General features: G+C 65.4%; 54 protein-coding genes and 1 pseudogene (2 of these 55 only partly in view). 23 read left to right on the top strand and 32 right to left on the bottom strand.

The window, feature by feature from the left end; all coding sequences use genetic code 11:
• The 8 genes from QNO06_RS04665 to QNO06_RS04630 all read right to left on the bottom strand — a co-directional run.
• Positions 1-937: the 5' portion of a thymidine phosphorylase gene (locus QNO06_RS04665; RefSeq protein ID WP_227914218.1), read on the bottom strand. The gene continues 353 nt to the left of window position 1, outside the view; the window shows 937 of its 1290 coding nt (coding positions 1-937); it begins with the start codon at positions 935-937; the stop codon falls past the left edge of the window.
• The gene (locus QNO06_RS04660; RefSeq protein WP_227914219.1) at positions 927-1352 is read right to left on the bottom strand and encodes a cytidine deaminase; all 426 of its coding nucleotides are present in this window, start codon (positions 1350-1352) and stop codon (positions 927-929) included. Before QNO06_RS04660 ends, QNO06_RS04665 begins: the two co-directional genes overlap by 11 nt.
• A gap of 54 nt (positions 1353-1406) precedes the next feature.
• Positions 1407-2693 (bottom strand): ABC transporter permease, encoded by a 1287-nt coding sequence (locus QNO06_RS04655; protein ID WP_227914220.1) that lies wholly within the window; start codon positions 2691-2693, stop codon positions 1407-1409.
• Positions 2690-4051 carry an ABC transporter permease gene (locus QNO06_RS04650; RefSeq protein ID WP_442860197.1) on the bottom strand — a complete coding sequence of 454 codons (1362 nt, stop codon included), beginning with the start codon at positions 4049-4051 and terminating at the stop codon, positions 2690-2692. The genes QNO06_RS04655 and QNO06_RS04650 overlap by 4 nt, the downstream gene beginning before the upstream one ends.
• Entirely contained in the window at positions 4048-5592 is a 1545-nt protein-coding gene (locus QNO06_RS04645) for an ABC transporter ATP-binding protein (RefSeq protein ID WP_227914221.1), read from the bottom strand. The genes QNO06_RS04650 and QNO06_RS04645 overlap by 4 nt, the downstream gene beginning before the upstream one ends.
• A 171-nt stretch (positions 5593-5763) precedes the next feature.
• Positions 5764-6846, bottom strand: a complete 1083-nt coding sequence (locus QNO06_RS04640; RefSeq protein WP_442860198.1) for a BMP family lipoprotein — start codon at positions 6844-6846, stop codon at positions 5764-5766.
• 296 nt (positions 6847-7142) lie between these two features.
• A complete protein-coding gene (locus QNO06_RS04635) occupies positions 7143-8297 on the bottom strand; it encodes an amidohydrolase (RefSeq protein WP_227914222.1) in 1155 nt (384 codons plus the stop codon).
• A gap of 171 nt (positions 8298-8468) precedes the next feature.
• Complete coding sequence (locus QNO06_RS04630; RefSeq protein ID WP_227914223.1) at positions 8469-9608, bottom strand: mannose-1-phosphate guanylyltransferase; 1140 nt, start codon at positions 9606-9608, stop codon at positions 8469-8471.
• 240 nt (positions 9609-9848) lie between these two features.
• Between QNO06_RS04630 and sdhC the strand changes: the two genes are divergently transcribed.
• From sdhC to QNO06_RS04605, 5 genes are all read left to right on the top strand, one after another.
• A complete protein-coding gene (sdhC, locus tag QNO06_RS04625; RefSeq protein ID WP_227914224.1) occupies positions 9849-10226 on the top strand; it encodes a succinate dehydrogenase, cytochrome b556 subunit in 378 nt (125 codons plus the stop codon).
• Between the two features lie 5 nt (positions 10227-10231).
• Positions 10232-10711 (top strand): succinate dehydrogenase hydrophobic membrane anchor subunit, encoded by a 480-nt coding sequence (locus QNO06_RS04620; RefSeq protein WP_227914225.1) that lies wholly within the window; start codon positions 10232-10234, stop codon positions 10709-10711.
• Between the two features lie 58 nt (positions 10712-10769).
• A complete protein-coding gene (sdhA, locus tag QNO06_RS04615; protein ID WP_227914226.1) occupies positions 10770-12536 on the top strand; it encodes a succinate dehydrogenase flavoprotein subunit in 1767 nt (588 codons plus the stop codon).
• A complete protein-coding gene (locus QNO06_RS04610; RefSeq protein WP_227914227.1) occupies positions 12536-13312 on the top strand; it encodes a succinate dehydrogenase iron-sulfur subunit in 777 nt (258 codons plus the stop codon). The genes sdhA and QNO06_RS04610 overlap by 1 nt, the downstream gene beginning before the upstream one ends.
• A 79-nt stretch (positions 13313-13391) precedes the next feature.
• Positions 13392-14180: an alpha/beta hydrolase gene (locus QNO06_RS04605; protein WP_227914228.1), complete on the top strand. Its 789-nt coding sequence runs from the start codon at positions 13392-13394 to the stop codon at positions 14178-14180.
• 3 nt (positions 14181-14183) lie between these two features.
• Here the strand turns inward: QNO06_RS04605 and QNO06_RS04600 are convergent, their stop codons facing one another.
• The 5 genes from QNO06_RS04600 to QNO06_RS04580 all read right to left on the bottom strand — a co-directional run bounded on the left by QNO06_RS04600 (position 14184) and on the right by QNO06_RS04580 (position 18086).
• Positions 14184-14777, bottom strand: coding sequence for a 2'-5' RNA ligase family protein (locus tag QNO06_RS04600; RefSeq protein ID WP_331461484.1), 594 nt, complete (start codon positions 14775-14777; stop codon positions 14184-14186).
• Positions 14778-14780: 3 nt separating this feature from the next.
• A complete protein-coding gene (gene trpS / locus QNO06_RS04595) occupies positions 14781-15815 on the bottom strand; it encodes a tryptophan--tRNA ligase (RefSeq protein WP_227914229.1) in 1035 nt (344 codons plus the stop codon).
• 9 nt (positions 15816-15824) lie between these two features.
• A complete protein-coding gene (locus QNO06_RS04590; protein ID WP_227914230.1) occupies positions 15825-16691 on the bottom strand; it encodes an exodeoxyribonuclease III in 867 nt (288 codons plus the stop codon).
• Positions 16692-16784: 93 nt separating this feature from the next.
• Positions 16785-17276: a hypothetical protein gene (locus tag QNO06_RS04585; RefSeq protein WP_227914231.1), complete on the bottom strand. Its 492-nt coding sequence runs from the start codon at positions 17274-17276 to the stop codon at positions 16785-16787.
• 57 nt (positions 17277-17333) lie between these two features.
• Positions 17334-18086: an SDR family NAD(P)-dependent oxidoreductase gene (locus QNO06_RS04580; protein WP_227914232.1), complete on the bottom strand. Its 753-nt coding sequence runs from the start codon at positions 18084-18086 to the stop codon at positions 17334-17336.
• A 160-nt stretch (positions 18087-18246) separates the two neighbouring features.
• Here QNO06_RS04580 and QNO06_RS04575 point away from each other — a divergent pair, with 160 nt between their 5' ends.
• Positions 18247-18768, top strand: a complete 522-nt coding sequence (locus tag QNO06_RS04575; RefSeq protein WP_227914233.1) for an O-acetyl-ADP-ribose deacetylase — start codon at positions 18247-18249, stop codon at positions 18766-18768.
• Positions 18769-18780: 12 nt separating this feature from the next.
• Here the strand turns inward: QNO06_RS04575 and QNO06_RS04570 are convergent, their stop codons facing one another.
• From QNO06_RS04570 to glyA, 5 genes are all read right to left on the bottom strand, one after another.
• Positions 18781-19614: an ABC transporter permease gene (locus tag QNO06_RS04570; RefSeq protein ID WP_227914234.1), complete on the bottom strand. Its 834-nt coding sequence runs from the start codon at positions 19612-19614 to the stop codon at positions 18781-18783.
• Positions 19611-20495, bottom strand: a complete 885-nt coding sequence (locus tag QNO06_RS04565; RefSeq protein ID WP_227914235.1) for an ABC transporter permease — start codon at positions 20493-20495, stop codon at positions 19611-19613. Before QNO06_RS04565 ends, QNO06_RS04570 begins: the two co-directional genes overlap by 4 nt.
• Positions 20488-21453 carry an ABC transporter ATP-binding protein gene (locus tag QNO06_RS04560; RefSeq protein WP_227914236.1) on the bottom strand — a complete coding sequence of 322 codons (966 nt, stop codon included), beginning with the start codon at positions 21451-21453 and terminating at the stop codon, positions 20488-20490. Before QNO06_RS04560 ends, QNO06_RS04565 begins: the two co-directional genes overlap by 8 nt.
• A gap of 79 nt (positions 21454-21532) precedes the next feature.
• Complete coding sequence (locus QNO06_RS04555) at positions 21533-22546, bottom strand: bifunctional methylenetetrahydrofolate dehydrogenase/methenyltetrahydrofolate cyclohydrolase (protein ID WP_227914237.1); 1014 nt, start codon at positions 22544-22546, stop codon at positions 21533-21535.
• Positions 22547-22548: 2 nt separating this feature from the next.
• A complete protein-coding gene (glyA, locus tag QNO06_RS04550; RefSeq protein ID WP_442860199.1) occupies positions 22549-23832 on the bottom strand; it encodes a serine hydroxymethyltransferase in 1284 nt (427 codons plus the stop codon).
• Positions 23833-24141: 309 nt separating this feature from the next.
• On the opposite strand from glyA, the gene QNO06_RS04545 reads away from it, so the two are divergent.
• Positions 24142-25326: an FAD-dependent oxidoreductase gene (locus QNO06_RS04545; protein ID WP_227914238.1), complete on the top strand. Its 1185-nt coding sequence runs from the start codon at positions 24142-24144 to the stop codon at positions 25324-25326.
• Here the strand turns inward: QNO06_RS04545 and QNO06_RS04540 are convergent.
• Positions 25268-25831: a GNAT family N-acetyltransferase gene (locus tag QNO06_RS04540; RefSeq protein ID WP_227914239.1), complete on the bottom strand. Its 564-nt coding sequence runs from the start codon at positions 25829-25831 to the stop codon at positions 25268-25270. The two genes, QNO06_RS04545 and QNO06_RS04540, sit on opposite strands and share 59 nt — an antisense overlap.
• A gap of 46 nt (positions 25832-25877) precedes the next feature.
• Here QNO06_RS04540 and purU point away from each other — a divergent pair, with 46 nt between their 5' ends.
• From purU to QNO06_RS04505, 7 genes are all read left to right on the top strand, one after another.
• Positions 25878-26771 (top strand): formyltetrahydrofolate deformylase, encoded by an 894-nt coding sequence (gene purU, locus QNO06_RS04535; RefSeq protein ID WP_442860200.1) that lies wholly within the window; start codon positions 25878-25880, stop codon positions 26769-26771.
• 30 nt (positions 26772-26801) lie between these two features.
• On the top strand, positions 26802-27329 hold the full coding sequence (locus QNO06_RS04530; protein WP_227914240.1) for a gamma carbonic anhydrase family protein: 528 nt from the start codon (positions 26802-26804) through the stop codon (positions 27327-27329).
• A 74-nt stretch (positions 27330-27403) separates the two neighbouring features.
• Positions 27404-28618, top strand: coding sequence for an ROK family transcriptional regulator (locus QNO06_RS04525; protein WP_227914241.1), 1215 nt, complete (start codon positions 27404-27406; stop codon positions 28616-28618).
• 221 nt (positions 28619-28839) lie between these two features.
• On the top strand, positions 28840-30405 hold the full coding sequence (gene mmsA, locus QNO06_RS04520; RefSeq protein WP_227914242.1) for a multiple monosaccharide ABC transporter ATP-binding protein: 1566 nt from the start codon (positions 28840-28842) through the stop codon (positions 30403-30405).
• Positions 30402-31694: a multiple monosaccharide ABC transporter permease gene (mmsB, locus tag QNO06_RS04515; RefSeq protein ID WP_227914243.1), complete on the top strand. Its 1293-nt coding sequence runs from the start codon at positions 30402-30404 to the stop codon at positions 31692-31694. Before mmsA ends, mmsB begins: the two co-directional genes overlap by 4 nt.
• A 55-nt stretch (positions 31695-31749) precedes the next feature.
• Entirely contained in the window at positions 31750-32832 is a 1083-nt protein-coding gene (locus tag QNO06_RS04510) for a substrate-binding domain-containing protein (RefSeq protein WP_227914244.1), read from the top strand.
• Between the two features lie 199 nt (positions 32833-33031).
• Positions 33032-34120 (top strand): Gfo/Idh/MocA family protein, encoded by a 1089-nt coding sequence (locus QNO06_RS04505; RefSeq protein WP_227914245.1) that lies wholly within the window; start codon positions 33032-33034, stop codon positions 34118-34120.
• Positions 34121-34244: 124 nt separating this feature from the next.
• On the opposite strand, the gene QNO06_RS04500 is transcribed toward QNO06_RS04505, so the two are convergent.
• The 3 genes from QNO06_RS04500 to QNO06_RS04490 are packed head-to-tail and all read right to left on the bottom strand — an operon-like array spanning position 34245 to position 36051.
• Positions 34245-34841, bottom strand: coding sequence for a DUF3618 domain-containing protein (locus tag QNO06_RS04500; protein ID WP_227914246.1), 597 nt, complete (start codon positions 34839-34841; stop codon positions 34245-34247).
• A complete protein-coding gene (locus tag QNO06_RS04495) occupies positions 34838-35272 on the bottom strand; it encodes a phage holin family protein (RefSeq protein WP_227914247.1) in 435 nt (144 codons plus the stop codon). The genes QNO06_RS04500 and QNO06_RS04495 overlap by 4 nt, the downstream gene beginning before the upstream one ends.
• Positions 35272-36051 carry a hypothetical protein gene (locus tag QNO06_RS04490; RefSeq protein ID WP_227914248.1) on the bottom strand — a complete coding sequence of 260 codons (780 nt, stop codon included), beginning with the start codon at positions 36049-36051 and terminating at the stop codon, positions 35272-35274. Before QNO06_RS04490 ends, QNO06_RS04495 begins: the two co-directional genes overlap by 1 nt.
• 172 nt (positions 36052-36223) lie before the next feature.
• Between QNO06_RS04490 and QNO06_RS04485 the strand changes: the two genes are divergently transcribed.
• The 3 genes and pseudogenes from QNO06_RS04485 to QNO06_RS04475 all read left to right on the top strand — a co-directional run.
• Positions 36224-36766 (top strand): hypothetical protein, encoded by a 543-nt coding sequence (locus QNO06_RS04485; RefSeq protein WP_227914249.1) that lies wholly within the window; start codon positions 36224-36226, stop codon positions 36764-36766.
• 5 nt (positions 36767-36771) lie between these two features.
• Positions 36772-38238 (top strand): glutamate-cysteine ligase family protein, encoded by a 1467-nt coding sequence (locus QNO06_RS04480; protein ID WP_227914250.1) that lies wholly within the window; start codon positions 36772-36774, stop codon positions 38236-38238.
• A gap of 208 nt (positions 38239-38446) precedes the next feature.
• Positions 38447-38839, top strand: a pseudogene (locus QNO06_RS04475) (Hsp20/alpha crystallin family protein); the annotation flags it as partial.
• A 321-nt stretch (positions 38840-39160) separates the two neighbouring features.
• Here QNO06_RS04475 and QNO06_RS04470 read toward each other — a convergent pair.
• From QNO06_RS04470 to QNO06_RS04455, 4 genes are all read right to left on the bottom strand, one after another.
• Complete coding sequence (locus tag QNO06_RS04470; protein ID WP_227914251.1) at positions 39161-40126, bottom strand: bile acid:sodium symporter family protein; 966 nt, start codon at positions 40124-40126, stop codon at positions 39161-39163.
• A gap of 131 nt (positions 40127-40257) precedes the next feature.
• A complete protein-coding gene (locus QNO06_RS04465) occupies positions 40258-41493 on the bottom strand; it encodes an NADP-dependent isocitrate dehydrogenase (RefSeq protein WP_227914252.1) in 1236 nt (411 codons plus the stop codon).
• A gap of 178 nt (positions 41494-41671) precedes the next feature.
• A complete protein-coding gene (gene purH / locus QNO06_RS04460) occupies positions 41672-43285 on the bottom strand; it encodes a bifunctional phosphoribosylaminoimidazolecarboxamide formyltransferase/IMP cyclohydrolase (RefSeq protein WP_227914253.1) in 1614 nt (537 codons plus the stop codon).
• 269 nt (positions 43286-43554) lie between these two features.
• Positions 43555-44517 carry an endonuclease domain-containing protein gene (locus tag QNO06_RS04455; protein WP_227914254.1) on the bottom strand — a complete coding sequence of 321 codons (963 nt, stop codon included), beginning with the start codon at positions 44515-44517 and terminating at the stop codon, positions 43555-43557.
• A 145-nt stretch (positions 44518-44662) separates the two neighbouring features.
• Here QNO06_RS04455 and QNO06_RS04450 point away from each other — a divergent pair, with 145 nt between their 5' ends.
• Complete coding sequence (locus QNO06_RS04450; protein ID WP_227914255.1) at positions 44663-46015, top strand: MFS transporter; 1353 nt, start codon at positions 44663-44665, stop codon at positions 46013-46015.
• A gap of 40 nt (positions 46016-46055) precedes the next feature.
• Here QNO06_RS04450 and purN read toward each other — a convergent pair whose 3' ends face one another.
• Positions 46056-46637, bottom strand: a complete 582-nt coding sequence (purN, locus tag QNO06_RS04445) for a phosphoribosylglycinamide formyltransferase (RefSeq protein WP_227914256.1) — start codon at positions 46635-46637, stop codon at positions 46056-46058.
• Between the two features lie 40 nt (positions 46638-46677).
• Between purN and QNO06_RS04440 the strand changes: the two genes are divergently transcribed.
• Positions 46678-47109, top strand: coding sequence for a hypothetical protein (locus tag QNO06_RS04440; protein WP_227914257.1), 432 nt, complete (start codon positions 46678-46680; stop codon positions 47107-47109).
• Here the strand turns inward: QNO06_RS04440 and QNO06_RS04435 are convergent.
• Entirely contained in the window at positions 47106-48413 is a 1308-nt protein-coding gene (locus QNO06_RS04435) for a cell division protein PerM (protein ID WP_442860201.1), read from the bottom strand. The two genes, QNO06_RS04440 and QNO06_RS04435, sit on opposite strands and share 4 nt — an antisense overlap.
• Positions 48414-48516: 103 nt before the next feature.
• Positions 48517-49263 carry a sulfite exporter TauE/SafE family protein gene (locus tag QNO06_RS04430; RefSeq protein ID WP_227914260.1) on the bottom strand — a complete coding sequence of 249 codons (747 nt, stop codon included), beginning with the start codon at positions 49261-49263 and terminating at the stop codon, positions 48517-48519.
• A 22-nt stretch (positions 49264-49285) separates the two neighbouring features.
• On the opposite strand from QNO06_RS04430, the gene QNO06_RS04425 reads away from it, so the two are divergent.
• The 3 genes from QNO06_RS04425 (at position 49286) to QNO06_RS04415 (ending at position 51386) form a co-directional block, all read left to right on the top strand.
• Entirely contained in the window at positions 49286-49921 is a 636-nt protein-coding gene (locus tag QNO06_RS04425; protein WP_227914262.1) for a DUF1684 domain-containing protein, read from the top strand.
• A gap of 67 nt (positions 49922-49988) precedes the next feature.
• Positions 49989-50579: a GNAT family N-acetyltransferase gene (locus QNO06_RS04420; protein WP_227914263.1), complete on the top strand. Its 591-nt coding sequence runs from the start codon at positions 49989-49991 to the stop codon at positions 50577-50579.
• Between the two features lie 12 nt (positions 50580-50591).
• Complete coding sequence (locus QNO06_RS04415) at positions 50592-51386, top strand: MSMEG_6728 family protein (RefSeq protein ID WP_227914266.1); 795 nt, start codon at positions 50592-50594, stop codon at positions 51384-51386.
• Between the two features lie 7 nt (positions 51387-51393).
• Here QNO06_RS04415 and QNO06_RS04410 read toward each other — a convergent pair whose 3' ends face one another.
• Entirely contained in the window at positions 51394-51987 is a 594-nt protein-coding gene (locus tag QNO06_RS04410) for a hypothetical protein (RefSeq protein ID WP_227914268.1), read from the bottom strand.
• A 310-nt stretch (positions 51988-52297) separates the two neighbouring features.
• Entirely contained in the window at positions 52298-52948 is a 651-nt protein-coding gene (locus QNO06_RS04405) for a DUF6318 family protein (RefSeq protein ID WP_227914271.1), read from the bottom strand.
• 596 nt (positions 52949-53544) lie between these two features.
• Between QNO06_RS04405 and QNO06_RS04400 the strand changes: the two genes are divergently transcribed.
• Positions 53545-55014 (top strand): stealth family protein, encoded by a 1470-nt coding sequence (locus QNO06_RS04400; RefSeq protein ID WP_227914388.1) that lies wholly within the window; start codon positions 53545-53547, stop codon positions 55012-55014.
• A gap of 103 nt (positions 55015-55117) precedes the next feature.
• On the opposite strand, the gene QNO06_RS04395 is transcribed toward QNO06_RS04400, so the two are convergent.
• Positions 55118-56513, bottom strand: partial view of a catalase gene (locus tag QNO06_RS04395; RefSeq protein WP_227914272.1) — the 3' portion only. Its footprint extends 278 nt past the window's final position; the window shows 1396 of its 1674 coding nt (coding positions 279-1674); its start codon lies beyond the right edge, outside the window; it ends in the stop codon at positions 55118-55120.

Genomic DNA, 56513 nt, shown 5'->3' with positions numbered 1-56513 from the left:
TGATCATCTTCCGCCAGACGTCCATGGCCCGGCCGTCGCGCAGTGCGGCGGCGGGATCGGCGTCGTGCACTCCGGCGGCACTGAGCATCTCCTCGGCGAGGCGGATGGTCAGTTCCACCACATCCTCCGGGCCGCCGCCGGCCAGGACGTCCACGGACTCCTGAACCTCAATGGCGTTTCCGGCTGTGAGCCCCAGCGGCGTGGACATGTCGGTGAGCAGGGCCACCGTATTGACCCCGGCGTCCTTGCCCAGGGCCACCATGGTCTCGGCCAGTTCGCGGGCCATGGCTTCGTCCTTCATAAAGGCGCCCGAGCCCACCTTGACGTCCAGCACCAGCGAGTCGGTGCCTTCGGCGATCTTCTTGCTCATGATCGAGGATGCAATCAGCGGAATGGCTTCCACGGTTCCGGTGACATCGCGCAGTGAGTAGAGCTTCTTGTCCGCAGGGGCCAGGCCGGCGCCGGCAGCGCAGATGACGGCGCCGACGTCGCGCAGCTGGTTCATCAGGGCGCCGTTGCTCAGCGATGCCTGCCAGCCGGGGATCGCCTCGAGCTTGTCCAGCGTGCCGCCGGTGTGGCCCAGACCGCGGCCGGAGAGCTGCGGAACGGCCACGCCGAACACGGCAACCAGCGGCGCCAGCGGAAGGGTGATCTTGTCCCCCACGCCGCCGGTGGAGTGCTTATCGGCGGTGGGCTTGCCCAGGGAGGAGAAGTCCATCCGTTCCCCGGAGGCGATCATGGCCGCGGTCCAGCGGAAAATCTCTTCCCGGTTCATGCCGTTGAGCAGGATCGCCATGTTCAGCGCGGCCATCTGCTCATCGGCAATGGTTCCGCGGGTGTACGCGTCAATGGTCCAGTCGATCTGTTCGGCTGAAAGCACCCCGCGGTCCCGTTTGGTGCGAATGATATCTACGGCGTCGAAGTTGTTACTGTTCATGCTGGCCTCCCAGGTGCTGCGGTCCAAAAGCATCCGGCAGGACTTCGTCCATGCTGCGGATGCCGCTTACTGTCATCAGTGCCATGCCCGGCGCCCGGAATTCATAGAGCAGCTGCCGGCACCGTCCGCAGGGCATCAGGACCGCCCCGGAGCCGTCAACGCAGGCAAACGCCGTAAGGCGTCCTCCCCCGGTCATGCGCAGCTGGCTGATCAAGGAACATTCCGCACACAGGGTCAGCCCGTACGAGGCATTTTCAACATTGCAGCCGGAAACAATCCGGCCGTCGTCGGTAAGCGCAGCAGCGCCCACCGGGTATTGGGAGTAGGGCACGTAGGCATGGGCCAGCGCCGCACGGGCGGCATCCAGCAGCGCATCCCAGTTCACGTCCGTGCCCAGGGGGTCTTCAGTGGTCATAACAGGTCCTAGCTAGTGGCGGGCGGCCCGCAGACCGCCCGCCTCTTTTGTTTCTTATTCCTTGACGTACGGCACGCCGCTGGCCGCGGGTGCCCGGGACTTGCCCACCACACCGGCCACGGCGAAGATCGTCACCACGTAGGGCAGCATCGCCAGGAACTGGTTGGGAACCGAGGTCCCCAGCAGGCTCAGGACGTACTGCAGGTTGGTGGCGAAGCCGAACAGCAGGGCCGCCAGCAGGGCGCCGAGCGGGTTCCAGCGGCCCAGGATGAGGGCGGCCAGCGCAATGTAGCCCTGCCCGCCGGTCATATCGCGGTTGAAGGCGGAGACCGAGACCAGGGTGAAGAAGGCGCCACCGACGCCGGCGACGACTCCGGCCAGCAGCACGTTCAGGAAGCGCGTGCGGTTCACGTTGACACCCAGGGTGTCAGCCGCCTTGGGGTGCTCCCCAACGGCCCGGGTCCGCAGGCCCCACTTGGAGTGGAACAGACCGAAGTAGACAGCGGCCAGGGCGATGTACATGAGGTAGCCGACGATCGACTGGTTGAACAGGATCGGCCCGATGATCGGAATATCCGCCAGCAGCGGGATCCGGATGGGCGGCAGCGACGGCGGGCTGTTCCACTTGGCCGCGTCCGAGGACAGCAGCGTGGAGAACAGGAAGCCCGTGAGGCCCGAAACGAGCACGTTGAGCACCACGCCCACAATGACCTGGTTGACCAGGTACTTGATGCTGAACACTGCCAGCACCAGCGATACCAGGGCACCCGCCACGGCAGCGGCGAAGAGCCCCACGAAGGCACTGCCGGAGAGTGATCCCGCCACGGCGGCAGCGAAGGCGCCGAAGAGCAACTGGCCTTCAATGGCAATGTTCACCACGCCGGAGCGTTCGCACAGCACGCCGGAGAGCGAACCGAAGATCAGCGGGATGGACAGGGCGAAGGAGCCTGCGAGCAGGCCGTACAGGGCAACGTTGGGGGTGTCTGCACTGCCCACCACCCAGGTCAGGAAGCCGATGACGAAAGCCAGGCCGAAGACGGCGACCAGCCATACCGGCACCCGGTCTCCGCGGCGGGTGAGCATAAAGGCCCATGCAGCGGCGGCGATCATCACTACGGCCGTAAGCCAGCCCACCAGGGGCGCGGAAACCACCACCGAGGGGAGCACGATGGCTTCCCCTGGATCGGAAAGCCGGAACGTCACGTCAGTGGACGGAGCGCCGAGGGCGAAGACGGCCAGTCCCAGCAGCGCCAGGACAATCAGGATGATGGGGGTCTTCCAGCTGCGGACGGTTGCGACGGCAGCCGTCCCGGGGGCCGGGAGCGTTGTTGCGGTACTCATGCTGCGCCTCCGGCGGACTCGGTTTTGGGGGTCATGCGCTTGCCGGAGGTCTTGAACGCTCCGGGTGCGGGGATGCGGAACAGGGACCGTACCAGCGGCGGGGCCGCAATGAACAGGACGATCAGGGACTGCACCACCAGGACAATGTCGATGCTGGTTCCGGTGTTGGTCTGCATGTTCACGCCGCCGGCCCGGAAGGCGCCGAACAGCACGCCGGCTGCGAAGGTTCCCCAGGGGCTGGAGCGGCCCAGCAGGGCAACGGTGATGGCATCAAAGCCGAAGCTGGCGGCGACGCCGGAGGTCAGTACCTTCTCGGTGCCGGAAACCTGTGCCACGCCGGCCAGGCCGGAGAGTGCACCGGCAATGAGCATCACAATGATGTAGCCCTTGGTGGTGCTGATGCCGGCGTTGCGGGCAGCAGACGGATTGGCGCCCACAGCCTTGAGCTCAAAGCCCACCGTGGAGCGGTTCATCAGCCACCAGATGAACACGGTGGCCAGGACAGCCAGGACAAAACCCCAGTGCAGGCGGAACCCGGCACCCAGCAGCGGCGGGAACATGGCGTTCTTATCCAGCTGGGGGCTGATCGGGTTAGAGGAGCCGGGGCGCTGGAAAGCGGGCGTGCTGAGCAGGAACAGCACCAGGTTGATTGCCACGTAGTTGAGCATGATGGTGACGATCACTTCGTGTGCGCCCGTTTTGGCCTTCAGCGCACCGGCGATACCGGCCCAAATGGCCCCGCCGAGCATACCGGCCACAATGACCAGCAGCAGGTGCAGGCCAACGGGCAGGTGGAAGGTGAACCCCACCCAGGCGGCCATGGCCGCGCCGATGAGGATCTGACCCTGAGCACCGATGTTGAACAGGCCCGTCCGGAAAGCGACGGCGACGCCGAGTCCGGCCAGGATCAGCGGTGTTGCCACGGTGAGGGTCTGGGTGAGCGGGTAGAAGAACCGGGCTGTTGTTTCTGCCTCGAAGTTCAGGACCGAGCCCTGGAACAGGGCAACATAGGCGCCCGAGGCAGCCGACCAGGCCGCCGCAAGCAGGTCCGTGGGCCGGGAGAAGAAGTACGACGCCGCGGCGCCCACCTCCTCATCGGTGGCGGCAATCAGGATGCCGCCCACCACCAGTGCCAGCAGCACGGACAGAACCGAGACCACGGCATGGGAGGACAGCACCCGCCGCAGGGTCGACTGCTGCGCTGCGCCGTCGTCGCCCCGCGGGGACTTCGCCGGGACGGTGGGTGGTGTTGCCGCCGTGGCGGGTGTGTCCGCCGCCGCTTCGAGCCGGGCGGACACGGCAGCGTCTGTGCTGCTGCCTCCCGGCGGGTCCTGCGTGGTGGAATCCTCCGGGCTCACTGGGCCCCTCCCTTGGAATCTGTGTGGTGCGCTGTTGCTTCTTCCGCGTCCATGCCGGCCATCATCAGGCCCAGCACGTCACGCGAGGTGTTGGCGGGGACAATGCCCATCAGCCGTCCGCCGTAGAGCACGGCAATCCGGTCCGCCAGTTCAAGGACTTCATCTAGTTCGGTGGACACGATCAGCACCGGTGTGCCGACGTCGCGCTCGGAAATGATACGGCGGTGCAGGAACTCGATGGATCCCACATCCACGCCGCGGGTCGGCTGGGAGGCGATGAAAAGCTGCAGCGGGCGGGACAGTTCCCGCGCCATCACGACCTTCTGCTGGTTGCCGCCCGAAAGCGTACCGGCTGCCGCATCCGCAGACTGCGTGCGGATATCGAACTCGGTGATCTTTTCGGCCGCGTTCTGCTCGATCACGGCCGGACGCAGGGACAGCCCGCGTGCAAAGGGCTCCGAATCGTAACGGTTCAGGATCAGGTTCTCGGCCACGGAGAAGGTTCCCACCAGGCCGTCCACGTTGCGGTCTTCGGGCACGAACCCGACGCCGGCGCTGATGATGTCGCGGGTTTTGCGTCCCACCAGTTCCTCACCGTTGAGGCGGATGGAACCCGAGACGTGTTCCTGCAGACCCATGATCGCTTCGGTCAGTTCGGTCTGGCCGTTGCCCTGGACGCCGGCCAAGGCAAGGATCTCGCCCCGCCGGATGCCGAAGCTGACCGAGTCCAGTACCGCGGGTCCGCTGGCGGAAGCAACCGTAAGGTTGTCCACCACAAAGGTTTCCTCGCCGGGCTTGGCCGCTTCCTTGTTCAGGTTCAGGCTCACGGACCGGCCGACCATCAAGGACGCCAGTTCGGTGGTGGAAGCGGTGGGCTCGGCGGAGCCGACCACCTTGCCGCGGCGGATCACCGTAATGACGTCGGATACTGCCTTCACTTCGCGAAGCTTGTGCGAAATAAAGACGACAGACTTTCCGTCTTCGGTCAGCTGGCGCATGATGCCGAGCAGTTCGTCCGTTTCACGCGGCGTCAGTACCGCCGTCGGTTCATCCAGGATCAGGACCCGGGCCTCGCGGATCAGTGCCTTGATGATTTCCACCCGCTGCTGCACACCTACGGGCAGGTCCTCCACCACGGCATCGGGATCAACGTCGAACCCGTACTGGTTGGAGATTTCACGGATGCGGCGCCGGGTCTGTTCAAGGTTCAGCATGCCGGCGAACTTGGTCTTTTCGTCGCCGAGGGCCACGTTTTCCGCCACGGTGAAGACGGGCACCAGCATAAAGTGCTGGTGCACCATCCCGATGCCCGCGGCCATGGCGTCACCGGGACCGTTGAAGGTGACGGGGCGGCCGTCCACCAGGATTTCACCCTCGGTGGGCTCGTACAGGCCGTACAGCACGTTCATCAGTGTTGACTTGCCCGCACCGTTTTCGCCGAGCAGGCTGTGGACCTGCCCCGGTTCGACCACCAAATCAATGTGGTCATTGGCGACCAGCGCGCCGAAACGCTTGGTGATGCCCTTGAGTTCGAGTTTCAAAACCCCAACCAATCTGTTTTTGGGTAAATAAAGGGGAACACTACCGAAAACAGCACAAACGCCGTCTTCCCGGCAATGCAATTCTGCCGGGAAGACGGCGGTCGTTTTGGTGCATTCGGAGCTTCCAGTATCCGGACAACGGCCCGAATGCTGGTAATAACGGTCGCGTTGTTACTTCGGGCTCGAAGCGGACTCGACCTTGATTTCGCCGGAGATGATCTTGGCCTGGATGTCTTCGACGGCCTTCTTGACGTCGTCCGGAACGCTGGCTTCCTGATCGTGGAACGGAGCCAGTGCGACACCGCCGTTTTCGAGGGTGCCCACGTACGGGCTGTTGTCGAACTCGCCCTTGACGTCGCTGTTCACGACGTCTTCCACGGCCTCGCCCATCAGCTTCATCACGGAGGTGAGGATAACTTCCTTGCCCGTGGTGACGGACTCGTAGCCATCGGAGTCAACCCATACAACCTTGGCGTCCTTGCCGGCGGCGTTGGCTGCCACGACGGCGTCAATGGTGCCGGCGCCAACCGGACCGGCGACGGGCATGATGACGTCGGCGCCTTCGTTCAGGAAGTTCTGCGTGGTGGTCTTGCCCGCGGAGACGTCGTCGAAGCCGCCCGTGAAGGAATCCATGCCGAGAAGCTGGACGTCCTTGCCGTTCTGCTCGTTGTAGTACTCCACGCCCTGCTCGAAGCCCTCCATGAAGATGGTCACGGTGGGGATGTCCAGGCCGCCGTACGTGGCGACCTTTCCGGTCTGGGAGGTGCCTGCGGCAACGTAGCCGGCCAGGAACGCGGCCTGGGCCGTGTCGTAGATGATCGGCTTGACGTTGTCAGCCTCGATGGACTGGTCATCGACAATGGCGAAGTGGCTGTCCGGGTTGGCGGCAGCTGCTTCCTTGGTGGCATCAGCGAGCAGGAAGCCCACGGTAACCGTGATGTCGCAGTTGGCCTGGATCATGCTGTCCAGGTTCGGGGTGAAGTCGGTCTCGGACTGGGACTCGGCGGTCTTGACCTCGATGTCCAGGTCTTCCTTGGCCTTCATGATGCCGTTGTAGGTAGACTCGTTGAACGAGTTGTCATCGAATCCGCCGGAGTCGGAAACCATGCAGCCCAGGAAATCGGTAGCCCCGTCGGCGGAACCGCCTTCTTCTTCGGGGGCCGCGCCGCAGCCGGAGAGCAGAAGCGCCGAAACGCCGAGCATGGCGGCACTGACGCCTGCGTTGCGCTTAAAGCTGCGCGGGAAATTCTTCAATGTTCCTCCAGAAAGAAATGGGTATCACCCTCAAGAAGGCAGCCGGCGCTTCTCCCGGCCCCCGGCGGGGAAGGAACGCACCGGTGCCCGGTGTGGTGCAGCGCTCCGTCCATCGTTGGACCGCAGCAAGACAACCATAATGTGTCCCAGACGACACTCAGCGCAATTCGGCCGCTGGCGGCAGATTGTTTACATGTTGTTATCAAATGACGGCGCCCGGCACGGGAGGGACTGATATTGTCCTCCCGGCCGGGCGTACTCATGTGCCGGTGCCGGCGCTCATGCCGGCGCAGCGGCTAGTGCCGCAGACCGCGCGCTGCCCTCAGCGCAGCGGCGGCCATCACGCTGACCCCGCAGCTGACGGCGCGTTCATCGGGGTTGTAGTCTCCGCGGTGCAGGTCGAAGGTTTCCCCGCCCGGGGCGCGGGTTCCCAGCCGCATCAGCGCGCCGGGCACCGCCTGGGTCATCCAGGCGAAGTCCTCCCCGCCCATGGACTGGGGTGCCAGGACCACGGCGTCCTCCCCCAGTTCGGTGCGGGCGGCTGCCTCGATCAGGCTGATCTCGGCGTCGGCGTTGATGACCGGAGGCACGCCGCGGGTATGCTCCAGGGCCACGTCCACCCCGTACGGTGCCGCGACCTCCCGTACCACCTTATCCAGCAGTTCACCGGCGGCATACCAGGCCTCGGCGTCCAGGCACCGCATGGTGCCGGCCATGAAACCGTGGCCGGGGATGGCGTTGGGGGCGGACCCGGCGTGCATCTGGCCCCACACCACCGACACCCCGCTGCGCACATCAATGCGGCGGGACAACACGGCGGGAACGCTCACGGCAATCTCTGCCAGCGCAAAGACCAGGTCCTCCGTCAGGTGCGGACGGGAGGTGTGCCCGCCCCGCCCGCTCAGTTCAATCCGGATGGTGTCGGACGCGGAGGTGATGGCACCGATCCGCGTGCCCACCTGGCCAACGTCGACCCGGGGATCGCAGTGCAGGGCCAGGACGCGGGGCACGCCGTCGAGGACGCCCTGCTCGATCACGGAGAGCGCGCCGCCGGGCATCACTTCCTCTGCCGGCTGGAAGATGACGCGCACCCTGCCGCCCAACTCTCCCGCGGCGTCGAACTTCGCGAGCACCCGGGCAGCTCCGAGCATGACAGTGGTGTGGATGTCGTGGCCGCAGGCGTGGGCAATGCCGGTGTTCAGTGAGGAATACGGCAGCCCCGTTTCCTCCAGGACCGGCAGGGCGTCTATGTCGGCTCGCAGGGCGAGGCGGAGGGGTCCGTCACCGATGTCCACCACGACGCCGGTGCCTTCGAGCCGCTTTGCTGCCAGCCCTGCGTTTTCGAGGGCTTCCACTATCCGGTCCGTGGTCCGGAACTCTTTGTGGGACAGCTCGGGATGGGAGTGGAGGTCCCGCCGGAACTCGATCAACTCGCCCAGGAGCGGAGCCACGCTTCCCCGTATGGAGGGGACTGGTGAATTGCTCAGTGGGATAGTCTGCACAACCTCTAGGTTAGCCAATTCCGGGCCCAAAACCGGAATGTGCACGCCCGTAAACGTCGTCACATGACCAGGTCTTGCCGGGCCGCCTGGACGCCGCCCGCTTACCGGAACGGAAAGGCCCTACAGGACGTCGGTGTCGCCGCTGGCCTTCAGGTGCTCCACGGCCTTCTTGACTTCCTGGGCGTGCTCCTTGGTGGTGACCAGCAGGGCATCCGGGGTGTCCACAATGACCACGTCCTCGATGCCGATCAGCGCGATCACCCGCTTGGTATCCGAAACCACAATGCCGGAGGCGTTCTCAGAGTAGACGCGGGCCCCCTCGCCCATCACCGTGAGATCGCTGTTTTCCTCGGCGGGATTAAGCCGGCCGATGGCCGCGAAGTCCCCCACGTCATCCCAGCTGAAGGCGCCGGGAATCATGGCGACATCCCCGGCCGCGGCGGCCGGTTCGGCCACGGCGTAGTCGATGGCGATCTTGGGCAGGGTGGGCCAGATCCGGCGCACCACTTCCCGGCGCCGGGTGGTGTCCCACGCCTCGGCAATTTCCATCAGTCCCGTGTAGAGGACCGGCTCGTTGGCTTCAAGGTGCTTGAGCATCAGGTCCACCGGGGCTACGAACATCCCCGCATTCCAGCTGTAGCTGCCGCTGTCCAGATAGGTCTGCGCGACGTCGGCGGAGGGCTTTTCCACGAATTCCACCACTGAGGCGGCGCTGGGCGCCCCGGCCACCTTAAGCGGCTCGCCTGCGCGGATGTAGCCGAACCCGGTGGAGGGATGGGTGGGCTGGATGCCGATGGTGACAATGTATCCCTGTGCGGCCGTGTGCACGGCTTCCCGGACGGCTTCCTGGAAAACGTCGACGGGGGCAATCACCTGGTCGGCGGCAAAGGAGCCCATGATGATCTGCGGGTCCCGCTTATAGAGGATGGCCGCTGCCAGGCCGATGGCTGCGGCGGAATCCTTGGGCTCGAGTTCGAGCACGAGGTTCTTATTGGCAATTTCCGGCAGCTGCTGCCGCACGGCCTGCCGGTGCAGGGCACCGGTGACGACCATGACCCGGTCCCCGCTGAGCGGACGCAGGCGGTCATAGGTGGCACGGATCAGGGTGGACCCGGAACCGGTGAGGTCATGGAGGAACTTCGGCGCAGCAGCCCGGGACAGGGGCCACAGCCGCGTTCCCACGCCGCCGGCCGGGATGACCCCGTAGAAACGGTCAAGGACGGCGGACTCGGAGGTGGCGGGTGCCTTTTGCTTACTCATCACTGCCCAGATTAGCGGAGCGGACGCCGCACGTCCCGGAAGCGGCACGGTTTGGGCCCTATTGCGTACACCTCTTAATGCCGCCGGGCAATGTAATAAGGGTCACACCAAAGGGCATCCTAAATTGAAACGCCGGTCACGCACGCCTAGATTATGGTAGAGCTTATAGCGCTGTCGCACCGGCGTCATCACTGCGTGGAAGACGCGCTAACGCCGCTGCGATGCAGGGAGGAAAATTCAGTGTCGAAGTTACCAGCAGGCACTCTCTACCGTGGCCGCGAGGGCCAATGGTCGTGGGTAGCCCACCGCATCACTGGCGTGGTGATCTTCTTCTTCCTTTTGGTCCATGTTCTGGATACCTCATTGGTGCGAGTTTCGCCCGAGGCCTACGACTTGGTGATCGGTGCCTACAAGAACCCGATAATGGGCCTCGGTGAGCTTGGGCTCGTCGCCGCCATCGTGTTCCACGCCTTCAACGGTGTACGCGTTGTCCTGATCGACTTCTGGAAGAAGGGGCCCAAGTACCAGCGTCAGATGCTGTGGGCCGTAGTCGCTCTTTGGGCCGTGACGCTCATCGGCTTCTCCATTCGCCACATTCCCAACGTCTTCGGGGGTTAGCACCAATGACTACTTCAACCAACGAAGCCCACGCCCTCGAAGCACCCCGCTCGGGACGCATCGCCCCCCGGTACACCCGGAACGGTTCCAGCCGCGGCAACTTTGAAATGTTCGCCTGGCTGTTTATGCGTGTATCCGGCGTCCTGCTGGTGGTGCTGATTTTCACCCACCTGTTCATGAACCTGGTGGCCGGCGACGGCATCCACGCCGTTGACTTCGGTTTTGTGGCCGGCAAGTGGGCCAGCCCCCTGTGGCAGGTCTGGGATCTGGTCATGCTGTGGCTGGCAATGCTGCACGGCTCCAACGGCGTCCGCACCATCATCAACGACTACGCGGACAAGAAGGCCACGCGGATGTGGCTCAAGGGCGTGCTGTACGTGGCGACCTTCGTCATCATCCTGCTGGGCACCCTGGTGATCTTCACCTTCGATCCCTGCCTCGACGGCGCCACGGCTGAGATCCTGGCGGAGCACTGCTCCGTCTAACGGCAATACCGCGGCAGTCCAAGAGTTTTTAGCAGTTTCAACAGAAAGAGCATCTGGTATGCAGGTCCACAAGTACGACGTCGTCATTGTCGGCGCCGGCGGCGCCGGTATGCGTGCCGCCATTGAATCCGGTCAGCGCGCACGGACGGCGGTACTGACCAAGCTGTACCCCACCCGCTCCCACACAGGCGCGGCGCAGGGCGGCATGTGCGCGGCACTGGCCAATGTCGAGGAAGACAACTGGGAGTGGCACACCTTCGACACCGTCAAGGGCGGTGACTACCTGGTGGACCAGGATGCAGCCGAGGTGATGGCGAAGGAAGCCATCGACGCCGTGCTGGACCTGGAGAAGATGGGCCTCCCCTTCAACCGGACGCCCGAAGGACGCATTGACCAGCGGCGCTTCGGCGGACACACCCGCGACCACGGCAAGGCCCCGGTCCGCCGTGCCTGCTACGCGGCAGACCGCACCGGCCACATGATCCTGCAGACGCTGTACCAAAACTGCGTCAAGCACAACGTTGAGTTCTACAACGAGTACTACGTGCTGGACCTGATCATGGTGACGGAGCCGGACGGCCAGAAGCGCGTTTCCGGCGTCATCTCCTATGACCTGGCTACCGGCGAGCTGCACATCTTCCAGGCCAAGTCCGTGGTCTTCGCCTCCGGCGGAGCCGGCAAGGTCTTCAAGACCACCTCCAACGCCCACACCCTGACCGGTGACGGCATGGGCATCGCGTTCCGCCGCGGCATCCCCCTGGAGGACATGGAGTTCATCCAGTTCCACCCGACCGGCCTGGCCGGGCTGGGCATCCTGCTTTCCGAAGCAGCCCGCGGCGAGGGTGCCATCCTGCGCAACTCCGAGGGTGAGCGCTTCATGGAGCGCTACGCCCCCACCATCAAGGACCTGGCGCCGCGTGACATTGTCGCCCGTTCCATGGCCAACGAGGTGCGCGAGGGCCGCGGCTGCGGTCCGAACAAGGACTACGTCCTGCTGGACCTGACCCACCTGGAACCGGCGCACATTGATGCCAAGCTTCCGGACATCACCGAGTTTGCCCGCACCTATCTTGGCGTGGAGCCGTACACGGAGCCGGTTCCCGTCTTCCCCACGGCCCACTACGTGATGGGTGGCATCCCCACCAACATCAAGGGCGAGGTCCTCCAGGACAACGACACCGTAATCCCCGGCCTGTACGCCGCCGGCGAGGTGGCCTGCGTGTCCGTGCACGGCTCCAACCGCCTCGGAACCAACTCCCTGCTGGACATCAACGTCTTCGGCAAGCGTGCGGGCATCTACGCCGCTGAATACGCCCAGACCGCGGACTTCGTTGACCTGCCGGAAAACCCGGAGGCCGACACGGTGGCCCTGCTGGACCACGTTCGCAACTCCGAAGGCACCGAGCGCGTTTCAGAAATCCGCCGGGACCTGCAGAACACCATGGACATGAACATGCAGGTGTTCCGCACCGCTGACACCATTGAAAAGGTGCTGACGGACATCGCTTCCTTCGAGGAGCGGTACCAGAAGATCAGCGTCCAGGACAAGGGCAAGCGCTTCAACCTCGACCTCCTTGAGGCCGTGGAGCTGGGCTTCCTCCTGGAACTGGCGAAGGTCATGAGCGTAGCCGCCCTGCACCGCACCGAATCCCGCGGCGGACACTTCCGCGAGGACTTCCCGGAGCGCGACGACGAGAACTTCATGAAGCATTCAATGGCCTACAAGGTTGACGAAGCCGAAAATGCCGAGCACACCGCCGGCATCCGGCTGGACACCAAACCGGTCATTTTCACGCGCTACGAGCCGATGGTGAGGAAGTACTAATGACAACGGAAATCGCCGAGCCGGCCTCCAAGGTGGAGCTCCCCGAGTCGATCGGCGGAGAAATCCCCTCCTTCGAGATCACCCTGAAGGTCCGCCGCTACAACCCCGAGGTTTCCGACGAAGCCTACTGGGACGAGTGGAAGCTGACCATGTACGGCACTGACCGCGTACTGGACGCCCTGCACAAGGTCAAGTGGGAGCACGACGGTTCGGTTTCGTTCCGCCGCTCCTGCGCCCATGGCGTATGCGGCTCCGATGCCATGCGCATCAACGGCCGCAACCGCCTGGCCTGCAAGACCCTGCTGAAGGACCTGGACACGTCCAAGCCCATCCTCGTTGAGCCCATCAAGGGCCTGCCGGTGGAGAAGGACCTGATCGTGGACATGGAGCCGTTCTTCCAGTCCTACCGCGAGATCATGCCGTTCCTGGTCACCAAGGGTCACGAACCGACCAAGGAACGCCTGCAGTCCGCCGAGGACCGCGAGCGTTTCGACGACACCACCAAGTGCATCCTGTGCGCCGCGTGCACCTCGTCCTGCCCGGTCTTCTGGACCGACGGCCAGTACTTCGGACCGGCCGCGATTGTCAACGCGCACCGCTTCATCTTCGATTCCCGCGATGACGCCGGTGACATGCGCCTGGAGATCCTGAACGACAAGGAAGGCGTGTGGCGCTGCCGCACCACCTTCAACTGCTCGGAAGCCTGCCCCCGCGGCATCCAGGTCACCAAGGCCATTTCAGAGGTCAAGCAGGCCATCCTGGCCCGCTCGCTCTAACCGGTCCTGCGCCCAAGGCGCCCGCCGGCGGTTTCCCCGCCGACGGGCGCCTTTTGCGTCCCTATGTAAAGTTGGAAGAATGCTTTCCCAGTCCAAGCCAACATTTGAAAAAGTCTCCTTCCCCGGCGTGAACGGGACCACCCTTGCCGGCACGCTGGATGTGCCCGACGGCGGTGCCCGCGCCTGGGCGGTCTTCTGCCACGGGTTTACCCTCGGGAAGAACAGTGCTGCCGCCTCCCGCATCTCCAAGGCACTGGCCGGCCGCGGTATTGGCGTGCTGCGTTACGACGCCGCCGGCCTGGGCGGGTCCACCGGCAACTGGGAGGACGGCAGTTTCAGCACCAAGGTTGCGGACGTCCGCAGCGCGGCGGAGTTCATGGCGGCCTCCGGCCGTCCTGTGTCCCTGCTGATTGGCCATTCCCTGGGCGGAGCGGCCGTCCTGGCAGCTGCCGGGCAGATCCCCGGGTTAAAGGCGGTGGCGACCATTGCGGCGCCTTTCCGGCCCGACCACGTGGTCCACATGTTCGAGGAGGAGCTGGACGAGATCGTGGAGCAGGGCTCGGCGTCCGTGGACCTGGGCGGCGGGGAGCTGGAAATCCGCCGGCACCTGGTCGAGGACCTGCGCAAACACGAACTCACGGACAGTATCCGCGAACTGCATCTGCCGCTGCTGGTGATGCACTCCCCCACGGACAACACGGTCGGGATCGACAACGCCAGCGAGATTTTCTCGACCGCGCGCCACCCCCGCAATTTCATCTCGCTGGAGGGCAGCGACCATTTGATGGTGGAACGGGCACAGACCAGCCGTGCGGCGGCCATCATCGCCGCCTGGGCCGGTATCTACCTCGGCCTGGACGAGTCCTAGGGGCTACCGGGAGACTTCTTTGCCCCCGCCGAGCTGCAGGTGTTCGTGCAGCTTCCACAGCCCCGTGGCGTCGTGCTCGTACAGTCCCACGCAGTCCACGGTGAAGCTGGCGGAATAGCCATCCAGCCGCTGGACTGCCTCATCCATGCTTTGCTCGCTGACATCGTGGGCCACCGTTACGTGCGGGTGGAAGGGGAACGCCAGGTTTCGGGCCAGCGGACCGCTCTGGAACTCCTTATGCAGGGCGATGCACTCGTCAAAACCCTCATCCACGTTCAGGTACACCACCGGGGACACCGGCCGGAAGGAGGAGGTCCCCTGCAGCGTTACGCGGAACGGCTCCTGGCAGGTAGCCACCTCGCGGACGTGACGCAGGGTGGCGTCCCAGTCGGTGGTCTCGGTGGTGGTGACCAAGGTGATGTGGGCGGGGATCACGGCAGCCATCGGGTCCCCGAAGGACGCCCGCGCAGCCCGCAGTTCACTTGCCATCGGCTCCGGAACCGCAATGACAATACCCACGCAACGCGAGGCGCACTCAACGGGGTGTCCATCGCGCTCGGAGGCCGGGGCGTGGTCGAAGGATTCGGAGATCTTCATGGGTTACGCCGTCGTGCTGCCCAGCGGCAGGAAGCCGACCTTGTTGTACACATCCGCGAGGGTAACCGACGCCATCTCCCGGGCCTTCCCCGCCCCGACTGCCAGCAGGCGGTCCAGCTCCGCCGGATCATCCAGCAGGTACAGGGCGCGTTCGCGGATGGGCCGGACGTGCTCCGTCACTACCTCTGCGAGGTCCACTTTCAGGTGTCCGTACATCTTGCCTTCGTACTCCTTTTCCAGTGTCTCCACGCTGCGTCCGCTGATCAGGGAGTAGATGGACAGCAGGTTGGAGATGCCCGGCTTCGCGTCCCGGTCGAAGCGGATCTCGCTGCCGTCGTCGGTCACTGCGGACTTGATCCGCTTGGCGATGACCTTATCCTCGTCCAGCAGGTTAATCAGGCCCGCAGGCGAAGCCGCGGACTTGGACATCTTTGCGCCTGGATTCTGCAGATCGTAGATTTTGGCGGCTGCCTTCTGGATGAAGACCTCGGGGACCACGAAGGTCTCACCGAACCGCGAGTTGAAGCGCTTGGCCAGGTCACGGCTCAGCTCCACATGCTGGCGCTGGTCCTCTCCCACCGGCACACCGTGCGGCTGGTAGAGCAGGATGTCCGCCACCTGCAGAACGGGGTAGGTGAACAGTCCCACGCTGGCCGCGTCGGATCCGAAACGCTGTTGCTTGTCCTTGAACTGCGTCATCCGGGAGGCTTCGCCGAAACCCGTGAGGCAGTTCAGCACCCAGGCCAGCTGTGCGTGTTCGGGGACCTGCGACTGCACGAACAGGGTGGCCTTATTCACGTCGACGCCGCCGGCAATATACTGCGCCGCCGTCACCCGCGTGCGCTTGCGCAGGTCCTCGGGGTCCTGCGGCACCGTGATGGCGTGCAGGTCGGGGATGAAGAAGTAGGCGTCGTACTCTTCCTGGAGCCGCACCCAGTTCACGAGGGCGCCAAGGTAGTTGCCCAGATGAAGCGAATCAGCTGAAGGCTGCATCCCGGAAAGGATGCGCTGACGGCCGGTGGAGGAGTTCGAAGTCATGGGTAAACCTTAGAAGTGGTAGTCGATCACGACGGGGGCGTGGTCAGAGAAACGGGCATCGTAGGTGGCGGCACGGTCAACCACGGCATTGGCCGCACGGGCTGCCAGTTCAGGCGTGGCCATGTGGTAATCGATCCGCCAGCCGGAGTCGTTGTCAAAGGCCTGTCCGCGCCAGGACCACCAGGTGTAGGGGCCGTTTACCTCTCCGGCCAGCGAGCGGTGCACGTCGGTGTACCCGATCTCGTCGCCGAAGAACCGGTCGAAGTAGGCACGTTCCTCGGGCAGGAAACCTGCACGCTTGACGTTGCCCTTCCAGTTCTTGATGTCCAGCGGGGTGTGGCCCACGTTCAGGTCTCCCACCACCAGGACAAAGTCGCTGGTCTGCGCCAGCGCCGGGAGCCGGACACTCATGGTGTCCAGGAAACGGTATTTGTCCACCTGCTTGGGGGTATCCACCTCGCCGGAGTGTACGTAGGCGCTGACCACGGTGAGGATTTTCTCCGCTCCGTCCACGCTGACCTTGTAGTCGGCTTCCACCCAGCGCCCGGAGCGGGCAAAGTATTCGTCGCCGATGTGCTCGCGGACGGCCACCGGTGCGGTCCGGGAAGCGATGGCGACGCCGGCGCGGCCCTTCGCATCGAGGCATTCGGCGTGCTGGACATGCCAGGTGTCCCCCAGCAGTTCACGCAGGACGGCGTCCGGGGCACGGACTTCCTGCAGGCACAGGATGTCCACATCCCGTTCCGCCAGCCAGTCGGCCATCCCGCGCTTGTAGGCGGCGCGGATGCCGTTCACGTTCACGGATGCGATGCGCAGTGCTGTCCCCGGACGGTCACCGGTTTCCACGGTTGCCGTTTCCTCTGATGCCGAACTCACGCGAATAACCATACTCCTCAGTAGCTGCTCAACCCGAACAGGCGCCCCGGGCATGCCGCAGGGAGCCGGCGGCCGCGGACGGCCGTACCGTTATTAGTCGACGACTGTACCTTCGACCGGGCCGCCGTCGTCCTTCTTGATCATGCCACGGCCGTTGTGCGCGGTGATGTCGATGGTCTCAAGGGCGCGGTCCACCATTCCGCGGTCCGTGTCCAGGTTCTCGCGGATGACCTTGGCCTGGACCTCGATGATCTTGAAGCTGTGGTCCAGCTTCAGGTCACGGGTGCTTTCGTCGACCACCTGCACGCCGCCGCGGGGCGGGGCGGTGGCAGCGGCGAACTTCGCCGTGGCCTTGCGCGTGGCCCCCCGTACGGAGAAGACCACGAAGGTGGCCAGGAACAGCCAGCCAAGCGAGACGATGACTACGATCCAGCCGATGACGTCGTTCTGGTTTGCGGCAAAGACCACCGCCACGAGGAAGATAATGAGCATCACGGTGATGCCTGTGGTGCCCATCTTGCGGCTGATGCCGCGGCCGGGCGTGGACGGGGACGACGGCGTCTTGCCGTTTCGGATCGACTGCATGGTTTTATTCTCTCAAACTTGGACAGGTGCCCGGTGCCGGTTTCGCCAGCAGCGGTTTTACTGCGTGGTGTACGCCCCGTCCACGGCGTACTGGGATCCGGTGACAAAGGCCGCCGCGTCCGAGAGCAGGAACAGGACGACGGCGGCCACTTCCTCTACCGTGCCCAGCCGCCCGGCCGGGTGCAGGCCCACGAGGCCCTCGTAGACTTCCCGCGGCAGGTTCCCCAGCAGCGGGGTGTCTATGTATCCGGGCTGGACGGAGTTGATGCGGATGCCTTTGTCGGCGTATCCCAATGCGGCCGACTTGGTCATACCCACTACCCCGTGTTTGGCCGTGACATAAGGAACAGCGTTGGCATCCCCCACCAGGCCCAGGATCGAGGAGTTGTTGACTATGGCGCCGCCGCCGGCCTGCAGCATCTGCGGAATCTCGTAGTACATGCTGTAGAACACGGAATTGAGGTTGACGTCGATCACCCGCCGGTATCCCTCAATGTCGATGTCCGCGAGCGGGCCCAGCGGTCCCGAGATCCCCGCGTTGTTGAAGGCCAGGTTCAGGGCACCGAATTCGCTGACCGCTAGTTGGACTGCCCCGGAAATATCCGCGGGATTGGACACATCACCCGCCGATGCGACGGCGCTGCCGCCCTTTTCGGTGATCTTCTCCACCACGTCCTGCGCCGCCTGCAGGTCGAGGTCGTTGACCACAACGTTCGCTCCCTCGGCGGCAAGGGCTATCGCCGCCGCCATGCCGATCCCGGACCCTGCACCGGTCACGAGGGCTGTTTTTGCATCGAAAGTTCCGGCCATGGCTGTGCCTCTTTCTCTGGTGGTTCCTCGTCCTGCTTGGTTTCCCCATGGTCCCGCCGCAAACGGGGTGCGGCAAGGGAAGCAGTGCCCCGCGGGGCAACGCGCACCGCAGCTGGGATCCCGGCTGGTGCCTGCCGTCCGCCGGTGCGACACTGGGCCGATGCATATTGAAATCCGTACCGGCGACATCACGGAGCGCGACACCGATGTGATTGTCAACGCAGCCAATTCCTCGCTGCTGGGCGGCGGCGGTGTGGACGGCGCCATCCACCGGGCCGCGGGACCGGAACTCCTGGCCGCCTGCCGTGAGCTGCGGGCCGCTTCCCTGCGGGACGGATTGCCCACCGGCGCCTCCGTGGCCACGCCGGGGTACAACCTCCGGGCGCGGTGGGTTGTCCACACCGTGGGCCCCAACGCCGGGGCCGGGGAAACGGATCCGGAGCTGCTGCGCTCCTGTTTCCGCACGGCTCTGGCCGCGGCGGAGGAGCTCGGCGCCGAAAGCATCGCCTTTCCGGCCGTTAGTGCCGGAATCTACGGCTGGGATCCGGAAACCGTGGCGGACATCGGCCTTCAGGAGCTCCTCGGCCACGAGCCGCAGAACCTGCAGCACGCAGAGTTCGTGCTGTTCAACGAACGCCTGGCGGAAGTCTTCCGCCGCCGGCTGGCACAGCTGACCGCGTAGCCAGGAACTGCCCTACTTCAGGAACAATGCGCGCAGCCGGACCGTCGTCGCCGTCAGTCCAACGGCAATCATCACCACGAAGTACAGCAGGTGGCCGGCGGTCCCCCAGCTGAAAATGCCCACGCTGATCTGCCGCAGCATTTCCACGCCGTGCCACAGCGGCAGCGCCTGGATCACGGACTGCATCGCTTCGGGGTAGACAGTCAGCGGATAGAAGGTCGCCGAGAGCAGGAACATGGGCAGCATGATCATGTTCACCCAGTCCAGCTGCTGGAAGGTCTTCATATAGCTGGTCACCGCCATGCCGAAGGAGGCAAACCCGAAGGCTATGACCACCGCTGCGGGGATCATTAGCAGCGCCCAGGGCGATGTAATCAGGCCCATGGCACCCATTACGGCAGTAAACCCCGTGGCGTACATCGCTCCGCGCAGCAACGCGAGGAAAATTTCCCCCATGGCCACATCGAGCGGCCCCAGCGGAGTAGAGAGCATCCCCTCGTACAGCCGGGCATAGTTGAGCTTGAAGAACACATTCATGGTGGAGTCGTAGACGGCGCCGTTCATGGCGGACACGGCGAGCAGGGCGGGCGCAATGTAGTTCGCGTAGCCCATCTCCGCTCCCCCGGGCCCGGTAACTGTGCCCACCAGTGCGCCCAGCCCAATGCCCATGGCCACCAAGTAGAGCACCGGCTCCACGAAGCCGCTGACCATGATGCTCCAGTTGGTGCCCCACGTGGCCTTGAGGCCGCGTGCAATCACGGCCCGGGTATTGCGGCCGTAAAGCGAGCCAAGGAAACGGTCCCGAGGGACCAGCGAAGTGGTCGCCGTGGAGTTCTGCGTGCTCATCCGTCCAGCCTCCTGGTGAAGTTGCGCCGGCCCAGGACCAGGCCGACGGCGGCCGGGGCCAGCAGATAGGCAAGGTGCAGGGCGGTCATGGCAGCCGGTTCGGGGTGCCCGTAACTGAGCACCCGGCCCAGCTCGGTGGAATGCCACAGCGGTGAGATCCAGCCGATCCACCGCACGCCGAGCGGAAGGTTGTCCAGCGGAAAGAACGTTCCCGAGAACAGGAACAGCGGCATCACGATGAAGCGCTGGACCATGGCGAACTGGCCCTTGTCCTCTTTGAGCGTGGCGCTGAACGCCAGCAGCGGCAGGCCGAAGGCCAGCCCTGCCAGCAGGGCGGTGAAGACCATCAGCCAACCGGTGCCCGGCTGCGGAACGGCACCGAACAGCAGCAGGAACAGGTAGTAGATGCCGGTGGTCAGCAGGAGACGGAAGGCCAGGCCCAGCACGTGGCCGGAGGCTATCTGCCCGCTGGAAAGCGGCGAGGCGTTGGGACCGTAGTAGGTGCGGTGCCATTTGAACCCGCCCATCACCGTGTAGGTATTCTCCTCGCTGGAGACCATCAGTGCGGCGGTGGCTACCAGGGCCGGGCCAAGGAACACCAGATAGGAGACAGTGGACCCGTTGCCGCCGGGAAAACCGGCGTCGGAGTTGGCATCAATCAGTACCGCCAGCCCGGTGCCCATGCCCAGCAGGTAGACCAGCGGGGTACCGACGGCGGTCATCAGCACCGTCCACTGGTAGCCGCGCATCCGCCGGATCCACATGTCGGCGTAGTAGAAGGCACCGAAACGGCGCGCCTTCGCTGCGGTCTGCAGCGGTGTCAGCGGGGAACGCAGCCCCAGCACGGCGTGCCGGGATTCTTCGGCTGGGAGCTTAGTCAATGAGGCTCCTGCCGGTCAGCCGGAGGAAAACATCCTCCAGCGAGGAACGCCGCACCAGCGAGGTGATGGGCCGCAGCCCCCGGGCCGTCACTGCATCCAGGGCGTCTTCGCCGTCGTTGGCGTAGATCAGCACCCGGTCCGGAAGGGTTTCCAGCCGTTCCCCGATGCCTTCCAGATCCGCGGCCACGGTGGTGTTGCGGTCGGAGCCAAAGCGCAGCTCCACCACTTCGCGGGTGGAATGCTCGCGGATCAGGGCAGCCGGGGAGCCCTCGGCCATGATGGCGCCCTTATCCACCACGATGAGCCGGTCGCAGAGCTGTTCGGCCTCATCCATGTAGTGGGTGGTGAGGATCAGCGTGACCCCTGCTTCCTTGAGCCGGAAAAGCCGGTCCCAGAGAATGTGCCGGGCCTGCGGGTCCAGGCCGGTGGTGGGTTCATCCAGCAGCAGGATCTTCGGATCATTGATCAGGGAGCGGGCAATGGTCAGCCGCCGCTTCATGCCGCCGGAGAGGGAATCCACGCGGGCCTTGGCCTTATCGGTCAGCTGGGCGAATTCCAGCAGTTCGTCCGCTTTGGGCTGCAGGTAGCTCTTGGGCAGCCCAAAGTACCGTCCGTAGGCCAGCAGGTTGTCCCGGACGCGCAGGTCCTCGTCCAGGTTGTCCTGCTGCGGCACCACGCCCAAGTGCGCGCGGACCTCCGGGCCGTAGGTGTTGGGGTCCAGTCCCATGATGCTCAGCTCGCCGGAGGTCCGCTGGGACACCCCGCCGATCATTTTCATGGTGGTGGATTTGCCGGCCCCGTTGGGTCCGAGCAGGCCGAAGGACTCCCCCGGCGGTACGTCGAAGGAGATGCCGTTGACGGCAGTGAAGTCGCCGTAGGACTTGGTCAGGTTCCGGGCGGAAATAACGTAGTCGGAGCGGGTTTCAGGGACAGTTTTGCTTACTGTGATCTGCGGCACTTGAGAAAGTGTAGTGGACGCGCCACGGGCCGGTGCCTCTGCGCCTGCACCGGCCCGTCATACTGCGCTTAAACCTTCCCTAGGCCAGGACTCCGGCCTGCCGTTCTGCCGCTTCCACCACGTTGGACAGGAGCATCGCCCGGGTCATGGGCCCCACCCCGCCCGGGTTCGGCGAAATCCAGGCGGCGACGTCGGCCGCTGCCGGCTCCACGTCCCCGGTCAGCGTGGTCTTGCCGGTCTCGGGGTCGGTGACCCGGGTGACGCCGACGTCCAGGACAATGGCACCGGGCTTGAGGTCCTCGGCCTTGATCATCTCGGGGAAGCCTGCCGCGGCCACCACGACGTCGGCCTCGCGCAGGTGCTCGAACAGGTCAACCGTTCCGGTGTGCGCCAGGGTGACCGTGGCGTTGATCGGCCGGCGGGTCAGCAGCAGTCCCAGGGGGCGGCCCACGGTGACGCCGCGTCCCACCACCAGCACGTTCTTGCCGGTCAGTGAAATGCCGTTGCGGACCAGCAGCTGCACAATCCCGTGCGGGGTGCACGGCAGCGGTGAGGTCATCGGCTCGCTGACGTTGAGCACCAGCCGGCCCAGGTTGACCGGGTGCAGGCCGTCGGCGTCCTTCTCGGGAGCAATCCGCTCCAGCACCGCATTGGTGTCGATGTGGGCCGGCAGCGGCAGCTGCACAATGTAGCCGGTGGTGGCCGGATCCCCGTTGAGTTCGTCGATGACCTTTTCCAGGTCCGCCTGGCTGATGTCTGCCGGCAGGTCGCGGCGGATGGAATTGATGCCCACCTGCTTGCAGTCCTTGTGCTTGCCTCCCACGTAGGAATGGCTGGCCGGGTCATCGCCCACCAGGACGGTGCCCAGGCCGGGGGTGATGCCGTGTTCGTCCTGCAGCGCCTTCACCCGTCCCGCGAGCTCCTCCTTGATCTCCCGCGCGGCCGCACGGCCGTCGAGGATCCTGGCCGCAACCGGGGTGCCGAACTCCGTTTTTTCCTTGGCCTCCCAGCCGAGGTTCACTCCGGTCTCTTCGGGGCTTTCGGAAACGGCGGCCTTAGTGACGCTGCCCTCCATATTGGTTCCTTTCTCCATGGTTACCATTCCTCCTGTCCGGGGTAGAGCGGAAAGTCCTCCGCCAGCGCGGCCACGCGGGCCCGCAGCGAGTCGACGTCGGGTGCCGGCATCAGGGCGGCCGCGATGATCTCGGCGACTTCGGTGAATTCGGCGGCGCCAAAGCCGCGGGTGGCCAGCGCCGGGGTGCCGATCCGCAGCCCGGACGTGACCATCGGCGGGCGCGGGTCGAACGGGACGGAGTTGCGGTTCACGGTGATGCCCACCGAGTGCAGCAGGTCTTCGGCCTGCTTGCCGTCCAGTGCGGAGTGCCGCAGGTCCACCAGGATCAGGTGCACATCGGTTCCGCCGGTCAGCACGGACACGCCGTGCCCGGCAACGTCCGGCGCGTTGAGGCGGTCGGCAATGATCCGCGCGCCTTCAAGCACCCGTTCCTGCCGCTCGCGGAACTCCTCGGACCCGGCAATCTTGAAGGCCACGGCCTTGGCGGCAATAACGTGCATCAGCGGCCCGCCCTGCTGCCCCGGGAACACGGCGGAGTTCAGCTTTTTGGCGTACTCCTGCTTGGCCAGGATCATGCCCGACCGAGGTCCGGCAAGCGTCTTATGCACAGTGGAGGTCACGACGTCGGACGCCGGGACCGGGTTTGGGTGCAGCCCGGCGGCCACCAGGCCGGCGAAGTGGGCCATGTCCGTCCAGAGGTAGGCGCCCGCTTCATCGGCGATGGACCGGAACGCGTCGAAGTCCAACTGCCGGGGGTAGGCGGACCAGCCGGCAACAATGACCTGCGGGCGTTCGGCCAGGGCCTGCTCGCGGACCTTGTCCATGTCCACCCGGTAGGTCTGCTCGTCCACGCCGTAAGCCGCAACTTCATACAGCTTGCCGGAGAAATTCAGTTTCATGCCGTGGGTCAGGTGCCCGCCGTGGGCCAGGTTCAATCCCATCAGCTTGTCGCCCGGCTGCAGCAGGGCGGCGAGCGCTGCGGCATTGGCCTGCGCTCCGGAATGCGGCTGGACGTTGGCAAATTCCGCACCGAAAAGGGATTTCGCCCGCTCGATGGCCAGGTTCTCGGCCACGTCCACATACTCGCAGCCGCCGTAGTAGCGCCGGCCGGGGTAGCCCTCGGCGTACTTGTTGGTGAGCACCGACCCCTGGGCTTCAAGGACGGAACGCGGAGCGAAGTTCTCCGACGCGATCATCTCGAGGGTGCTGCGCTGGCGGGACAGTTCGTCATTAAGCACTGCCGCGATTTCGGGATCGACATCGGACAGGGGCGCGTTGGTGACGGGCTGGGTGGATACTCTCACGTGGATCTCCTGGGAACTGGGTTCTCTATAGGTCAGGCTACCTGCCGGCACGGCCGCGGTCGGTGGGTGGGCACCGGCCGGGCATGGCAAACAGTTCAACGTGACCCGCGGCCCAGGCGTGCGATCCGTGGTCTTGAAAACACCTTCCGCCATGGCGCAACGCCGGGGGCAGTAAGGTGCCGTGCCGCTCCCTGGTGGTAATCCACCCGACGCCAGTCGCGACGCTCCCCATCCTAGCCTCCCTCTGCCGCTGCGGGCCGGAATACCGGAAAGGAGCCGAAGGTTAGGGTTCAGCAGGGAAGCGAGGCAATGGACTTGGAGGCGCAGGTGCACGCTGAGGGCCAGGTACAGACGGACGTAGTGGTGATCGGGGCCGGACAGGCCGGACTCAGTGTCGCCTACCACCTGCGCCGGCGCGGGCTGGCGGCCGGTAGCGGGTTCACCGTGCTGGACGCCAATCCGGGACCCGGCGGGGCTTGGCGGCACCGCTGGGACTCGCTGACGTTCGGCGCCGCGCATGCCCTGCACGATTTGCCCGGCATGCCCCTGGGTGTTCCGGATCCGACCGAACCGGCGTCAGCGGTGGTTACCCGGTATTACGGGCGGTACGAGCAGGAGTTCAGCCTCGGCGTCGTGCGCCCGGTGGCGGTGGTGTCGGTGACGGAGGGCGACGGCGGGCGGCTGGCCGTCCACGCGGCGGACGGGCGGCAGTGGCAGGCACGTGTTGTCATCAATGCCACCGGGACCTGGGACCGCCCCTACTGGCCCTATTACCCCGGGCGGGAGCTCTTCCGCGGCCGACAGTTGCATACCCATGATTTTCGCAGCACCGATGAGTTCACCGGGCAGCGGGTGCTGGTGGTGGGGGGCGGGACCTCGGCCGTGCAGTTCCTGCTGCAGCTGGACGGGGCGGGGGTCTCTACAGTGTGGTCAACCCGCCGGCCGCCGGAATTCACCCGGCGGGCGTTCGACGCCGAGTGGGGCCGGGCGGTGGAAGCCCGAGTCAGTGCACGCACCCGCGCCGGCCTTCCGCCGCGGAGCGTGGTCTCCGCTACGGGCCTGCCGCTGACCCCCGAGTACCAGCGCGGCATCGAGGCCGGTGTGCTCGTCTCGCGGGGTCCCATCAGCAGGCTGACCGCAGACGGCGTGGTTTTTGCCGACGGTTCGGTTGAGGGTGTGGACTCCATCCTGTGGGCCACGGGCTTCCGGCCCGCCCTGGACCATCTGGCGCCCCTGCACCTGCGTGAACCCGGCGGGGGCGTCCGGATGGACGGGGTGCTGGTGGTGCGCGAACCGCGGCTGCTCCTGGTGGGCTACGGGGAGTCTTCTTCCACTCTGGGGGCTACCCGCGCGGGCCGGGCCGCGGCGCTGGCTGCGGCGCGGCTGCTGGCCGCGGGGCAACTGCTGGCCGCGGGGCAAACGCCGCAGGCGGGGTCTACCGGGGCTGCCGGGGCTGCCGGGGCTGCTCCAGCTCTTCCCACTCGAACCGGCTAAGCGTGCCCTGTTCCCAGTCCCGGCGCAGGATGGCGTAAACCACGGTGGCCACGTACCGCCCGTCCTCGAGCTGCCAGTCCTCCCGGTAATGGGCTTCCTTGAGGAAACCGGACCGCAGCAGGGTCTTGCGCATGGCGATGTTGTCTTCGCGTGTGCGGCCGGCAAAGCGGTGGATCCCGGGGTGCTCGTCAAACACCTTGCCGGTCAGCGATTTCAGCACCGGCACCGCATTGCCCCGGCCGCGGAAACGCTCCACCAGGCGCAGGTCCAGCACCGGCGTGGGTGTGCCCAGATCTTCCAGGATCACCAGGCCCATGCGCTGGTTGTCGCCGAAGACCCAATAGGTACACACACCGTCGCCGTCGAACCGTCCCTCGATCAGCAGGCGCCGCACCAGCTCCTCGGACGGTGCCGTAATCCGGTGGTAGGGGAAACTGTTGGTGGTGAGGAAGCGGACAAGCTCTTCTTCATCCTTGTCGGAAAGCGGCAGGAACGTCACATCCATGTGCCCAACCCTAAGCCTGCCCGCCCCAACCGGTAACCTAGCTAGGGTGACGCACCTGATCCCGACTTCTCCCAGCGGCACCGGTTCCGGCTCCGCACCGGGCACGTACACGCTGGCGCTTTCCTGCCCGGACCGTCCCGGCATTGTCCACGCGGTCAGCGCCGCCCTCGTGGCCGCAGAAGGCAACATCACCGAGTCCGCCCAGTACGGCAGCCCCGAGACCGGTTCGTTCTTTATGCGGGTCGAATTCACCTCGCCGCGCTCCTACGCGGAAGTACGCGCCGAACTGGCCGCGGTGGCCGGCCAGTTCGCCATGGCCTGGGAACTGCACGCCACCGGCCGCCGCGTCCGCACCCTCATCATGGCTTCCACTTCAGGCCACTGCCTCAATGACCTGCTTTTCCAGCAGCGCGCAGGCACGCTGCCCATCGACATTCCGGCCATTGTGTCCAACCACCGCGAGCTCGAATCCCTGGCCGATTTCTATGGTGTCCCCTTCCACCACATCCCGGTCACTGCGGACACGAAGCCGGAAGCCGAGGACCGGCTGCGGGAGCTGATGGATCAGCTGGACATTGAACTGGTGGTCCTGGCCCGCTACATGCAGATCCTCAGCGACCGGCTGTGCGCGGATCTGGCCGGGCGTGCCATCAACATCCACCACTCCTTCCTCCCGTCCTTCAAGGGTGCCCGCCCCTACCACCAGGCCCACGCGCGCGGCGTGAAGCTCATCGGCGCCACCGCCCATTACGTCACGGCCGACCTGGACGAAGGGCCCATCATCGAGCAGGAAGTCATCCGGGTGGACCACTCCCGCTCCGCTGCCCAGCTCGCTGCCCTGGGCAGCGACGTCGAGGGCCGGGCACTGTCCAAGGCCGTGCAGTGGCACGCCGAGCACCGGGTGCTGCTGGACGGCAAGCGGACTATCGTCTTCACCTAGGCTCGTGCCGCCGCAGTACGCTAAGGTCCCATGGCACACATCATTGAATTCCGGGGCTCTGTCCCGTCCGTTGATCCCAGTGTTTTCCTAGCGCCCACCGCCTCCCTGATCGGCGATGTGGTGATGGCTGCCGACTCCAGCGCTTTCTACGGCGTCAGCGTTCGCGCAGACTCCAACAGCATCCGGGTAGGGCCCGGCAGCAACCTGCAGGACAACGTGGTGCTGCACGCGGATCCGGGCTTCCCGACGTCGGTGGGGGCAGGGGTGAGCGTAGGCCACAACGCTGTGATCCACGGCTGCACGGTGGAGGATGACTGCCTCATCGGCATGAGCGCCACCATCATGAACGGGGCCGTCATCGGCGCCGGTTCACTCGTGGCCGCCGGCGCCCTGGTCCTCGAAGGCACCGTGGTTCCGCCCCGCTCGCTGGTAGCGGGTATGCCTGCCAAGGTGCGGCGGAGCCTGACGGACGAGGAATTTGCCGGGGTGCAGGCCAACGCCGCGAACTACCGGCGCACCGCCGCGGAACACCGGACCGCCGTTGCGGGGCAGTCCTAGCTGCCAATCGGGTCCGCGGCCTACTATTGCGTTCAATTCTTGACGACAAGAGTGTGATGTAGCACTCTTAATTTATGCCAGCCGATCCATCCTCAGCGTTGAGGACAGTCCCGACCACGGGCTCAGAGAGCTCCAAACCGGGCTCCCAAAGCGCCCTGCGCGAACGTAACCGCCAGCGCATCATCACCGCCCTGCTGGCCTCCGGACCGCAGACCCAGGCCGAATTGTCCCGGCAGACCGGACTCTCCAGCGCCACCGTATCCAACATCGTGCGCCAGCTGCATGAGGACCATCTGGTCAGCACGGAACCGACCACCAGTTCCGGACGGCGCGCACTTTCCGTGCGGCTGAATGACACCGGTGCCGTGGCGGCGGGCATCGACATCGGCCGCCGCCACGTCCGGGTGGTCCTGGCCTCCCTGGGCTACCGCATCCTGCAGGAAGAATCCGTGCAGCTGCCACTGGGACACTCGGCCGCTGAAGGCATGGACGCAGCCGCCGCGCTGCTCGCCCGGCTGCTGCGCCGGCAGGGCGTGAACCGCAGTGCCGTCCTCGGCGCCGGCGTCGGGATTCCCGGCCCCATTGACCGGCGGACCGGCACGGTGGTCCAAGGCGCCATCCTGCCCGAATGGGTCGGCATCAACATGCGCGCGGACTTGGCGGACCGCCTCGGCATGCCGGTCTTCATCGACAACGACGCGAACCTCGGTGCCCTCGCGGAAGTGACCTGGGGTCCGCACGGAGGCACGGCAAACCTCATCTTCATCAAAGTCGCCTCCGGCATCGGAGCAGGGCTGATCATCAACGGCTCCCTGTACTACGGTCACGTGGGAATCACCGGCGAGATCGGCCACGCCACCATCAACGAACAGGGCGTGATCTGCCGCTGCGGCAACCGCGGCTGCCTGGAGACCATTGCCTCCACGTCCACCATGATCGAACTGCTGGGCCGCGCCTCCAACGGCCCCGTCACCACCGCGGACATCCTGGCCCGGGCGGCCGCCAAGGACCCTGCCACCCTGCGCGTCATTGACGACGCCGGAGTGGCCGTGGGGCGTGCAGCGTCCAATTTGGCCAACACCCTGAATCCGGAAACCATCGTTATCGGCGGTTCCCTGACCGACCTCGGGGACTGCTTCCTGGAGCCGGTCCGCCGCGGCCTGCTCCGCCATGCCGTCCCGCTGGTGGATGAGACCACCGCGGTGCAGATGTCCTCCCTCGGGGACCGCGCCGAGGCACTGGGCGCGGCCGCACTCGTCCTGCAGGAACAGGGCGCCCCGGCCCGTTAGTCCTGCTCCGGCAGTTTTTGGGCCTCAGGAAATCCGCGTCATTCCGCCACTTTGCGTTCAAGACTTGACGGCAGTGCCTGTGACCCTGTTAACTTCGTTATCGGCTCACCTGTGGGCCATGTCACGACAAAGAGGTCACATGGAGGCACTCATGCGAGCAGTAACAGCTCCGGCAGTGAACGCGCCCAGCGCGCACTGCCCCAACGGCGGGAACAACGCCCATGTCGGCTAACCCGTTCATTCTGGAAATGCGCTCCATCACCAAGGAATTCCCCGGTGTTAAAGCCCTCTCGGATGTGTCCCTGAAGGTCCGTGCAGGCGAAATCCACGCCATCTGCGGTGAAAACGGTGCCGGCAAGTCGACGCTGATGAAAGTCCTTTCCGGCGTTTACCCGCACGGAACGTACACCGGCGATATTGTCTTCAACGGCAACGACGTCCAGTTCCGCGATATCCGTTCCAGCGAAGCCGCCGGAATTGTGATCATCCACCAGGAACTGGCGCTGATCCCGGAACTGTCCATCGCGGAAAACATCTTCCTGGGCAACGAACCCACACGGTTCGGCGTCATCGACTGGGACAAGGTCAACTTCGACACCCTGGACCTCATGGAGCGGGTGGGCCTGAAGGAAGACCCCACCACCCCCATCAAGGACCTGGGCGTAGGCAAGCAGCAGCTCGTGGAAATCGCCAAGGCGCTGAGCAAGTCCGTTAGGCTGCTGATCCTCGACGAGCCCACCGCAGCGCTTAACGAAACCGATTCCCAGCACCTGCTGGGCCTGATGTCCGGGCTGCGCGACAAGGGCATCTCCTGCATCATGATTTCGCACAAGCTCAACGAAATTGAGCAGATTGCCGACTCGATCACCATTATCCGCGACGGCAAGTCCGTGGAGAGCATCGACGTCGCCGTCGAAGGCGCCGACGAGGACCGCATCATCCGCGGCATGGTGGGGCGTTCGCTTGAATCCCGCTTCCCGGACCACACTCCCAAGATCGGCGAGACCTTCTTCGAGGTCCGCGGCTGGACCGTCGGCCACCCGGCCATTGCGGACCGGCTGGTCTGCAAGGGTTCGGACTTCCACGTAAAGCGCGGCGAAATTGTCGGTTTTGCCGGGTTGATGGGCGCCGGCCGCACCGAGCTGGCCCGGTCCATTTTCGGCCGCTCCTACGGAAACTACATTTCCGGCCAGATCATCAAGGACGGCAAGGAAATCACGCTCAAGAGCGTGCACTCCGCCATCAACCACGGCCTGGCCTACGTCACCGAGGACCGCAAGACCCTCGGCCTGAACCTGCTGGATGACATCAAGGCCACCACAGTTTCCGCGGACCTGAAGAAGATCACCCGCGGGCTGGTGGTGGACGACGACGCCGAGTTCCGCCACGCCGAGGAGTACCGCAAGTCCCTGCGCACCAAGGCCCCAACCGTGGACGAAGGCGTTTCCAAGCTTTCCGGCGGCAACCAGCAGAAGGTTGTCCTGGCCAAGTGGATGTTCACCGACCCGGATCTGCTGATCCTGGACGAACCCACCCGGGGCATCGACGTCGGCGCCAAGTACGAGATTTACGGGATCATCCAGCAGCTGGCCAACCAGGGCAAGGGCGTCATCGTGATCTCCTCGGAGCTGCCCGAACTGCTGGGCCTGTCAGACCGCATCTACACCATCTTCGAAGGTGCCATCACCGGAGAGCTCTCCAAGGACGAAGCCGACCAGGAGAACCTCATGAGGCTCATGACCTCCCCCGCCAAGAAAACCTACGCCGCACAAGGAACCCTTTCATGAACGCCATCAAGCAGCTCCTGGGCGGCAACGGCCGCCAATTCGGGATGATCTTCGCCCTGGGCATCCTCGTTGTCCTGTTCCAGCTCCTCACCGGGGGCAAGACACTCACGTCCACGAACATGATCAACCTGTTCAACGGCAACTCCTACATCCTCATCCTCGCCGTCGGCATGGTCTTCGTGATCATCGCCGGCCACATCGACCTCTCCGTCGGATCCGTGGCCGCCTTCTCCGGCATCGTCGTCGCCATGGCCATGCGGGACTGGGGACTGCCCTGGTACGCCGGCATCATCCTGGGTCTGGTGGTGGGTGCCGCGATCGGCGCCTGGCAGGGCTTCTGGGTCGCCTACGTCGGCATTCCGGCGTTCATCGTCACGCTGGCGGGCATGCTGATCTTCCGCGGTGCAAACCAGTGGGTCGGCAAGTCCAACACAGTGCCGGTCCCCTCCGAATTCCAGTTCATCGGCGCCGGTTACCTGCCCGAAGGCGGCCCCATCCCGGGCTACAACAACCTGACGCTGCTGATCGGCCTGGTCCTGTGCGCCGCGGTTATCTACGGCGAAATGCGCAAGCGCGGCCGCAATGCCAAGCTCGGCACGGCCAACCCGCCGGCCTGGGTGCCGGTAGTCAAGATCGGCCTGCTCTGCGCCGTCATCCTTTACGCCACGTACCTCTTCGCCACCGGCCGTCCGGGCACCTCCTTCCCGGTCTCCGGCATCATCCTCGGCGTAATGGTCCTGTTCTACGGTTTCGTCTCCAACAAGACCATCCTGGGCCGCCACGTCTACGCGGTGGGCGGTAACCGGCACGCAGCCGAGCTCTCCGGCGTGCAGGGCAAAAAGGTCAACTTCATGGTCATGATGAACATGTCCATCCTGGCCGCCCTGGCGGGCATGATCTTCGTTGCCCGCTCCACCGCCTCGGGTCCGTTCGACGGCACCAACTGGGAGCTGGACGCCATCGCGGCCGTCTTCATCGGCGGTGCAGCCGTCTCCGGCGGCGTCGGTACCGTGGTGGGTTCCATCGTGGGCGGCCTGGTCATGGCCGTACTGAACAACGGCCTGCAGCTGCTGGGCGTTGGCGCTGACCTGACCTCCATGATCAAGGGCCTGGTCCTGCTGCTCGCCGTGGCACTGGACGTCTACAACAAGACCCAGGGCAAGCCCTCAATCACCGGCCTGCTGATGCGCAACCTGGGCGGCAACAAGCCCAAGCCCGCACCCGCCGTCGTCGACGCCACCCCGGAAATGCCCACGGGCACCAAAACCGTCATCTCCACCGACGCCTAATCCTTTCCATTGACCGGCAATATCCTCCAGTACCGCTATCAAGAAAGAGAACATCATGCGTAAATTCGCAAAGTCCTTCGCCGTTGTCGCAACGGTGGCAGCACTGTCGCTGTCCGCCTGCGGCCGCGAAGAAGAATCCGCTTCCGGATCCGAGTCCGGCTTCGGCGAAGGTGCCGCCATTGGCGTTGCCCTGCCGCAGAAGACCTCCGAAAACTGGGTCCTCGCCGAGAAGCTGTTCAACGACGGCCTCAAGGACGCCGGCTTCGAAGGCCAGGTCCAGTTCGCCAACGGCGGCGTGTCCGAGCAGCAAAACCAGATCAGCTCCATGATCACCAACGGTGTCGAGGTCCTGATTGTCGGCGCTATCGACGGCAAGCAGCTCGGCTCCCAGCTGCAGGATGCCAAGGATGCCGGCATCACCGTCATTGCCTATGACCGTCTGCTGACCAACACTGAAAACGTTGACTACTACGTGGCCTACGACAACTTCAAGGTTGGCGAGCTGCAGGGCCAGGCCCTGCTGGACGGACTGAAGGAAAAGAAGCCCGAGGGTCCGTACAACATCGAGCTGCTCGCCGGATCCCCGGATGACGCCAACGCCCAGGTCTTCTTCGACGGCGCCATGAGCGTGCTGAAGCCGGAAATCGAATCGGGAAACCTCAAGGTCGTTTCGGGCCAGACTGAGTTCAACCAGGTTGTAACCCAGGGCTGGAAGGCTGAGAACGCCCAGAAGCGCATGGACACCCTGCTCTCGGCCAACTACGCCTCCGCTGAGCTGGACGGCGTCCTCTCCCCCAACGACACCCTGGCCCGCGCAGCACTGACCTCGGTTGAGGCCGCCGGCAAGACCCTGCCCGTCATCACCGGCCAGGACTCCGAGGTTGAGTCCGTGAAGCTGATCATGGAAGGCAAGCAGTACTCCACGATCAACAAGGACACCCGCAACCTGGTGAACCACTCCATCGAGATGGTCAAGGATCTGGCTGCCGGTGAAGACGTCGAGGTCAACGACGACGAGAGCTACGACAACGGCAAGAAGGTTGTTCCGGCCTACCTGCTGGAGCCGGTCATCGTCACCAAGGCCAACGCTGCCGAGGCGTACGCCAATGACCCGACGCTTTCCCCGCTGGTCAAGTAGCACCACCGGTACACTGCTGCCGTAATAACCCGCCCCTTTAGGGCGGAACAGCCCGGGCTCCCCGCTACAGGGGACCCGGGCTGTTCCATCTGCCGGCGCCGGCCATCCGCGAGGACTGCCTGCCGTCCGGGCCTAGGCCCCGGAACCCGGCAACCATAGAGTATGGGGTACTCCCTCAACGACGCGGAAGACGAGGACCATGACTGCCGTTCAACACATTCCCACACCACCCTGCGTACAGCCGGGCGCCCCCAGCCCCGTCCAGTCCACCGGCCGGACCCTGCGCTGGGGCGTAGTTGCCACCGGCAACATCGCCGAGCGTGTCACCGAAGACATCGCCCGGCTCGAAGACGCCGTCCTGCAGGCGGTCAGTTCGCGCCGGCAGGCCACTGCTGAGGACTTTGCCGAACGCTTCGGCTTTGCCGCCAGCTACTACGATGCCGACGGGATCCCGGGGTACGACCAGCTCTTCGCCGACGGCGACGTCGACGTGGTCTACATCGCCTCCCCGCATGCCCAGCACTATGAAATTGCCCGCCGGGCCCTGGAAGCCGGCAAACACGTGCTGTGCGAGAAGTCCATGACCATCAATGCACGGGAGGCCGAGGACCTCATTGAGCTGGCCCGCAGCCGCAACCTGTTCCTGATGGAGGCCGTCTGGACCCGCTTCCTGCCCTGCATCAACCGGATCTGGGAGCTGGTAGCTTCCGGGGAACTCGGGGACATCAACTGGGTCCAGGCGGACCTCGGCTTCCCTGCTCCCTACGATCCGGCCAGCCGGCTATGGGACCCTGCTGCCGGCGGCGGCGCCCTGCTGGACCTGACGGTCTACCCGCTGACCTTCGCCCTGGGCACCCTCGGATACCCGGAGACTGTGCACGCGGTGGGCACCCTGAATCACCAGGGGGTGGACAGCCAGAATGCCCTGACCCTGGGATACGCTTCCGGCGGGTTCGCCCAGCTGACCTCTTCCCTGGTCTCCTCCTGCCCCCGGACTGCCCTTATTTCCGGCAGCAAGGGCTGGCTTCGCACCGGTTCGCCGCTGCACAACCCGGTGGAACTCACCATAGTTCCGCATACGGGCGAGGCACGGGTGGAGCGCTTCCCGCAGGTCGGCAACGGCTACACGTACGAACTGCGGGAGGTCACGCGGTGCATCCAGGAGGGACTGGTGGAGAGCCCCACCATGACCTGGGCTGATTCGCTGCGCACCATGAAGCTCTTTGATGCCGCGCGGGCCCAGATGGGCGTGCTTTACAGCAACGACGAAGCCGCGCTCCCCCGGTAGGGCTTTCCTTCCGTCCACCGGGTTAAAAACGACGGCGGCGCCGCACCCTTGCAGGTGCGGCGCCGCCGTCGTTATTGCCCTTCTCCCCGGCCGTCAGCCCGGGAGCGGCTGCATCCGGCACCGGTTAGGCGTTGCGGACGTTCTGCGGTGCGTCGGAAGCAGAATCCTTGACGTCCGCGGCGGCCGCCTGCCCCTCGGACTTCACGTTCTGCGCGGCGTCGGTCGCAGTGGACTTGATGTTCTCCATTGCTTCCTGTGCGGGCTCCTTGAGCCCCTCCGCCATTTCCTTCGCGGCGCCAGCCAGTTCGTCCGTCATCGGCTGGGCGGCGGTCTTGATGTTGTCCGCAGCGACGCGTTCCTTCTCGCTGGCGGGGATCAGGGAAGCGGCCAGCAGGCCGGCGCCGAAGGCGATCAGGCCCGCTGCCATCGGGTTGCCCTGGGCCTTGTTGACCACGCGGCCGGGAGCGTCGGAAACGGCCGAACCGGCAGCGGACATTCCGTCGGAAACGCTGCCTCCGGCGTTTGACGCGCTGTTGCCCATGGAATCAGCCACACCCATCACCTTGTCCTTTACTCCGAAAACCTTGTCCTTCACCTTGTCCGTCTGGCGCTGGACGATGTGGGAGGGAGTTACTTTGTCCGCCACAGCGTCAACGTTGGTACCCAGGCGCCGGCGGGTTGCTTCAATATCGGCGCGGATCTCATCAGGGTTTTCACTCATCGTGTTTCCTCGCTTGGTTTCATGGTCTGGGGAATTTCCTGCAGTGTTTCAGACGTCTGCGGCATACCGTTGATCTTCTTCATCTCAGTGCGTCCGCGGCTGGCCAGGACTGCGGCGATGATCGCCCAGATAACGGCCACGATCACTGCGGACCAGCCGAAGCCGATGGCCGTGGTGCCCAGTGCGTACCAGAGCGCCACGGAGAGGAAGAGGAGAACGAAGTACCCGGCGACGGCGGCTCCGCCGAACATTCCCGCGCCCTTTCCCGCGCGGGACGCAGACTGCTTGAGTTCGACCTTCGCCAGGTCCACTTCCTGACGCATCAGGGTGGACATGTCCTGGGTCACCTGGCCGAGCAGATCACCCAGGGAGGTGGTTTCCGCCTTCGCCTGTGCCGCAGTGGGTGGCATTTCGGGCATTTCGGTACTCATCAGTGCCGACCACCGCTGTAGGGATCAGCTGCGGGAACGCCGGTGTTCGGCGTGGGCGGCAGCGTCTGTGCCGAGGCGGGGCCGGTGCCGGCCGGGCGGACCGGCTCGCTGCCGAACGGGTCATCCAGTGCTCCGGTACTGCCGGCGGTTCCGGTGGTGCCGACGGTCGGCTGTGCGGCAGGGGCCTGCGGAACCGGCGCCGCCACGTGCTGTCCGGAGGAACCGGCGGTTGCGGTGCCCTGCTGGGGACGGCCGGCGCTGATGCTCTTGTTCAAGCGGCCGGCAAGGAATCCGGCGCCCGCTGCAATGGCAAGGAAAGCCATGGGACGCTGGCGGGCAAAGCCCTTCACTTCGTCAACGAGGGAGCCCGGCTCGCGGCCGTCCAGCCAGGTGGCCACGGAGGAGGCGCGGTTGGCGGCTTGGCCGACGAGGTCCGTGGCGACGCCGGACTGTCCCGACTGTGCCATGGAGTGCAGTTCATCGGCCATGGAGCGCAGGCCTTCGGCTACCTTCTGCTGCTGCACCCCTGCCTGCTCAGTCAGATCCGAGCGGGCCTGCGTGAAGAGATCCTTGGCGTTGCTCTTGACTTCAGAGGCGACGCCTGCCGCCTCGGTCTTGGCCGTGTCAGCCACCTGTGCTGCGTTGCCCTTTGCCTGCTGGGCAATGTCACCGGCCTGCTGCTTGGCAGCGTCGGCCTTGGCTGAGGCGGTCGAATCGCTGGCGCCTCCGGCCGGAGTAGCCGCATGGCTTCCATCGCGCGGGCTGTAATTCTCTGTCATCATCGCTCTCTTTCGTCATTCCAACTGCTGATCAAGATCGGATGTTCCGGATTCACCAATACTAAGCACACTTAGTTCTCAATGTGTAGCGTGTTAGGATCATAAGTGCCCTTGCTAATGTTTACCGCGCGTGGTTGTCTTTTTTGCACCAACAACCCACAGGAGCAATACATTGGCTGCAACCCTGATTACGCGCTCTGTACACGACCTCACCGCCGCGGCTTGGTTCGGCGGTTCACTGATGGGCGCCGTTGGCCTCAACGGTGCCACGGCGGAGGCCAAGGATCCCACCGAAAGGGCCCGTCTTTCCGCACTGGGCTGGAAAAAATGGGCACCCATCCAGGCCGCTGCCATTGGCATGCATTTCCTGGCCGGACTCGCCCTGGTCGGCGACAACAAGACCCGCATCGCTGCGCAGGAAGGTGTTGGGCGCTCAACCGCCTACAAGACGGTGCTAACGGTCCTGGCGGCAGTGGTGACCCTGTACTCCGGCATCCTCGGAAGCAAGGTGGAAAAACTCTCCGACCAGGGCAGCCAGGGCGCCACGGAGCCCCGCGCCGGCGCTTCCGATGAACTCAAGTCCGCGCAGCGCCAGCTGAAAATCCTCCAGTGGAGCATTCCAGCCCTCACGGGCACCGTGGTTGTGATGGGCGCCCAGCAAGGCGAGATGCAGCGTCCCATCAATGTCTACGAGGGCTTGAAGAAGAAGAAGTAGCGGCCATGGGTGCTGAAGTCTCAAGCAGGACCTTCAGCCGGGCGCAGCGGACGGCGTACCGCCAGCGCCTGCTGGAGAACCTGGACCATTTCGCCCATTACCTGTCGACGGCGCAGTTTGCCGATTCGGCCAGTATTGGGTTGGAACTGGAGCTAAACCTCACCAACCGGGACTTTTCGCCTGCCCTGCGCAACCAGGCCGTCCTCGAGCGCATTGCCGACCCGGCATTCCAGACGGAAATCGGCGCCTTCAATATCGAAATGAACCATCCGGCCATGTCGGTGGGGCAGTTCGGCCTGAAGGATCTCGAGGACAGCCTGCGGGCCCAGCTCAACCGGGCCGACGAGCGGGCGGCACAGGAGTCCGCGGACATCATGATGGTGGGGATCCTCCCCACCCTCACGCCGGGCTTCATGGACGGCTGGGAGTGGCTCAGCAGCGGACAGCGGTATGCAGCCCTTAACACCTCAGTGCTGCAGGCCCGTGGCGAGGATGTACTGCTGGACCTCTCGGGGCCGGAGCCGCTGTCCTTTTACGCCCAGAACATTGCCCCCGAGGCAGCCTGCACCTCGGTGCAGCTGCACCTGGAGGTCTCCCCCGAGGAGTTTGCCCCGGCCTGGAACGCGGCTCAAATGATAGCGGCGCCGCAGGTTGCCCTGGCGGCGAATTCGCCGGTCTTTATGGAGCACCTGCTCTGGCATGAGACCCGGATTGAACTGTTCAAGCAGGCCATTGACACCCGGCCGCCGGAAATGCGTAACCAGGGCGTCCGCCCGCGTGTGTGGTTCGGTGAACGGTGGATCACCTCCATCTTCGACCTGTTCGAGGAAAATGTCCGGTACTTCCCGGCGCTGCTTCCCGAACTGTCCGGTAACGGCGGGGAAACCACCCCGTTCGGGGCGCCCCTGCTGCCGGAACTCCGGCTCCACAACGGCACCGTTTACCGTTGGAACCGGCCCATCTACGATCCGGGCAGCGGCACACCGAACCTGCGGTTGGAGAACCGGGTCCTTCCCGCCGGTCCGTCCGTGCTGGACGTGGTGGCCAACGCTGCGTTCTACTACGGGCTCGTGGAATACATCCGCACCGCAGACCGTCCTCTCTGGAGCCGGGTGGCATTCAAGACCGCCTCGGACAACTTCCTGACCTGCGCCCGTCACGGCCTGGAAGCCACGGTCTACTGGCCCGGCATCGGCGAGATTCCCGTGGCGGAACTGATCGTGCGGCACCTGATCCCCCAGGCCGCAGAGGGACTGCGGGACCTGAAGGTGGATGCCTCCCTGATTGACCGGTACCTCAATGTGGTCACCGAGCGCGCCCGGACCGAGCAGAACGGGGCCGCGTGGCAGATCGCCATGCTCCGCCGGCTCGAGGAGTCAGGCCTGTCCCGTCCGGCAGCCCTGAGTGAACTGTCCCGGCGGTACTGGGAGAACATGCACAGCAACGCGGCGGTGCACTCCTGGCCGCTGTGAGCACCGTACCCGCGGTGCCCAACGGCCCCGGGGCCGGATTACGGCTTCCAAGCCGCGATCCATCGCCGTGACCTAGCACTCACTATTAGCGAGTGCTAGCGTGATTTGCACCGTTGGGCCACTGCGGCTCAGCCTGTTTCTCCGTTTTCCAACAACCGGCAACACCACCGGTGCCCGGCGGGCGCCGGCGCAAGAGGAGTTGATGACAATGGCGATGAAGTTTGACCCGTTCCGCGAACTCGACCGGATGGCAGGGGCGCTCCTTGATCCACGGCAGCGACTGCGGCTGATGCCCATTGACCTCTACCGCGAGGGCGACCACTACATCATGAACGCGGATCTTCCCGGCATTGATCCGGGCTCAGTCGATGTGGATGTGGACGGGCAGCTGCTCACTATCCGCGCGGAGCGGACCATCCACGCCACCGAGGGAGTCACCTGGCTGACGCGGGAACGGGAAAGCGGAACGTTCCTGCGGCAGTTGAACCTGGGCCAGGGCATTGATATTGACTCCATCTCCGCGAAGTACGAGAACGGCGTGCTCAGCGTGTTCATCCCGGTCAGCGAGCGTTCCAAGCCGCGCAAGATCGAAGTGGCTGCCGCTTACAAGGACGGGCACACCATCTCCGGCCAGACGACGTCGGAGCCCGCGTCGGTGTCCTCCGGCTCAGGCAGCGCCGGCTCAGGCAGTGGCGGCTCAGGCAGTGGCGGGTCCCAGGGCTCCGGCAGCGGCTCCCCCGGCTCGTTCAGCCAGACCAGCGGCGGCTCCGGCGGATCGGGTTCCGGCGGACAGTCCTCCTCCGGGGGCCCCACGTCCTCGGGTGACCAAGGCGCCGGCATCTAGCTGCTTCCCGACGCAGCAGGCCCCGGGTTTCCACCCGGGGCCTGCTGCGTTGCTGCACACCTGCTGCCCGGCGTGCAGTCAGCGTGAGGGCCGGCGCTGCCAGATCGCGGCCATCAATGCGCCGGAGACGTTGTGCCAGACCGAGAACACGGCCGCCGGCAGAGCTGCTTCCGGTGCGAAGTACTGTTTGGCAAGTCCCGCCGCCAGGCCGGAATTCTGCATACCGATCTCAATGGCCATGGTCCGCCGGGAGGGCACGGGCTGCCGGAACAACTTCGCGGCACCGTAGCCCAGTCCCAGGCCCAGGCCGTTATGCAGCACAACGGCCAGCAGGATCAGCCAGCCCGCAGTGAAGATGGCCTCGGAGCTGCCCGAGACGACAGCAATCACCACGAAGGTGATGGCCGCTACCGAAACCCAGGGCAGGACCGGCAGCACCCGGTCAACCAGCTTCGGCACCAGGTACCGGATCACCAGCCCCAGTATCACCGGGATCAGGACGATCTGAACAATGGACCAGGCCATGTTTCCCGCATCGACGGCCATGTACCGGCCAGCCAGCCACAGAGCCAGCAACGGGGTCAGCAACGGGGCCAGCAGCGTGGAAACGGAGGTCATGGCCACGGACAGCGCCACGTTGCCCCGGGCCAGGTATGTGACCACGTTCGACGCCGTGCCTCCGGGGGCGCAGCCGACCAGGATCACGCCGGCCGCCAGTTCCGGACTGAGTTGAAGCGCCCACGCAATCCCGAACCCCAGCAGCGGCATAATCACGAACTGGGCCACCACCCCCAGCAGGACGGGGAGCGGCTGACGGGCCACCAGGGCGAAGTCGGGAAGGGTGAGAGTCAGGCCCATCCCGAACATAATCAGCATCAGGCCCGGATTGATGTAGGCGGACAGACCGGTGAAGGGCTGCGGGAAAAACAGGGCAACCAGTCCGCCGGCCACAATCAGCAGCGGGAAGACGGTCACCGCTATGCGGGCACTTCGCTCTTCGGCGGCGGAGCCGGGCTTGGACGGTGCGGCGGTGGAGTTCGACATCCCCACATGGTGGCACCGCCGCAACCCCTGCGCTACTTATGACGCCGGTGTTACCGGGCTTAACGGCGACGGCGCGCCGCCCCGGAAAGGGGCAGCGCGCCGTCGTCGTTTTGTGCGGTTCCGCAGTAAAGCTAGGCTGCGACCTCGGCACCCAGACGGGCCTTGAGGTTCTCGTCCAGTGCGGCGAGGAACTCTTCGGTGGTCAGGTACGGCTGCTCGGGTCCAACCAGCAGTGCAAGGTCCTTGGTCATCTTGCCGGATTCAACCGTCTTGATGACAACGTCCTCAAGGGTTTCGGCGAAGTTGATGACCTCGGGGGTGTTGTCCAGCTTGCCGCGGTGCATCAGGCCGCGGGTCCACGCGAAGATCGAAGCGATCGGGTTCGTGGAGGTGGGCTTGCCCTGCTGGTGCTGGCGGTAGTGGCGGGTGACCGTACCGTGCGCTGCTTCGGCCTCAACGGTCTTGCCGTCCGGGGTCATCAGCACGGAAGTCATCAGGCCCAGCGAGCCGAAGCCCTGTGCAACGGTGTCGGACTGGACGTCGCCGTCGTAGTTCTTGCAGGCCCAGACGTAGCCGCCTTCCCACTTCATTGCGGAGGCAACCATGTCATCGATCAGGCGGTGCTCGTAGGTGAGCCCGGCTGCTTCGAACTGGTCCTTGAACTCGGCGTCGAAGACTTCCTGGAACAGGTCCTTGAACTGGCCGTCGTAGGCCTTCAGGATCGTGTTCTTGGTGGAGAGGTACACCGGGTAGTTGCGCTGCAGGCCGTAGGCGAAGGAAGCGCGCGCGAAGTCCTTGATGGAATCGTTGAAGTTGTACATACCCATGGCGACGCCGCCATCTTCGTTGTACGTGACAACCTGCTGCTTGATTTCTTCGCTGCCGTCGGCCGGGGTGTAGGTCAGGGTCAGCGTGCCGGCACCGGGAACCTTGAAGTTCGTGGCCTTGTACTGGTCGCCGTGGGCGTGGCGGCCGATGATGATCGGCTTGTTCCAGCCCGGGACCAGGCGCGGGATGTTGGAGATGATGATCGGCTCGCGGAAGACCACGCCGCCCAGAATGTTGCGGATGGTCCCGTTCGGGGAGACCCACATCTTCTTCAGGCCGAATTCCTCGACGCGTGCTTCGTCCGGGGTGATGGTGGCGCACTTGACGCCCACGCCGTGTTCCTTGATGGCGTTGGCGGCATCAATGGTGACCTGGTCATCGGTTGCGTCGCGGTTCTGGATCGAGAGGTCGTAGTACTTCAGGTCTACGTCCAGGTACGGGTTGATCAGGCGGTCCTTGATGAACTGCCAGATGATACGGGTCATTTCATCGCCGTCGAGCTCTACAACAGAGCCCACAACCTTGATTTTCTCAGCCACACGTACTCCTAGTGTGTTGGTGGGCACCGGAGCATGTCTTGTGGCATGACGGGACCCGTCTTTTTAGCTTGTATTTGAGTCCAACTATGCCACAGCCCACTATCCCGGCCCTAAACCGCGGGACGGTGCATTACCTGCACGGTCCCGCGGTTCCAGGCGCGGGCGGAGCGGGTTTTTCCTAGTGGAAGAAGTGTCGTGCCCCGGTGAAGTACATGGTGACCCCCGCCGCAGCAGCTGCTTCAACCACTTCGCTGTCCCGGATGGAGCCGCCTGGCTGCACCACGGCGCGGACGCCGGCGTCGATCAGGATCTGCAGGCCGTCCGCGAACGGGAAGAACGCGTCCGACGCCGCCACGGAGCCGCGGGCGCGGTCCTCGCCGGCTGCACCCAGGCTGTTGGCGCGTTCGACGGCGAGCCGACAGGAGTCCACCCGGTTCACCTGGCCCATTCCCACGCCTACGGAGGCGCCGTCCTTGGCGAGCAGGATGGCGTTGGACTTCGCCGCGCGGACCGCTGCCCAGGCGAAGGCTAGGTCGGCCATGGTGGCCTCGTCTGCCGGCTCCCCCGCGGCCAGGGTCCAGTTCGCCGGGTCATCGCCCTCGGCCTGCAGCCGGTCCGATTTCTGGACCAGCACGCCGCCGGAAACCTGCCGGAATTCAGCGGCACTGCGACCGTAGCCGTCCGGCAGGGCAAGCAGCCGGATGTTCTTTTTGGCGCTGAGGATGTCCACGGCCTCCGGCTCGAAATCGGGGGCGATCACCACCTCGGTGAAGATGTCCTTCACGGTCTCGGCCATGCCTGCCGTGACGGTCCGGTTGGCGGCGATGACTCCGCCGAACGCCGAGACCGGATCGCAGGCATGCGCCTTGGCGTGCGCATCCGCAATGGGATCCGCTGCACCGGGCGAGGCCACGGCGATGCCGCACGGGTTGGCGTGCTTGACGACGGCGACGGCCGGCTCATCGAAATCAAAGGCGGCGCGCAGGGCGGCGTCGGCGTCGACGTAGTTGTTGTAGGACATGGCCTTGCCGTGCAGCTGGTCGGCCTGAGCGACGCCGGGCTGTCCGTCCTGCTCTACGTAGAGGGCTGCGTCCTGGTGCGGGTTTTCGCCGTAGCGGAGCACTTCGGCGCGTTCCAGGGCCAGGCCGGTGAAGGCCGGCCACTTGGAGCCGTCTTCGGTCCCGTCGCCGAACTGCTCTGCGGTCCAGGTCGCAACTGCGTTGTCATAGGCGGCGGTGTGGGCAAAGGCTTCGGCGGCGAGCCGGCGCCGCTGGGCCAGGTCGAAGCCACCCTCGGCTGCTGCGGTGACGACGTCGGAGTATTTGTTCGGGTCCACCACCACTGCAACGGACGGGTGGTTCTTTGCGGCGGCGCGGACCATGGAGGGACCGCCAATGTCGATCTGCTCCACCACGTCATCCTGCGCTGCGCCGGAGCGGACGGTTTCCACGAAGGGGTAGAGGTTCACCACCACGAGGTCGAAGGGTTCAATCTCCATCTCCTCCAACTGGGCCACGTGGTCCTCGCGGCGGCGGTCTGCCAGGATCCCGGCGTGGACGCGCGGATGCAGGGTCTTGACCCGCCCGTCGAGGCATTCGGCGAAGCCGGTGACCTCGGAAACCTCGGTGACCTCGATGCCGGCGGCGGCAATCTGCTTGGCCGTGGATCCGGTGGACACAATCCGGACACCGGCTGCCGAAAGGCCCTGCGCCAGCTCCGTCAGCCCCGTCTTGTTATAAACCGAGATCAGGGCCCGGCGGATAGGAACACGGTCAAGGACAGGGTTGCTCACAGCTGACACTCCAAAGGGGTTGATGAAGGGCGTGCAAAAGGCCGTACGGCCATGCGGAAAGTTTATGCCTATGTGCTCCGGACCACGCCTGCGGGGCTGTAACAACGTGTCTTGGCCGCGCTGGGGCCGGGCAAAGACCGGTCCCTGCACGCGATCGAAAAGGCAAAAATTACCGTCAAAGGGAACGAAAAGGCACAATTTACCGATTTTCGGCACAATATCGGTAAATTTTGCCTTCTCGTGGGGCACGCTGCGTCAGGCCGGCCGCGTCAGGCGGGCTGTCCGGGTCGCCAGCCGCGCGTCAGGAGGGCAGCGCGAACCTTCTCCGCTGCTGCGGCTTGGTTGCCGGGCCGCAGGTGCTTCTTGCTGAAGCGCAGCACCACCCATCCCAGCCGTCGAAGGCGGTCGTCGCGCTCAATGTCCCGGTGCCACTGGTCCGGATTCAGTAGGTGATGCTCGCCTTCATATTCAAGCGCAATCCGCAGCCGCACATATTGCAGGTCCGGCCGGGACACGCGCTGCCCCGCCGGACCGATAATCCATTGGTTTACTGCCGGCTCCGGCAGCCCGGAACGCCGAACGAGCAACCGCAACCTGGTTTCCTGGGCCGAGTCCGCGCCTGGGCGCATCAGCTCGAGAGCGGTCCGCGCGGTGGATGCACCGCGGTTTCCCGCTCTGCGCAGCAGAACCTCCTGCAACTCCTGCATACCGCACAGCGGATCCGGTTGGGACAGGTAGCCACCGCGGTCCGGCGCATCCCTCCGCCGCAGCAGGGAGTCCCCCGCAGCCACCAACTCATCGGGAGACAAGAGAGCGGCCAGGTCGCGCCAAGTCCAAGCCGGTGATGTCACCAGCAGCCCTCCGGCCCGGACCACGTCCAGTTGCAGAAGGGGTGCATGGTGCCCGACGACGCCCTTCCTCCGCGGCTGGCTGAACCGCAGCGGCCGGGTGAGGTGCAGCGGTTCGGGCCCGAAGCGGTACGGCAACCAGATGCCCCACAGGGCGGCGGCGGTGGTGTGGCTGGCCACCGTAGTGCCGGACGCCGGGGCAAGCGGCCGCACCGCATCCGGCAGGGCGGATGCTGCCCCGCGGACCGTACGCAAACCGTGCCCGGCGCCGTCGTACGCCCTGCGCCGCAATTCCGACGCCGGCACGCCGCGTGCCCGCGCCTCTGCCACGGAGAACACCGGTCCGGGCAGCCCGATCCCTCCCGCCCGCTCCGGTTTGCCCATCACCACATGGTGCCCGGTCCCGCGAGTCTTCGGCGCCTTATCCACAGGTGGGGGCCCCGCACGGTATTGTTTCCCCGACGCCATTGACCCCCGGCACGCAGCCACCCCTCCTGCACCCCGCATCCCCGGAAGGCCCCGAACCAACATGTCCATCACCAATATGCTGCCCACCGGTGACCAGGTGGTCCAGAACCTGCCGTGGCGGTGGAAGGTCCAAGGCCGGATCTTCCTCATCGGCGGACTCGGGTTTATGTTCGATGCCTGGGACGTAACGCTGAACGGCGTGCTGATTCCGCTGCTGTCCAAGGAATGGGGGCTGACGGCGCCGCAGGCCGCCTGGATCGGCACCGCGAATCTGCTGGGCATGGCCATTGGTGCCTTCGTATGGGGTTCCATTGCCGATGCGATCGGCCGCAAGCGGGCGTTTTCCGCTACCTTGCTGGTGTTTTCCCTCTTTACCGTGCTGGGTGCGTTCTCCCCGGACATTGTGTGGTTCTGCATTTTCCGCTTTATGGCCGGGTTCGGACTGGGCGGCTGCGTGCCGGTGGACTACGCGCTCGTTGGCGAGTTCACCCCCAAGAAACAGCGCGGCCGGGTGCTGACCGGGATGGACGGCTGGTGGCCGGTGGGTGCCGCCCTGTGCGGGGTCACTTCCGCTGCGATCATGGCCACCTTCGCGGATTGGCGGTACACCATGCTGGTGATGGTGGTCCCCGCCCTGCTGGTGTTCTGGGTGCGCCGTTCGGTCCCCGAGTCCCCCCTCTATCTGGTCCGCAAGGGCCGCACCGATGAGGCGGCCGCCGTCATCAACAGCCTGATCCGGCGCACCGGGGGAACCCAAACCCAGTGGCGGCTGCCCGAACCGGAGGAACCGGAAAAGCTGTCCCTGCGCACTATGGGCACCCAATTGGGCGACCTATGGAGGTTCAGCAGCAAAACCACCATCACCGCATGGTCCCTGTTCCTGACCATCCTGCTGGTCTACTACCTGGCGCTGCAGTGGATGCCCAAGATCCTCGTTGACGCCGGGTTTGCCGAGTATCGGGCGTTCCTGACCACCTCGGGCATGGCAGCCGTTGGCCTGCTCGGAGTTATCGCGGCGGCCCTGCTGGTGGAGAAGGTTGGCCGGAAGTGGATCCTGGCGGTCACCGGTCCGCTGTCCGCCGCCATCCTGGTGGTGGTGGCGCTGGTGGTGGACCTGCCCACGGCGGCAACGGTGTGGCTGCTGGCCTACGGATTCGTGGTGCAGGTGGCTATCCCCGTGCTGTATGCCTACGTCTCGGAGCTCTACCCCACCGAGCTGCGCGGCAGCGGTTTCGGCTGGGCCTCCACCGTCTCCCGGGTGGGGGCAGGCTTGGGTCCGCTGCTGTTCGTCTCGGTGCTGTGGCCCCATCTCGGGCTGGCGCTGTCGTTCGCCCTGGCAGGAGTACTGGTGCTAATGGCGGTGCTGTGGATGGCCCGGTTCGCACCCGAGACCAAGGGTGCGGCGCTGGACTAAGCCGGCGCCGGAGAAGCCGCCGCCGGAGTAAGCCGCTGGACTAAGCCGGCGCCGGCAGCCCTTCCCGGCTCAACCGGTCCAGGGTGTCGATCAGCAGCCGCCGCTCCTGGACCTTGATGCGCTCGTGCAGGGACTCCTCGGTATCGCCGTCGAGCACTTCCACCGCGGCCTGGGCCAGGATCGGGCCGGTGTCCACGCCGGCGTCGGCCCAGTGCACCGTGCAGCCGGTGATCTTCACGCCGTAGGCCAGGGCATCCCGGACGCCGTGTGCCCCAGGGAAGGAAGGCAGCAGCGCGGGATGCGTGTTCAGGTACCGGCCGTTGAACGCGTTGATGAACTCCTCATCCACAATGCGCATGAATCCCGAGGAGAGCACCAGGTCCGGCGCGTAGGAAGCCACCGTTTTGGTGAGCGCCCGGTTCCAGTCCGGCCGGGCCGGGAAATCGCGGAAGGGCACCACGAAGGTGGGGACGCCGGCGTCGGCCGCCCGCTGCACCCCGTAGGTGCCGGGCCGGTCCGCGCCCACTGCCGCGATCTCTATATCCAGCCGGCCGTCACTGACGGCGTCGAGCACAGCCTGAAGGTTGGAGCCGGTACCGGACACGAGGACTACGATGCGCATGCGTCAACCATAGGGTGCGGCGTCCCCTAGGCTTAAACCCATGAATGACGACGGCGCGCAGTACAAGACCCAAACCCTCGCGGAGCAGAGCCGCCGCCCCGGGGCGACCGACGAGCAGAAGAAGAACGCGGTCCGCTATGTCCGCGTGTTCTGGCTGCTGGTGCTGGTCATGCTGCTGAGCAGCGGCCTGGTCCTGCCGTGGAAGCTGGTGCCGCTGGCAATCGGGCTTGTTGCCTTCGTGGTGGGAATCATCGCCCTGGTCAAGCTGGCCCGCCGGCGGATGGGTGCCCTGCTGCCCGTCCTGGTGTCGCTGGGCCTGGTCATCACCTTCCTGACCACCCTGGGGCTGGGCTTCATGGTGGCCATCTGGGACCAGACCGTCACCTATGAAACATGCATGCGTTCGGCGCTGACCTTGGACGGCGCGGAGGCCTGCCAGGCCGAGTACCTGCCCTTCCAGCAGATGCGCTAGGCCGCGGCCCGCAGTTTCTCGGGTTTGGGCTCACGTTCCAGCCAGGGACCTACGGCGTAACCGATGACGACGCCGGCTCCCACTTCGGCTGCGACCCATAGTCCCAGCCACAGCGGATCCGGGCCGAGCTGCACAAAGCGCCCGATCCCCAGCGACCCGACGGACAGCCAGGCGGCCCCGGCCGCCAGCAGTCCCGAGACCAGTCCGACGATCGCGCCGAGGACCAGCGTGGACACCGGTGCCGTGAACCAGCGGGCGCGGATCTTGATGGAAAGCCATTCGTCGAAGTGGTTTTCGCCCTCGCGCAGGAACCACCAGCCGGCCAGGATCCCGGCCACCACCGGTATCAGCAGCGCCGCGTATCCGTATTCCATGCTCCCCGTAGGCAGGGCGGCGAGGACGGGCAGCGCTGGCAGCGGACCTACGGTTGTTTCCAGCGGACTGATGATGCTTCCGGTGCCCAGGGAGAATCCGGCGCCCGAGGCCCAGCCCAGGGTCCACACCACAAAGTTGGGCATCAGGCCCAGCTCGACGACGGTCAGTACCGTTCCGCCCAGCACACCGGCACCGAGCCGTTCATACACGGAGACCATTTCGGCCCAGTTCATCGCCAGCGTCACCACGAGCAGCAGTGAGGACAGGCCCAGTGCGGCCACGATCCCCACCACCCCGGCACGCAGGGCGGCCCACATGTAGGAGCCGGCCCAGCGGGAATGCTGGCTGGTCCGGGCAATCCAGGCGGTCAGGTCCATGCCGATCAGCCGCACCCAGGATCCGGCTTCGATCCGGGCCCCCACAATCAGGCCGGCGCCTGCCGCGATGAGGGGCAGCAGCGCACCGGCGGCCACCGAAATCCGCACCCCGTCGGTGCTGCTGAAGTAGGCGGCTGCCGCGCCCAGCAGCGCATAGGCGCCCAGGGCGCCAAGCAGTGCCTGCCAGAGCTGGTCCGTGTAGGAGGCCCGGGCCAGACGGCGGCCGGCACGCCAGGACAGGAAGAACGGGATCAGCGTCAGCCCGAGCGGGAAGAAGGAGAGCAAACCGGAGGCCGGACCCGTTCCGAGTTCTCCGGCAGGGAAGCTCAGCTGCAGCGGCACGCCGTGGATGAGCAGCCAGGCCTGGCCGCCGAGGCGCGCCAGGGATGTGAAGTCGATATCGGTGAAGCCGTTGGCCAGCCACACGCCCACCAGCGGCAGCAGCACCAGCAGCGCGGAAAGCACGGCAGCCTGGCCCAGTTCAAACGTTCCCTGCAGCCAGAGTGGCATGGGCGGCACACCCGGCTTCTTCGGCCGCAATAAAATCTTCATCGCTTCTATCGTGCCATCCGGGCCGGTGCTGCCCGATGAGGTGCCTGCGTGAGTCGGGTAACTGCGGCGGGCACGGCCGTGGTGTCAGCGGTGCCGATGCCGGTCAGAGGTCGTACAGGCCCTTCACCAGTGCCGTGGCTGCACCAATGAACGCGATGACCACTACTGCCAGCCGGGCCTGGTCGTCGCGGATGAACCGCTGCAGCTTCTCCCCCGCGTAGATGCCGCCCACAATCATGACCCCCACCAGCACCCAGGCCCAGGGCTGGAACGGAGGCATCTGGCCGGGGTCCAGGATCAGCTTGGAGGTCAGGGTGACGGCGGCGGTGGTCACGAAGAACGGCTGCAGGGTAGCGGCGAACGGGCGCTGCGGCCAGCGGGCCAGCAAGGCGTACACACTGACGGCGGGGCCGCCGACGCCGGCCATGGCATTGGTGATGCCCGAGGTGAAACCGGCCACGGCCTTGGGGGTATTGCCGGTCAGCTGGATAGAGGTGCGCTGCAGGAACAGGGAGATACTCAGGGCCACCAGTACGACGGCGCCCACGGTGACTGCCAGTGGGGCCGCGGGCAGGTACACGGCGGCCGCCGAGGCCGGTACGCTGGCGCAGACCGCCGGGATGGCCAGCCATCGGTACATGGACCAGTCGATGTCCCGCCAAACCCGGCTCATGATCAGCAGCGAGGACACGAGGCCGCAGATGTTCACCATCAGCACGCCGCCGTGGGAACCGAGGATGATCACGAGGAACGGAGAAATGAGCAGCGCAAAGCCTAGACCGGCGATCCGCTGGGCTATCGCGCCGATAAAGATGGCGACGAGCACCACAATAAGAAGTCCGGTAGTCACCCGAACACACTACGCTGGACAAATGCTCTCTCCCGTCACAGCCCTTGCCACCGCCGATTGGCGCCGTAACACTTTCGCCCTTTATGAGCAGGCGCGTCGCGCTGCCGAGGGGATCTCGGCGTCGCACGCCCATGCCCTCTGGGCCACCGGCCGGGATCGGCTCTTCGGCACGCACCCGGCCTCGCCCCTCCCGGAAGATGTCCGCCGCCGGTTCCGCGGTTTGAGCACCGCCCGCTACGATCCGGCGTTCCGGTTCGAGGCCGTTATTGACGGCGCCGGTGCCGGCGAGTCGATGGAGGTGGCCACCGGAACGGACGGGACGGTGCCGTTCACCCGGCTCGGGACGGTGAACGTGGACGGGGTCGGCAGCCTGGCGGTGTGGAACCTGGACACGTACGGCGGCGGAATTTTTGTGCCGGTCCGCGATGCCAGTTCCGGCGCCGACGGCGGCAGCTACGGCGGCGGGCGCTACCTGCTGGACACGATCAAGGGCGCCAGCCTGGGACCGGGCAGTGAACCCGGCAGCTTGGTGCTGGATTTCAATTACCTCTACAACCCCTCCTGCGCCTATGACGAGGCGTGGGCCTGCCCGCTGCCCGGCCCGGCGAACACCGTGGACACCGCGCTGCCGGTGGGCGAACTGTACGTGAAGTACTAAGACGGCCGATGCCCGTCCGGCCGCGGCGCCGGGCGGGCAACACGGAGTCAGTGCCTATGCTGGAAGGGTGCAAGCTTCCATTTCACATGCAACGGCTGAAGACATTCCCGGGCTCGTCGAATTAGCTTCCCTCACTTTTCCTTTGGCCTGCCCGCCCGAAGTCACACCGGAAGACAGCGCGGCCTTCGTTGCCGCGAATCTCTCCGCCGGGAATTTCACGCAGTTCCTCGCGGATGAGAAGCGTTTGGTCCTCGCGGCCCGGCAGGACGGCCGGCTGGTGGGGTACTGCCTGCTGGTCCTCGAAGCGCCAACCGACCCCGAAGTGCTTGATGCCCTGGACCAGGGCCGGGCGCTGCGGCCCTCGGCGGAGCTGAGCAAGTTCTACGTCCACCCGGATGCCCACGGCAGGGGCATTGCCGGGCAGCTCATTGATGCTGCTGCCGGAGCGGCGGCGTCCGTAGGTGCACGGTCCATGTGGCTGGGGGTGAACAACGGCAACGTCCGGGCGCAGTCCTTCTACCGCAAGTCCGGGTTCCAGACTTCCGGCCGTCGCTCCTTCCAGGTTGGTGCGCATACTTTCCGGGACCTGATCATGGTCCGGCTGCTCACCGGCACCGGGGCGGAGGCCGGTGACGGGGCCGGCCGCGGGGAACAGTGACAGACTGGGCCCGTGCAGACCTTCCTCCCGTATGAGAGCTTTGCCCGCAGTGCCCGGGTCCTGGATCAGGCGCGGCTGGGCAAGCAGCGGGTGGAGACCCTGCAGCTGCTGCGCGGTCTGGTGGTGCCGGATTACGGCTGGCAGCGCCATCCCGCCCTGCTGATGTGGAAGGGCTTCGTGCCGGCGCTAACGGCGTACGGGCTGGCGATGACCGACGAGTGGATTGCGCGCGGGCACGCCGACACCGTGCGCGAGCAGATCCTGGAGTTCGCTCCGGAAGCGGCGGGCTCCGACGTCGAGCTTCCGCCGTGGCTGGGCGACGAGCAGCTGCACCGCAGCCACCGCTCGAACCTGATTGTGAAATCCCCCGAGGTGTACGGGCCGTTGTTTCCGGACACCGACGCGGGCCTGCCCTATGTGTGGCCCTCCCCCGCAGACGTTCCGGACCCTGCGGATCCGCCGCCGGGCGAGGGGCTGTGGGTCGCCCGGGCGGTGCCCGACGGCGATGCTGCCGCCATTGTCCTGCCCATGCTTTCGGTGAAGGGCACGCCGATCACCGGCAAGCGCGGCCGGCAGCTGGTGCGGTTGCTGGAGGACATGGACGACGGCGATCCGGTGGCGGTGATCTCGCCGGCGGACCGCTCGCAACTGCTGTTGGGTCATGCCGGTCCGGTGGAGCTGACCAATGACACCGCTGTGCGGCCGGTGTCGCTGTCCGGCAGCATTCCGCGTTCGGCGTTCGCGTATCCGGCGGTGCTGCAGGATCCCCGGACACTGTTTGCGGTGCCGAAGCCGAAAGGGCTTTAGCAGCCGATTAGCAGCCGATGCCGTTCGGGTTGATGAGGCAGTTGTCCGCGACGCTGCGGGTTTCCGCCCGCCACACCCGGATTGTTTGCGCCTGCGAAGCGACGGCGGCCCTCCCGTCAATGGGAAACATCGGCCCGCCGTTCACCGAATAGGTTCCGGAGAAATGCACGGTTGCACCCATTTGGTAATCCCCTGCGGCGGCGTACCTGTGGCTCGTGCGGGTCTGCTCTCCCCACCGACCCTGCGGCAGCGGCGCACCGGCAGCCGATGTGGGACCGTAGACCGTTCCGTCGCCGTAGTTGATTTCGTATTCGGTGGGCGTCGCAACTATCCGGACCGTCTGGTCCAGCAGGACCATCTCGAAGACCTGCTCGGCGGCTTCAACGTAAACGTTGGTCTCCATCCCGATCAGCGTGTGCGGACTGGGTTGCACCACCAGCTTGCCGGCTGCGATCGGCCGCTCCTGGAACGCAGTGAGGATCTGCGCCTGGATCTGCTGGCCGATGTCGACCGGCTCCTCGGAGTAGATGCACGACGGGGTGTCGCTGACTCGGGGCCAAGCCGCGGGGTCGACCGTCTTCAAGCCTTTGAACCAATACACGAGGCGACCATCCTCACCAGCGGTGCAGGCCGCCTGATTGGCCGCCAGGCAATCGACATCACCAGCGGAATCATCAAAGCAAACGGGCACAAAGCGATACCCGAAAGGGTCATCAGGAATTCCGACCGGGACGGTCGTCCACATTCCAGAATTGGGATCCCGCTTGTATGAAGCGCCTGAGTATATGAGGTCGTCTTTGAACCCAACATCGTTAACGGCCGCAGTTGCGCCGGTGGCCACGCAGACGACTATGACTGATGCTGCAGCTGCTCCAAATGCCAAATGCCTTGCTCGAAACCACAGCATGCCGTCAGCCTTGAATTGTTACTACGACTTCGGCATACCAGCCATTAGTGGTGTACCTAGCTTCGATCATTTGAACCGCCGAATCCTCGTAACCGTCGCGGGCCCCGTACAGCGTCCCGGGACCGTAATAGCTCAAGGGGGCCTGCGTGTTTTGAATTAGCACTTGGTATCTACCTTCAGGGGTCAGGACGAACTCAGAAGCGACGCCTTGTACGTTGATTCTGCCGCCACTGATCCAGTCCTCATTGCTGTAACCCTTCCCGACCATTTCGTAAAAGTTCTTGCAGACCGCGCAGTCCGGTCCGCTGATAGCGCGAATCGGCTCCGTATCGCCGGTCTCGTAGCCGTAGTTCACCAGCTCGTACCAATACCGGGCGAAAGCCTCCAGCCCTTCCTTGGACTCGACCTTCGCCTCCTCCGGCATCGCCGGCAACGGAACATTTTCCGCCGGCCCCTCGGCAGAGGCCGGCTTGTAAACAGCTGACGGTGTGGGCGTGGGAGTTGGCGTCGCTGAGGCGGACGACTGTGACGGAGACGGGGAGGCAGCACCGGTCCCTGAATCCCCGGAAGCGCCCGTGCACCCGGCCAGGACAACCGCGGCGAAAACCGCTGGGAAGCTCCAAACACGAGAACGGCGCAGAATGGTTCTGGTCATCCGAAACCCCCAAGTTGGGCAAGCCGCGACACTGTCAGTCCGGCCATAATAGCCACCAGCCCCACACCACAACCGGTTATCCACAAGTCACCGGCACCACAGACCCGGCGACTCGCGGCCCCGGTGCAGCCGGCAGCCTATGCCGTCTCCCTCGCAGCAGCGCGGCACAGGATGAGATACTGGACAAGAGAACTACGGCCCCGGCCGGAAAACGGACAGGGCTCGGAAGAAGGATGTTCCAGCGCGGTGTTACGGTTTCCTCAGTGGCTCCCGGCCGACCCGTGCTCCGTCCCCGCGTCCGCGCCCACCCCGTCCGCGGGCGGCCCGCGGTTCGGCCCAATACGCACCGGCCAAGACCGGCACCGCGCAACAAGTGCAACACCCGGGTATCCCGGCAGCAGTTCCCCGTGCAGCGCTGCACCCAACCAGCGCCTGCATGTGCGGGCGCCGACCATCCCTAGGAGGTTCCCATTACCGATACAGCCGCCGAACACGATGTCTACTTCGGAGCCCCGGAGCCGGACTTCGAACCCGAAAACCTCCAGACAGCTGCCCCCGCCGTACTCCGCCGCGTGGAGGAACGCCCCGAGGTGGCCATGTTCAAGGGCCGCCTGGCTCTGATGGACACCGGCCTCACCCCGCACGAGGCCATGGTGGAAGACCTGCTGTTTGTCCGCAGGGTGCTCGACGACGCCGGCATCACCTACCTGCTGGTGCGCGGCAATGACCAGCGGCCGGTGATCGCCGTCAACCTGCGCGAACGTGACCTGCTGCGCAAGGCAATGGTGGAAGCCTGCCGCGAGGAGCCGTTCTACGCGCGCAGCGTGGACACCAAAAAGAGCCGCACCCTGCTCATTGCCGACGGCAGCCTGGCCCCCGGCGACAAGACCCGGATCATCCGGGTCTACCGGCCGCGCGCCTTCACCGGCACCAACCTGGTGTTCTCCGCTGCGGCCGGGGTGCAGATTGAACTGTGGGACCTGGACGGGGAAAACATCACCCTGCCGGTGGAGAACTCCCTGACCCGCCGCACCCTGCCGGCCTCGGAGGCAGTCCGCGGCACCGTGGACAAGCACGGCCTGACCTGGCCGACCATCGAGAACATGTTCGCCGACCACGCCACGGACATCCGCTTCGACATCGACCTGGTGTTCTCCTGGGTGGACGGCAGCTCCCCGGAATTCCAGGCCGCCCGCGCGGCCCGGATGCAGGGTGCCGTGGTGGGCGAGGGCGATGACCACGAGGCCCGCTTCCGGCAGATCAACGAACTGAAGTACGCCCTGCGCTCGGTGCACATGTTCGCACCCTGGATCCGGCGGATCTTCATCGCCTCGGACTCCCCGCGGCCCCACTGGCTGGCGGAGCACCCCTCGGTCACCTTTGTGCCGGCGGCGGAGCACTTCAAGGACCCGTCCGTGCTGCCCACGCACAACTCGCAGGCGGTGGAAGCGCAGCTGCAGCACATCCCCGGGCTGGCGGAACACTTCCTCTACTCCAACGACGACATGTTCTTCGGCCGCCCGGTGGCCCCCGACATGTTCTTCTCCCCCGGCGGAATCACCAAGTTCATCGAAGCCAGCACCCGGATAGGACTGGGCTCCAACGACGCCGAGCGCAGCGGCTTCGAGAACGCGGCCCGGGTAAACCGGCGGCTGCTGTGGGAACGCTTCGGCCGGATCACCACCCGCCACTTGGAACACGCGGCCGCTCCGCTGCGCCGCAGCGTGCTGCTGGAAATGGAAGCCGCGTTCCCCGCGGAGTTCGCCGCCACCGCCGCGAGTACCTTCCGCGCCAAGGACAACATCTCCGTCACCAACTCGCTCTACCACTACTACGCCCTGCTCACCGGGCGTGCGGTCACCCAGGAAACCGCCAAGACCAAGTACGTGGACACCACGTCCTACGCGGGCCTGTCAGCCCTGGAGCGCCTGCTCGCCAAACGGAACATGGACATGTTCTGCCTCAATGACGGCAGCTTCCCCGAGGTCCCGGCCGCCGAACGCGCGGAGCGGGTCACGGACTTCCTGGAGAAGTACTTCCCGGTCAAGGCCCCCTGGGAGCACTGACCCCGGGAACCTGGCCCGGGAACAGGCCAGGGACACAGAACGACGGCGGCGGCGCACCCAGGTGCGCCGCCGCCGTCGTTCGCTGCGGTAGTTTTGTGCTGCCCTACCGGGTGACGACCACGTGCTCGTTGGGTACGCAGTGCGTCATGGTGAGGCCTTCAACGTTGCGGGGGCCGTTGTGGCCCAGGTTCTTCATCCGCTCGGTTTCTTCCTCGTTGAGCGTCTGGGTGGCCAGCGGGCCGAGATCCTTGATCTCGTCCAGGCTGATGCCGAGACCCTCGCCCACGCGGGCGCCCAGCTCGTCATCGGCCATGTAGAAGTGCCAGAGCATCCGCTCCTGAACTTCCCGGACAGCCTGGGAGATGTTGTCGACGAAGTTCTTCACCAGGTCGTCCTTCTCCCACTGCTCCATCAGCTGGTAGCGCTGGCCGGCCTGCATGTAGTCGTTGGTGCGGGGCAGGCGGGCGCGGGTGAGGCGGCCTTCCAGCTCCGGACCGAGTTCGGACTGCGCCGGCTTGGGTGCTTCCTGCAGGCCGCCGGTGATGTTCGGCTCGTAGTTCACGTGCGGGTTCTGGCCCGGCGCAAGGTCAGTGCCGAAGGACATCTGCCCGCCGCGCTGGTTGGTGGCCACCCGGGCGTTCTTCGCGGAGTTCACCGGAAGCTGCAGGTAGTTCGGTCCCACGCGGTAGCGCTGGGTATCCGAGTAGCTGAAGGTGCGGCCCACCAGCATCTTGTCATCGGAGAACTCCAGGCCGTCCACCAGCACACCGGTGCCGAAAGCGATCTGCTCGTTTTCGTTGTGGTGGTCCGTGACGTTCCGGTTCAGGGTCATGGTGCCCACGTACTTGGGCTCGAACTCCTGCTCCGGCCAGGTCTTGGTGTCATCCAGCGGGTCGAAGTCCAGTTCCGGATGATCGTTGTCATCCATCAGCTGCACGTACAGGTCCCACTTGGGGTAGTCGCCGCGCTCAATGGCCTCGTAGAGGTCCTTGGACGCGTGGCCGAGGTCGTTGGCCTGGATGTTCGCGGCGTCTTCCTCGGTCAGGGACTTCACGCCCTGCTTCGGCAGCCAGTGGTACTTGACCAGCTTGGACTCGCCCTGTGCGTTGACCCAGCGGTAGGTGTTCACGCCAAAGCCCTGCATGTGGCGGTAATCTGCGGGGATGCCGCGCGGGCTGAAGAGGTTCACCAGCATGTGCATGGCCTCGGGGGTCTGCGACATGAAGTCGAAGATGCGGGCGGATTCCTGGCGGAAGGTGATGGGGTCCGGCTTCAGGGAGTGGATCACGTCCGGGAACTTGATGGCGTCGCGGATGAAGAAGACGCCCAAGTTGTTGCCCACCAGGTCCCAGTTGCCGTCTTCGGTGTAGAACTTGATCGCGAAGCCGCGGGGGTCACGGGCGGCCTCGGAGGAGTCACGGCCGCCGATCACCGAGGAGAACCGGATGGCGACGTCGGTCTTCTTGCCCGGCTCGGAGAAAAGCTTGGCGCGGGTGTAC

The sequence above is a fragment of the Arthrobacter sp. zg-Y20 genome, assembly GCF_030142075.1.
Classification (GTDB): domain Bacteria; phylum Actinomycetota; class Actinomycetes; order Actinomycetales; family Micrococcaceae; genus Arthrobacter_B.
Note: the sequence above shows the minus strand (reverse complement) of the source record. Positions and strands in the feature narration are given on the sequence as shown.

Excerpts from the sequence above, each read along its gene's own strand:
- QNO06_RS04660 (WP_227914219.1), bottom strand. The coding sequence starts at position 1,352 with ATGACCACTGAAGACCCCCTGGGCACGGACGTGAACTGGGATGCGCTG.
- QNO06_RS04655 (WP_227914220.1), bottom strand. The coding sequence starts at position 2,693 with ATGAGTACCGCAACAACGCTCCCGGCCCCCGGGACGGCTGCCGTCGCA.
- QNO06_RS04630 (WP_227914223.1), bottom strand. The coding sequence starts at position 9,608 with ATGAGTAAGCAAAAGGCACCCGCCACCTCCGAGTCCGCCGTCCTTGAC.
- QNO06_RS04620 (WP_227914225.1), top strand. The coding sequence starts at position 10,232 with ATGACTACTTCAACCAACGAAGCCCACGCCCTCGAAGCACCCCGCTCG.
- sdhA (WP_227914226.1), top strand. The coding sequence starts at position 10,770 with ATGCAGGTCCACAAGTACGACGTCGTCATTGTCGGCGCCGGCGGCGCC.
- QNO06_RS04610 (WP_227914227.1), top strand. The coding sequence starts at position 12,536 with ATGACAACGGAAATCGCCGAGCCGGCCTCCAAGGTGGAGCTCCCCGAG.
- QNO06_RS04605 (WP_227914228.1), top strand. The coding sequence starts at position 13,392 with ATGCTTTCCCAGTCCAAGCCAACATTTGAAAAAGTCTCCTTCCCCGGC.
- QNO06_RS04600 (WP_331461484.1), bottom strand. The coding sequence starts at position 14,777 with ATGAAGATCTCCGAATCCTTCGACCACGCCCCGGCCTCCGAGCGCGAT.
- trpS (WP_227914229.1), bottom strand. The coding sequence starts at position 15,815 with ATGACTTCGAACTCCTCCACCGGCCGTCAGCGCATCCTTTCCGGGATG.
- QNO06_RS04585 (WP_227914231.1), bottom strand. The coding sequence starts at position 17,276 with ATGCAGTCGATCCGAAACGGCAAGACGCCGTCGTCCCCGTCCACGCCC.
- QNO06_RS04580 (WP_227914232.1), bottom strand. The coding sequence starts at position 18,086 with ATGGCCGGAACTTTCGATGCAAAAACAGCCCTCGTGACCGGTGCAGGG.
- QNO06_RS04575 (WP_227914233.1), top strand. The coding sequence starts at position 18,247 with ATGCATATTGAAATCCGTACCGGCGACATCACGGAGCGCGACACCGAT.
- QNO06_RS04570 (WP_227914234.1), bottom strand. The coding sequence starts at position 19,614 with ATGAGCACGCAGAACTCCACGGCGACCACTTCGCTGGTCCCTCGGGAC.
- QNO06_RS04555 (WP_227914237.1), bottom strand. The coding sequence starts at position 22,546 with ATGGAGAAAGGAACCAATATGGAGGGCAGCGTCACTAAGGCCGCCGTT.
- QNO06_RS04545 (WP_227914238.1), top strand. The coding sequence starts at position 24,142 with ATGGACTTGGAGGCGCAGGTGCACGCTGAGGGCCAGGTACAGACGGAC.
- QNO06_RS04540 (WP_227914239.1), bottom strand. The coding sequence starts at position 25,831 with ATGGATGTGACGTTCCTGCCGCTTTCCGACAAGGATGAAGAAGAGCTT.
- QNO06_RS04530 (WP_227914240.1), top strand. The coding sequence starts at position 26,802 with ATGGCACACATCATTGAATTCCGGGGCTCTGTCCCGTCCGTTGATCCC.
- QNO06_RS04525 (WP_227914241.1), top strand. The coding sequence starts at position 27,404 with ATGCCAGCCGATCCATCCTCAGCGTTGAGGACAGTCCCGACCACGGGC.
- mmsA (WP_227914242.1), top strand. The coding sequence starts at position 28,840 with ATGTCGGCTAACCCGTTCATTCTGGAAATGCGCTCCATCACCAAGGAA.
- mmsB (WP_227914243.1), top strand. The coding sequence starts at position 30,402 with ATGAACGCCATCAAGCAGCTCCTGGGCGGCAACGGCCGCCAATTCGGG.
- QNO06_RS04510 (WP_227914244.1), top strand. The coding sequence starts at position 31,750 with ATGCGTAAATTCGCAAAGTCCTTCGCCGTTGTCGCAACGGTGGCAGCA.
- QNO06_RS04505 (WP_227914245.1), top strand. The coding sequence starts at position 33,032 with ATGACTGCCGTTCAACACATTCCCACACCACCCTGCGTACAGCCGGGC.
- QNO06_RS04500 (WP_227914246.1), bottom strand. The coding sequence starts at position 34,841 with ATGAGTGAAAACCCTGATGAGATCCGCGCCGATATTGAAGCAACCCGC.
- QNO06_RS04495 (WP_227914247.1), bottom strand. The coding sequence starts at position 35,272 with ATGAGTACCGAAATGCCCGAAATGCCACCCACTGCGGCACAGGCGAAG.
- QNO06_RS04490 (WP_227914248.1), bottom strand. The coding sequence starts at position 36,051 with ATGACAGAGAATTACAGCCCGCGCGATGGAAGCCATGCGGCTACTCCG.
- QNO06_RS04480 (WP_227914250.1), top strand. The coding sequence starts at position 36,772 with ATGGGTGCTGAAGTCTCAAGCAGGACCTTCAGCCGGGCGCAGCGGACG.
- QNO06_RS04470 (WP_227914251.1), bottom strand. The coding sequence starts at position 40,126 with ATGTCGAACTCCACCGCCGCACCGTCCAAGCCCGGCTCCGCCGCCGAA.
- QNO06_RS04455 (WP_227914254.1), bottom strand. The coding sequence starts at position 44,517 with ATGGGCAAACCGGAGCGGGCGGGAGGGATCGGGCTGCCCGGACCGGTG.
- QNO06_RS04450 (WP_227914255.1), top strand. The coding sequence starts at position 44,663 with ATGTCCATCACCAATATGCTGCCCACCGGTGACCAGGTGGTCCAGAAC.
- purN (WP_227914256.1), bottom strand. The coding sequence starts at position 46,637 with ATGCGCATCGTAGTCCTCGTGTCCGGTACCGGCTCCAACCTTCAGGCT.
- QNO06_RS04440 (WP_227914257.1), top strand. The coding sequence starts at position 46,678 with ATGAATGACGACGGCGCGCAGTACAAGACCCAAACCCTCGCGGAGCAG.
- QNO06_RS04435 (WP_442860201.1), bottom strand. The coding sequence starts at position 48,413 with ATGAAGATTTTATTGCGGCCGAAGAAGCCGGGTGTGCCGCCCATGCCA.
- QNO06_RS04425 (WP_227914262.1), top strand. The coding sequence starts at position 49,286 with ATGCTCTCTCCCGTCACAGCCCTTGCCACCGCCGATTGGCGCCGTAAC.
- QNO06_RS04405 (WP_227914271.1), bottom strand. The coding sequence starts at position 52,948 with ATGACCAGAACCATTCTGCGCCGTTCTCGTGTTTGGAGCTTCCCAGCG.
- QNO06_RS04400 (WP_227914388.1), top strand. The coding sequence starts at position 53,545 with ATGTTCAAGGGCCGCCTGGCTCTGATGGACACCGGCCTCACCCCGCAC.